This is a genomic window from Peribacillus sp. NPDC096622 (assembly GCF_044762665.1).
GTDB lineage: Bacteria > Bacillota > Bacilli > Bacillales > DSM-1321 > Peribacillus > Peribacillus frigoritolerans_B.
This window is the reverse complement of sequence record NZ_JBIWES010000003.1, coordinates 229,357-287,027: the sequence shown is the minus strand read 5'-3', so window position 1 is coordinate 287,027 and position 57,671 is coordinate 229,357. Positions and strand designations below refer to the sequence as shown.

The following is a 57,671-nucleotide window of genomic DNA, read 5'->3' as shown; positions in this document are numbered from 1 at the left end:
TGGTATAAGACCAATTCTTTTTTTTGTAGACAAAAGGGGTTAGGAATTTTTCTTCCTTATCAAATTTATCAGGTGGAAAAGGCTTCTTTCCATGGTTTGTCCGATCTTGATTTATTTCATCTTGAAGGTGTCCTTGATAAGCTCTTGTTTCCTTACGAACGATTTTCTTTTTTAATTACCGTTTATTCGCACTCGCTTTCACATGTGTAGTAATGGAGACTTTAGGCAAAAAGGGTTTCTAAAAGTTAAAACAAAGTTGCCTTGGAACGGAGGGTGCGAGACTCCTGCGGGAAAAGCGAGTTCAGGGGAGACCCCGTAGGCGCGAAGGCGCCGAGGGCGGACCGCCCTCGGAAAGCGAGTGCCTGGAGGCAACGTTCGAATTGTTTACAGTCTGAAAGAATTGGTATAAGGCCAGTTCTTTTTTTGTAGAAATTCATTGATTCAAGTTTATCTTCGAATAGGCACTCTGACCTTTTGTCCTTCAAAAATATTTATAAAAAATTTAATGGCGAAAATACTTGAAATATTCAAAAAACGGTGATAATATCAAAATAAGAAACAAGGTTAGTTAATAAGCAACGAAATGCTTATTTTTTTAATTATTAAATGAAACTACGTTGCTTATTACGCGACTAAAAGGAGGAGTACTAGTGGATTTTTCTAAAGAGAAAAGCAAATTTTATAATAATCTAACGAAAACGATTCGCCGGCACATAGTTAAAATGACGAACCATGCTGGAAGTGGTCATCCCGGTGGTTCTTTATCAGCAACTGAACTAATGTCCGTCCTATTTTTTGAACACATGAATGTTGATCCTAAAAACCCAGATTGGCAAGACCGAGATTGTTTCTTCCTATCTAAGGGTCATTGTACACCTGTATTTTATTCAGTATTAGCTGAAAAAGGTTTCTTCCCAGTTGAAGAGTTAATGACATTCAGGGATGTTGACGGCAGGTTACATGGACATCCATGTGGAGAGCATATTCCAGGTGTAGACATATCTTCAGGATCACTTGGTCAAGGATTATCAGTAGCTAATGGTGTTGGATTAATTGCAAAACTAGATGGTAGCAATAGAAGATCATATTGCATGATTGGTGATGGAGAATTACAAGAAGGTCAAGTATGGGAAGCAGCAATGACAACTGCACATTACAATCTTGATAACGTTTGTGCGATTATCGACTGGAACAAAATTCAACTTGATGATTTTGTTGAAAATGTAAAAGGTGTAAAAAATCTTGGTGATAAATTTAGAGCTTTCGGTTGGCACGTTGTTGAAATTGATGGTCATGATATTAATGCAGTTAATGAAGCGTATAAAGAAGCTAAACGCACTAAAGGCAGACCTACTGCAATTCTAGCTCATACGGTTAAAGGCAAGGGAGTTTCATTCATGGAAGATACACATGATTGGCATGGAATGGCTCCGAATGATGAGCAATTAGAAATCGCTTTAAAGGAGTTGGCTTAAGATGGCAAATCAAGAAGCACCACGTAAAGGTTTTGCTGATGCACTAATTAGACTTGGAGAAAAACATGATAATTTAGTGGTACTTGACGCGGACTGTGCAAAATCAAATATGACAAATCTATATAAAAATAGATTTCCGGAACGCTTTTTCAACATCGGTATTTCTGAATGTGATTTAGTAGGTACTGCAGCTGGTATGGCGGTAGCAGGTAAAGTACCATTTGCGAATGCTTATGCAAACTTCCTTACTGGGCGTGCATTTGATCAAATGAGAATTTCTGTATGTTATTCAAATAACAATGTGAAAATTGTCGGTCATAACGCTGGTACATCAGCTGCTCAAGAAGGTGCAACACATTTACCGCTTGAAGATATTTCTTTAATGCGCTCACTTCCACGTATGACTGTAATTGTTCCAGCTGATGCGGTTGAAATGGAAAAAGCAGTAGAAGCTGCTTATTACCATGACGGACCAATTTACCTGCGTGTTGGCAAATTACCAGTACCAATCGTTACAAAAAAAGAAGAACCATTCAAAATAGGTAAAGCAATTAAATACCGTGAAGGGTCTGATATTACAATCATCAGTACTGGGATAATGCTTGATGAATCACTAAAAGCAGTAGGTGAATTGGAAAAGCAAGGTGTTAGCGCTGAACTTTTACACATTCATACAATTAAACCTATTGATAAAGAAGCCATTATTGCATCTGCTGCGAAAACAAAACATGTTATCACAGTTGAAGAGCATTCAATTATAGGTGGATTAGGTAGTGCTGTTGCTGAAGTATTATCAGAAAGCCAACCGGCTAAATTAAGAAGAATCGGTACAAATGACCGTTTTGGGGTTTCAGGAAAAATGGATGAATTACTTGATTTGTTTGAATTAAGAGCACACCGTATTGTTTCTACTGCAAATGAATTATTAGGACATAGAGTAACTAGTTAATCACATTTTAGATGATGAAAGGGGGAGGGTTTTTGTCAAACGCAACCCAATATCTAAGTTTAAAGGATACTTTAGACCTCTTCTCTAAATCGGATGATAGCCTTCGTGCTAAAATCCAAGCTCATTTAAAACAAACAAAACATAAGTTTATCGTTTTAGATGATGATCCAACTGGTGTCCAAACGGTACATGATATTTTTGTCATCACGGACTGGGGAAAAGACTGGATTAAAAAAGGATTATCTGATGAGAGAAGTGTACTTTATATTTTAACAAACACAAGAAGTTATAATGCAGAAAAAACGGAAAACATCAATAGAGAGATTGTCCAAAACATTGTTGACGTTACTAAGGAAATGGGCATTAATTATTCAATTATCAGTAGAAGTGACTCAACATTAAGAGGGCATTATCCACTTGAAATTAATGTGCTCCAAGATGAATTATTAAAAACTGCTGATGTACAAATTTCAGGTCATTTAATCATACCGGCTTTTTTTGAAGCACATCGTTACACCATAGATAATATTCATTATTTAGGTATGGATGGTCAACTTGTCCCAGTAAATGAAACAGAATTTGCGAATGATTCCGTTTTCGGTTTCAATACTGCTAATTTGCCGAAATGGATTGAAGAGAAGACAAATGGAAGTGTAGCTTCAGAGTCGGCTTTGATCATTTCACTTGAAGATATTCATAATGGTGGCATTGATAAAGTTTATGAGATTTTACTATCTGCTAACAATAATACTCCTATTATAGTAAATGCTAAATCTTACTATGATTTAGACATCGTATCATTAGCTGTCCTTAAAGCAATTGATTCTGGCAAGCAATTCTTGTTTAGAACTGCAGCATCTATTGTAAAATCGATTGCGGGAATTCAGGATCGTCCATATTTATCAGCTAATGAGATTGTTTCAAATGATGAAAACCAAAACAATGGTGGATTTATTATAGTAGGTTCCCACACGAATAAAACTACGGAACAAATTAAGGAACTAATGAATAAATACCCGATTGAACAAATCGAAATGAATGTTGTGAAAGTTCTAAATAAAGAAACAAGAAATGAAGAGCTAACACGAGTATGTCAATTAGTTGACCATAATATTTCTTCTAATCGCGATACGCTTGTTTATACAAGTAGGGATTTAATTAGTGCGAAAGATAAGGAAGAAAACTTAAAAATTAGTCAAACTGTTTCAAGTTCTTTAGTTAAAGTTATTCGCTCACTAAAAGTAAAGCCGAAATTTATCATTGCAAAAGGTGGTATAACTTCGAGTGATGTGGCAACTGACGGCTTAGATATAAAATATGCAAAAATTTTAGGGCAAGCGATCGCCGGTGTCCCAGTATGGTTAACCGGAAGTGAAGCTAAGTTCAAAGATACACCTTATATCGTATTTCCAGGCAACGTTGGGGATAAAGATTCAATTGCTCAAATCTTTGAAAATATAAAAAAGGATCAAAAGGGAGAGATATAAATGGCTAAACAAAAAATGACAGCTGCTGAGTTAATTGCCTTGTATTTAGAAAAAAGAGGGGTGAAACATGTTTATGGTGTACCGGGTGCTGCAATTTTACCATTCTATGATGCAGTAAAAGAATTAACTAAAATTGAATCATATATTGTTCGTCACGAACAAACGGGTGCTTTCATGGCTGATGGTTATTCAAGAGCAACTGGTGAAGTGGGCGTATGTGCTGCCACATCAGGTCCTGGTGGAACCAATTTCTTAACTGGACTTTACGGTGCATGGATGGATTCCATTCCAATGATAGCCATTACCGGTCAACAAAAAAATAGTTTAATTGGAACCATGCAATTCCAAGAAGCGCCTATCGTTGAAATGGCAAAGCCTGTAACGAAAGCTGCATACCGTTTAACTGACGGTTCGAAAGCTGCTGAATTTATCCATGAAGCATGGGTAACAGCTACTACTGGCAGAAAAGGTCCAGTTCTTCTTGATTTACCAGTTGATCAACAAAAAGTTGAAATAGAAGTCGACTTAGATGTGCTTATCGGTTCTACTCCAGTCGATAACTTACCACAAGCTTCTGACGCTGATATAGAGAAAACATTGGAATTATTAAAAGATGCTAAAAGACCGGTCTTACTTTCTGGTGGAGGGGTCAACATTGCAAACGCTACCATTGAATTGAAAGCGTTAGCTGAAGAACTGCAAATCCCTGTAGTAACTTCTGGCATGGGGATGGATACATTCCCTAATGATCACCCTTTATTCGCGGGACGTATGGGAACGATGCTTGATACTCCATTCGGTAACAAAACAATTGTTGAAGCCGACTTAGTAATCAACCTAGCCGGACGTTTCGCTGATCGTTCAACTGGTAATGTTTCGGTATTCACACAAAACGGTAAGAAAATCATCCATGTAAATCTTGATAATAAGGAAATTGGTAAAGTTGTACCAACGGTTTTAGGTATTGTTTCTGATGTTAAAACATTCATGGTTAAACTTGCAGAAGCCCATAAAGCACTTGGTGCTCATGTAGCTGCAACTGCCGAAGTAGGTACTAAAGTTGACTTAACTGAAGAGCGTAAGAAATGGGCACGTAAAACGGATTACACAACACTTCCAATCAGACAAGAGCGTGCATTGCGAGAACTTCGTGAATTCTTGGATCGCGATGCCTTCGTATCACATGACTGCGGTATCAGCCAAATCTGGTCCTCTCAATTATTTGAAACGTATGTACCAAGAACCTACTTATTAACTGGTGGTGCGGGGACAATGGGTTGGGGCCTTGGTGCAGCAATGGCAGCGAAACTTGCATTTCCTGAAAGACAAAGTGTAAACATCCTTGGTGATGGAAGCTTAGGGATGTCATTGCAAGATATTGCTACAGCTGCAAAGCATGATATTCCGGTCATTATTTTCTGTATGAATAACTCATTAATGGGATTAATTCGTCAACAACAAAACTGGTTCTATAATGGACGTCAAATTTCTACGGACTTAATTTACAAAAATGAATTATGTGATAATGAAGAGCGAGGAATCGACTTTGTTAAAACGGCTGAAGGTATGGGTGTTCGTGGTGAGCTTGTAACACATTATGATGATATCAAACCAGCTCTGCAACGTGCAGTTGACTCAGGTAAACCATATTTAATCGAAGTTATAGTTGATCCAGATCCAAAGAACGCATGCGAATTCTCTAATAACGGTGCACTTAACGGCTTCAAATACTCTGGGAAAATTGATTATTCCAAATAATCACTACTCTTGATCGAAGTGATTTTTTTGAAGCAATGGGATATAACCTATTGCTTCAAAAAACATATTAGTAATAAAAAATATTGACTGAACTTAAATAATGGGTTTATTAAAGGAGGGAAGCCGAATAATCGGCGAAACAATGTCAGCAAATCTTCATAATTCTATGAAAGTCGGAATTGTTCACTTTATGGCTTATCCTGAAACAATGGGTGGAGATGGCCCAGCTGTTGAAACAATTAAGAAAATTGTACAAGATGATTTTTTCTCTGGAATTGAAATTACATCTATTAACAATCCTGAAGAACGTAAAGAGGCTACTCAAATTTTACAATCTGGTGGAATGACTGTAGGTTTTGGTGCACAACCGATTTTATTAAGAAACAAAGGAAACCTTAATTCTTTTGATGAAGCTGAGCGTAGACGGGCTATCGATTTAGTAAAAGGCGGAATTGACCAGGCTTACGAAGTGAATGCTGCTAAACTTGGTTTCTTAAGTGGGGCTAAACCAGATACTCAACAAGATGTTGCCTTACAATTACTCACGAATTCTATCAAAGAATTATGCGATTATGCAAAATCTAAAGGTGATTTAGTACTCTCACTTGAAACATTTGATGATGAGACTGATAAGAAATGTCTAATCGGTTCGAATAAACTTGCTGTTGAAGTTGCAAAAGAAGTTCGTAAAGTAGATCCCACTTTCGGTTTAATGCTTGATTTAAGTCATTTACCAATGCAACGTGAAACATCTTCTGATGCATTAACGGTTGCTCGTGATTATATTAACCATGCCCATATCGGAAATTGCTATATTAAAGATACTTCTGATCCTGCTTACGGAGATCAGCATCCCCGTTTCGGATATCCAGGAAGTGAAGTTGATGTTCCTGAATTAGCGGAGTATTTACGATCTTTATTAGAAATTGGTTACATCGGTGAAGGTATAAAGAATATAGTCGCTTTTGAAGTGAAACCTGTAGGTACAGAATCATCAGATATTGTAATTGCACAGTCAAAACGTACCCTCATTGATGCATGGTCATTATTACATTCAAAAAAAGGGCGTTTAGTTGGTTAACTTGTCTATAACTATAAGGATTAAACGGTGACAAGCACTTTTGCTTGTCACCGTTTAATCTAAGATTTAATTAGCTTATCATGCAGGATTCCTATTGAGCAACGACTAAATAAGGTGTTAATATGACTTTGCATTAAAAAACTGGATTTTGTAATAAATAACAAATTTTCTTAGAGATTAAATTGGCAAGGAAGTGATCGATTGGTTAAACTTCAGAAGGATGTTGATGCTATAAGAATCAACACTAGAATCGAAGAACTTGCTGCTTGTTCATCTACATCTGTTGGTGTCACTAGACTACCTTTCACAGTGGAAAGTTTAAAGGCAGAAAGACTAGTTGAAGAGTGGATGAAAGCAGCTGGGATGACGGTAAGAAAAGATGCACTTAACAATATAATCGGACGTTATGAAGGGAAAGATCCTACAGCTCCAGTTTTAATGATTGGTTCACATTTAGATAGCGTGATTGAAGCAGGTAAATATGACGGTATTTTAGGAGTTATAACTGGAATAGAAGTTGTTCAGACTCTTAAGGATAATGGCATTATATTATATAATCCAATCGAAGTGGTGGGTTTTTGTGATGAGGAAGGAGTACGGTTTCACTCAACTTTCCTCGGTAGTAAAGCGATTGCAGGAACTTTTACTGCTGAAGATTTAGAAAGAGCAGATGAACAAGGAATAACAATTGCCGAAGCGTTAAAAGGAATTGGTATTGCTGACCCATATGCTTTTAGTAACGCTAGTCGAAATCCAGAAGAACTTCTCGCCTATTTGGAACTTCATATCGAACAGGGGCCAGTGCTTGAGAAGGAGAATGAACCTGTCGGAATAGTTCGTGGGATTGCTGGTGCTACAAGATTTTATTTTGAAATTATCGGGAAACCTGGACATGCAGGGACAGTTCCTGTTGCCCTTAGACAAGATGCACTTTTAGGAGCTAGTGATCTTATTTCCTACATTGAGAACATCGCTATCCAAAATGAACCATTAGTAGCGACTATCGGTAAACTTACTGTAAGTCCGGGTGCTAGTAATGTAATACCTGGCCTTGTAACAGGGACTCTGGATATCCGCGATTTAAATGTTGATCGTAAGAAAAAAGCTATTGAAGCCATATTAACTGAAAGTGAAAGGGTAGCAAAAGCTAGAGGACTCCAAATTCATTTTGAACAAGTCATGGAAGCCGATCCTGTATACTGTGATGAACAATTGATTAAAGTAATCGAAGAGTCCATTATCGAAGTGGATGGTAGCGTTATCAGTCTTGTAAGTGGTGCTGGTCACGATGCAATGGCTATGGCGGATGTAACGAATGTTGCAATGATTTTCGTTCGTTGTAAAGATGGTCTTAGTCATCACCCTGATGAATTCGTTACTGTAGAAGATATGGGTGTAGGAGCTAGAGTTCTTTACTCTACAGTAATTAAAATAGCCACAAAACAATATTGAGTGACATAAAAGATTTTATAGAGTATATAAGACTATCGACTAAAAGAGAACTTACAAAAAAACTCGTGATCCGCCTGTATCGGATCACGAGTTTTTTCAAAATGAATACATTTCAATTAGTACCTCTTGAACAAATCAGTCAACTGTTATCAGAAGCATTTTTCTATAAGATTGAATCCTTCGAAAAGCTCATTAGATAAAAAGTATATTAAAGACAGGTATCCTTCATGCGATGAAACAGTCATGCGTATCGACTCAGATCCAATGGTTACAAAGGGAGTTCTGTCGGACTCTTTAACATGTTCATAAAAAAGCCACTGAAATTCCTGGATTCCTCCATAATCGAAGGATTCTGTAGCGTCACTTCCAGAAAATAAAGTCGAGATTTACTCTTCATATTGATCTCTGTCTGTGCGGGCGGTTTACATTCAGTCAATACCTGCTTTAGTAGTAATTACAATTTTTATTAATCACTGATATCTCTGAAAATTGAACCCATGAGTAAAGCTATACGTAAATGAAGTGAGTTTTTTGAATCATGGACGGAATAATTCAATATGTCCTCACATTTGGCAATTCGGTATTTAACGGTATTACGGTGAACAAACAGTTTCCTGGATGTAATCGCAAGTTCACAATTATTATCCAAATATACCAATAAGGTATTGACTAAGTCTTTTTCATCTTTATTTTTCGGATAGGATAGAGAACGTAATGTATTTTCATAAAATTTTTTTAAATCTTTTTCGGGAATTAACCGAATCAGTTCGATTAATTGTTTGGTCTCGTAAAAGTTTATAAATTTATTTTGAAACAGTTCAGACCCATGTTTCCATGCTTCCACTGCTTCTTCGTATGATAGGTTGATATAGGTTAGGTCATTAGAAAAGTTACCAACTCCAAACGACAACGAAATTTTTAGATTTGAATATACCTCATTCTGGAATTCCTTCAGCCTTTCTTCTATTATTCCTTTAATCGAATCATTAATATTCAGAGGAGATTGCATCAAAATAACAAAATAACCATCTTTCATAAAAACGATGTTGTTAGTATCTATTTTTAAAAATGATTTATGTAAAAACTTATATAAATAGTCGTATAATCTATTCATTATTTCTGCACTTTTTTGTAAAGCGTTTTGTTCATCATCATCAATCTTACATACAATGCATGCGTATTTCATATTGTCGATTAAGCCATGCTGTTTTCCCCTATGAATAATTTCTTGTTTGTTAGAAATCTTTCCATCAACAAGGGAAGCAAAAAAGTTATTTTCTAACAAACGACTGTTTTCTCTAATAGCCTCGTTTTTAAGCAGCGTGAATGAAATGACTGTTGATGCTTGCTCAATAGCTAATTGGGAAGAGGGGTATGAAAGCTTCTCAGGATGAAGAATTATTAGTAAATATGGATAGGGACGCATTGTTTTCACCCGAAACAATTTTATAGAAATGTCAGTATTTTGGATGTCGATTGTGAGCTGGTTTTTTTCTAGGTATGTTTCTATATCACTTTTAATGTATTCCTGAACATTTTTCATAACGATTTTCATATTTCCTGTACGAAAATGATGAGAAAAGGATGTCACATCACCAATAGGATCAAGTAGGAGAACAGGACATTTTAATAGGGAGCCAAGATTTTCAATTAAAGAATTCAGACTGTAACCTTTTATCATCATATTGGTAAATTCCTTGTGTATATGCATCGCATAAAATAACTCTTCAATTTGGTTATCCCATATAAAGCTTAATAATTGATGAGCAACCGCACCTAATGTTAATGTCTCTGGAATTTGAATAATTGGAAATTCTAATGAGTCAGCTAATTCGATTACATCCGGCGGTATCTTATCAATGAATCTTTTAAGTTTAATGGCAATCCCTGCACATGGAAGTTCATTAATTTGGGAAATGAGATTACATAATGCATGAGGATCGTCTTTAAAAGCGTATCCTGTTGTCAATAATAGGGAGTTCTCAGCTAAAAAATGGATGGCATCTGGTGTTTCTGAAATCTCAATTGATTCCACTTTCCTTTTAAGTCCGGCATGTCCAGCAATAATTTTGGCTTCTCGAAACACATCAACGATAAATAAATCTTCTACTTTTTTCATCATACACCTTCTAATTCTGCATTTTGTCAGTTTTTATTTCTAGAAAGGGAAGCAAACGAATGTTGTTAAATTTGGACAAAAATTTAAATGGGAATTGTTTACATTGCATAATGATTTTGTGAATTACTCCGCTTATAATCAATTGTATAGAGGATTGAAAGTTAAGGAAACTGTTTTCAAAATTTTTTTTTACATTCCATAAATCTCAAGTTTTTATTATATTTAGCAACTATATTTATATTTAGAAGCGCATAGCATCATACGTTTTTTTGCAATGGTTACTATAGGAAGCCGGGTTTTTAACACCTAAGATCTTAACAGACCTTTTAAACCTTTATATATTTCCAGTTTGTATTTCGGTGGATAGTAAGCGCTATCAATGCTGAGGAGGAAACTTTTTGGAACAAACTAAAGCTCCATTGGAGCAGAAACAGAATTAAGCAGAGACTTATTGGCAACAAAACCCGAAGATGGAAATTGGAAAGTAGGGAACTATTTTCTATAGGGATGGGTTCTGTTCATAATGTTCCATCCTACGTTACAATTGGTGGTTTTTTTGCGCTAGGACTATCGGTTGGACAGGTATTATACACTTCAAGAAAAGTGCAGAAACGAGAGGATGTGGTTAAAGGGAATTAATTGATGGGAAAGTTAAATAGTGTGAATATTTAAAAATCACTTTAGCAGGAATAAACGTTTTGAAGAAAAGTACTCATTATTGACCAAAATTTGATTTCTGAAGAAAGGAATGAACCTATGGCTACATATGATTTACTCATTAGAAATGGAAACCTTGTAATGTTTGATTCGATTGTTCAAGGAGATATTGCAATTAAGGAAGGGAAAATTAAAGAAGTGTCTATCGGAAAAAATATTGAAGCTATAGCAACAAGAGAAATTAATGCTGAGGGACAGCACATCCTCCCAGGATTAATTGATACTCATGTTCATTTCAACGAGCCAGGCAGAACTGAGTGGGAAGGTGTTCAAACTGGTAGCAGAAGTTTAGCGGCAGGTGGGGTAACAACCTATTTTGATATGCCATTGAACAGTACACCGCCAACAATCAATAAAGAATATTTGGCATTAAAGAGAGCTTGCTCCGAAGAAAAGTCGGTAGTCAATTGCCGCTTTTGGGGTGGACTTATACCAGAAAATATTGAGAATATTAAGGAACTTGATGAAAATGGAGTAATTGGATTTAAAGCATTTATGTCACCGAGCGGAATTGTCGATTTCAATCATGTCGATGATATTACGATTTTTAAAGGGATGAGAGAAATTGCCTCTGTAGGTTCACTTTTAGCCGTTCATGCTGAAAGTACAGTCATTTGTGAACAGCTTGCACAAGAAAAACAAAGACAAAATAAGACGACTGCAAAAGACTTCGTCGAATCAAGACCGATAATTTCCGAGATTGAAGCGGTAAGAAGAATAATTTCATATGCTGAAGCTACAGGTTGTAAACTGCATATTGTTCATGCGAGCAGCCGGAAAGTAGTGGATGTCATCAATCAGGCAAAGCAAAGAGGCCTAGATATTACGGTAGAAACATGCCCTCATTATTTATCTTTGACATTAAAAGACTTAGAGGAAAAAGGCGGATTGGCAAAATGCTGCCCTCCACTGCGTGATGATGAAGAAGTAGAACAATTATGGGAAGCTGTAGCAAACGGTGAAATTGACGTAATAGCATCCGACCATTCACCAGCACCTGCATCTATGAAAGAAGTAATAAATGAAGACTTTTTCAGTGCCTGGGGTGGGATTTCCGGTGCCCAATCTACGCTCAATATTATGTTGACAGAGGGGCATTTTAACCGTAATCTTCCTCTGGGGAAAATTGTTGAATTAACATCAACGAATCCAGCTAAGTTATTTGGCCTTTATCCCCATAAAGGGATAATAGCCGTTGATAGCGACGCTGATCTGGCGATTGTTGATCTGAACAGAAGCTTCGAGCTGAAAAAGGAAGATTTGTTCTACCGCCATCAACAGTCGCCTTATGTTGGCAGGATATTCAAAGGGCAAGTAACGACAACGATCGTCAATGGGGCAATCGTTTTTGAAAATGGAAGCATTACCACTGTGGAAAAAATTAAAATCTAGGATTGTTAAGCAATAAAGGACTGAGAAAATCTTAATTGATTTTATTAGCTTATTATGTATGAGTCGCTTTCAGTCATTTATTTTAGGCATACACAATCTTAAAAGCAAAAGAAGCCTGTAAGGACCTTGGACCTGAGTACCTAAAAGAGAAAAACATAGATGAAGAAATAAGAAGATAATATGTTTTATCTATAATAAACAAAAATATAAAACGTTTTTATCGATTAGGCATAAAGACTAATTAAATGAAAGCGGTTAATATTTATATAAGAGACTTAATTGTTTCTAACACAAGCTAATAATATATGAAAAGAAGCTTCAATTATAATTAATCTATAGCGGGAACAGGGCACACCATGATTCACATATTTTCAAATGGCGCCTGCTTATGAACGTTGATTGGTGTCATATGAATTAGCTCACAAAATACGATTAAAAGGAGAGTTTAAAAGATGGGTTATCCTAAAGATTTATTAGCAAGCAGATCAATAATTGAGCACGGTAAATATGCTTTAATTGCACCTGAAGGATTGGTTAATAATGTTGTTCCAGGATTTGAGAATTGTATCATTTCCATTTTGGGTTCTCCAAAGCTTGGAGCAAGCTTTGTCGATTACATTGTGACAATGCAAAAGGAAGGAAAGAACAGCGAGGGGTTTGGTGGACAAGAAGATGTAGAGACATTTGTCTATGTTATTGAAGGAAAAATAAAAGCTGCTGCAGGTGAACAAGAGTTTGTCCTCGATGAAAGCGGTTATTTATACTGTCCGCCAGGAACAAAGATGTATTTAGAAAACCAATTGGATGGAGATTCTAAACTATTCCTATATAAGCAAAAGTATCGTCCACTTGAAGGACGGAGGCCATGGGTTTATTCAAACCATGCGAACAAAATTGAATTTAGGATTTATGATGATATGCATAATGTCCATCTTAAGGATCTATTGCCTGCTGATATAGATTTTGATATGAATTTTCATATTCTTTCCTTTGATCCTGCTGCATCTCATCCATTCATCGAAACACATGTGCAAGAACATGGCGCCTACTTACTCTCGGGAGAAGGGATGTATAATCTGGATAATCAGTGGGTTCCTGTAAAGAAAGGAGATTACATTTTTATGGGTCCATATGTACATCAAGCAGCCTATGCGGTAGGCAGAGAAAATTTAACATATGTTTACTCTAAAGATTGTAATCGTGATGCATCCTTGTAAAAGGTCACATCAATTAGAAGAAATGCGTAAATGCCAACTTCAAGAGATTTAATGCGGGCAGAATTGTATTTTAGGGAGATCTGGTAAGTGTAATTCAAAACCATTAAATATGAAAGAGGTGCTGAGATATGGACCAGAATGTAATTTCGAACAAAAAGTCGATAATAGAGGAAAGAGTTTTTGAAATCGATAAAATAGCAAAATTCGATTCTAATGCACCACAAAAAAATTATTTCTATGAAACGGATAAAACTGTTGGGGCAGTTTGGTGTCTTGAACCTGAGCAGGAAGTATTTTTACATTCTCATTCGAATGTTGATGATATTTGGGTTTGCATTGAGGGGGAAGGAACATACTTTCCTGATCTAGAGAATGAGATTACGATCAGAAAAGGAATGGTAGTATTGGCCAAGCCTAATCAAATTCATGGAATGCGTAATACAGGAAACAGTCGATTCATGTTTGTAGGCTTTGCTGCAGGGGCATTGCCTATGGATATAACAAGATATTAGAAAAAGGCTAAGGTTATTAAACAATTACAAAATAAAAGTTTCTTCTTTCAAAAAACAAAAAAAGTGATTAAGGCGAAGCGATTGTAATGAAAACAGCGCTTCGCTTATATTTTTATTTATAAAAAGAGATGATTTGCAATTTTTACGAAGAAACTATGGATTCCAAAGGAAATCAATACTTTTAAGAATTCTCGCAAACAGATTTTATAAAAAATCCAGAAATCGGAAATGGTGATGATTAAGATGACACAGCAAGGAGTTACTGTAACATTATTGTCCTCTTTACAGTGGCTTTTTTTTATTTTTGCCAATACGGTTGTCGTACCAATTTCTGTAGGGGCAGCATTCCAGCTTCCTGCAGAAACAATTGAAATGACGATAAGGTGCTCCTTTATCTTTACAGGAATAGCCTGTATTCTGCAGGCATGGATTGGGCATCGTTATCCATTATTGGATAGCCATTCGGGGCTAATGTGGGGTCTGATGATAAATATGGGCATCTCTGCATCTGCACTCGGATTGGATTTTGCAACCGTAGGAGGAGGAATTGCAACAGGCATTTTGCTGGCTGGAGCTGTAACCGTACTGCTTGCGGCATTTAACCTGATTTATATCATACAGAAAGTAATTAAGCCGATGGTGATAAGTGTTTATATATTCTTGCTAACCTTTCAGCTCATCTTTATTTTCTTCAAAGGTATGTTTAAAATAACCGAAAGTGGAACAATTGATCTCCCTGTCAGTTTGTTTTCAATCTTGATTGTCATATTCGTTGGCTTTTTAAGGATTAAAGGAGGGAAAATACTAAGCAATTTCTCAATCCTAATCGGAATTATCGTAGGATGGTCATTATATCGAATTATTTTCCCTTCAGATCTTCAGACGGCTAGCTCTTCAGGTATGGCATTCACTTTCTTTCCCCTTGGAACTCCAAACTTGAATATTGGTATTATTTTTGTCTCCTTTTTTGCGGTCCTTTTGAATTTAACGAATTCTTTCGCTTCCATTCAAGCTGTTGCAGATGTTTACAAGGAAAAGGTGGAACATAGTCAATACAGGAGATCTATTTTTGTAACAGGTATTTTTGCGTTTATCACTTCGATTTTTGGCTTGGTCCCTTTTACACCATTTACATCTACAATAGGGTTTTTACAAAGTACCAAATTATTTAAACGAGGGCCATTCATTATAAGCGGATTCTTGTTTACTCTCCTTGGAGTTATTCCGCCATTAGGGAGATTCTTAGGAACGATACCACTAACAATAGGTAACGCTGTTTTATTTGTCGCATACCTACAATTGTTTGGGACAGCATTAAACAGCCTAAAAGGAACGTTATTCAACTCTGAAACGATACTCCGTTTAGCTGGACCAGTCCTAGTTGGAGTTAGCATTATGAATATCCCTCCAGCATTATTCGGCAGTATTCCTGTCCTCTTGCAGCCTTTCATTACAAATGGTCTCATTATGGGTGTCATTATATCGATCTTTTTGGAAAAACTTATTGATTGGAATAAGTTAACAAATAAGTTGGAAGTAGGACAGTGACCGATTTATCTACCTGAAAATGGATAATGAGCAACAACAAAAGGTGATTATTAAAAAATGGACATGTGTTGAAGGCGATGTTTAACTTTCTAACGATAAACTTGAAATTGATTATAAGAAAACAAAACGATAAATTGAAAACTTGATTAATCGATAACAAATTAAGTATTGAACCCATTCAAATGTAGAAGAGATCACCTGGTTTAAGATAATTCTTCTCGGCGTATGCCGGGTGTCAAACTAATTTTTAAAGGAGGAATACACCATGGGGGAATATGTAAAAGTTGGTAATCTTCAAGTGGCTCCGGTCCTTTTTGAATTTATCAATAAAGATGGGCTATCTGGAAGCCAACTGAATCAGGAACAATTTTGGGTTGATTTTGAAAAATTGGTGCATGACATGTCTCCAAAAAATAAAAAATTGTTAGCTCGTCGTGATGAAATTCAAACCAAAATAAATATATGGCATAGAGAAAATAAAGAGATTGACTTTGCTAAATATAAATCATTTTTACAAGAAATTGGCTATCTCGAACCTGAAGTAGAAGACTTTCATATTACGACAGAAGGGGTAGATGATGAAATAGCCTTCCAAGCTGGGCCGCAGCTAGTTGTTCCGGTTGATAATGCTCGTTATGCTATTAACGCTTCAAATGCAAGGTGGGGAAGCCTTTATAATGCCCTTTATGGAACAGATGTTATTAGCGAAAAAGGAGGAGCCTACCGAGAAGGGAGCTACAATGAAGTACGCGGTGGAGAAGTCATTTCATTTGCAAAGGATTTTCTTGATCAAGTAACTCCTTTAAAGGATCATTCACATAAAGATGCTGTGAAATATGCAGTAGTAGATGGGAAATTAGCTGTTACACTCAAAGATGGAGAAATTACGAGTTTAGTAGAGGAATCAAAGCTAGTTGGCATTCAAGGTGAATATGAAAAGCCATCGGCTATATTATTAAAAAATAATGGGTTGCATTTTGAAATTCAGATTGATCGAAGCCACCTGATCGGTAAAGTAGATAAAGCAGGCGTTAAGGACATTCTAATGGAATCTACTCTTACGACCATAATGGATTGTGAGGATTCTGTTGCCGCAGTGGATGCCGATGATAAAGTCCTGGTATATCGAAATTGGTTAGGGCTTATGAGGGGTGATCTGACTGTAACTTTCAAAAAGGATAATAAAACGATGACACGTACAATGAACCCGGATCGTTTATACAGAGCACCAGATGGAGAAGAATTCTCTTTGCCTGGTCGTTCACTTATGTTTGTCCGTAACGTGGGACACTTAATGACCACAAACGCTGTCCTAGATGCAAATGGTGAGGAAATTCCTGAAGGGATTATGGATACAGTCATGACTAGTTTACTTGCCAAACATTCCCTGTTGGGGAATGGTAAATATCAAAATTCATCTAAAGGATCAGTCTATATCGTTAAGCCAAAAATGCATGGATCCGAAGAGGTGGCTTTTGCCAATGAACTCTTTGATCGTGTGGAAGACATGCTTGGTCTACAGAGAAATACACTGAAAATTGGTGTTATGGACGAAGAACGCCGAACTTCATTAAACTTGAAAGCTTGTATCCGCCAAGTTAAAGAAAGAGTGGCATTTATTAATACCGGATTCTTAGATCGAACGGGAGACGAAATTCATACTTCTATGGAAGCCGGACCTATGATTCTCAAAAATAACATGAAAAGATCAAAATGGCTACAAGGTTATGAAAAATCGAATGTCAATGTAGGTCTAGCAACCGGTTTTCAAGGTCGAGCTCAAATTGGTAAAGGAATGTGGGCAATACCTGATATGATGGCGGAAATGCTAACGCAAAAGATTGGCCATCTGAAAGCAGGGGCGAATACAGCATGGGTGCCTTCACCAACTGCAGCGACATTGCATGCTCTTCATTATCATCAAGTGGATGTAAAAAAGGTACAAGAAGAGTTGAAAAAGAATCCAGAAAATTTACTTGATGATATTTTAGAAATCCCAGTGGCTCAAAACCCCGAATGGAGTCCGGAAGAAATTCAGCAAGAGCTAGATAACAATGCACAAGGTATCCTCGGTTATGTTGTACGTTGGGTAGAACAAGGAATTGGTTGTTCTAAAGTACCCGATATCAACAATGTAGGTTTGATGGAAGATCGTGCCACACTAAGAATTTCGAGTCAGCATATCGCTAACTGGCTTCACCACGGAATTTGTACAAAAGGACAGGTTTTGGAGACTTTACACCGAATGGCTAAAGTAGTGGATGAACAAAACACTGGAGATTCAGCATATCAATGTATCGCGGAAAACTACGACAGCTCAGTGGCGTTTCAAGCGGCATGCGACCTAGTGTTTCAAGGCTATAACCAACCAAGTGGGTATACTGAGCCTATCCTGCATCGACGACGCATTGAAGCGAAGAAAAACAAGTTGTAACAATAAGTGATTTCTGGGGCATTCAGACCAACCGGGATGCAATGTTATTACATTCATAAAGCTTTGCGTAGGAAAAAATAATTGTCTCATTCTATTTATTTAGTTAGGGTTTTAGGTTAAAGTGTTGGGGTATCCCGCAATAAAGTTACGATAAAGCCTGAACTAAAATCAAGATGTTGAATCATTAATCATAATAAAATGTTTTTAAAGTCAACATAAGAAATTTGGGTCAAAATAAGTGATTATTCGATAAAATGGGGAACAAGTGATCAAGATTACTTGTTCCCCATTTTGGTCTAATTTTTTATAAAAAGAAAGAAGCTAAGTATACATATGTGAATTAGATGTAACAAGATTAATTCACCTTTTTAGGTTCGCAGACCATCAGAATTTAATTTGGATCGCATAAGTAGAACTAGTATCTTAATTTATCAAAAAATAGCCGTGAAATATATAAGGTGCTAACTTAACAATAAGTGCCACTTCTTTTGATCATAGAAATCTGTATATTATACACATTATTGGTTTGCTTTCAGTTGGTTATTTTGCACAAAAAAACACTGAAATACTAACAGAATTGTCAATGAAGTTAAATGCGAAAGCAAGTAAAATAATAGATGACAAAAATTTTGTGAATATTCTTACCGTGAATGGGTATTGTGGAGGGAAGCGATGTGATGGTCAATCAAAACGAAAAATTCATTGATGAAAAGGATGATGTTGCGTTCGATGATAGAATGCTTTCGGGTCAACAGAGAGTAATGGGGTGACCCGGTTATTATATTTCAAGGAATGGATGAGCGCTCAGCAGGCAATGAAAGCTGAGATGGAAAAAGAAAACCTTATACATATTTTTAAAGTGTAGGCAACTTGTTTGGCAGGCATAAGGGAACGGATCCCTCCGGTGGAATCATTCATATAGACACGGTCAAGGATGGGGGGAATATGACGTCGGATATGGGGTCGTCAGCCATATTGTCGGACAGCGACGTTACAGGGTGAAATTCATTGGTGAGAGTTATCATGCAGGCACCACTCCCGTGTCATACGAGAAGGATGCTGTCGGTTCTGCTTCGGAATTCATTTCTTTTTTAAAGAAAAAAGCGAAAGGCATGGACCGGGTTTAGTTGCGACAGTTGGCCATACCAAGATATGGTCAGCGGGGCCGGCCATGATGCACAGGTATTTTGTTCGTTTTGTCCGACTTACTTGCTGTTCGTTCCAAGTAAGGGGGGATCAGCCATTCACCTAAGGAGTTTACGAGTGTTGCGGATATGAATAAGGGAATCGAAGTTTTAAGTGAAATACCTTATAAATTAGCCTATTGAAGGAGTTGGTTAAAATGGCATATTCAGAATTGAATGCACCGATGAGAACGATCATGACACCAGGGCCTGTCGAAGTTGACCCGCGTGTTTTAAGGGCGATGAGCACACCGATATTAGGGCAATTCGATCCTGCATTCACCACTATCATGAATGAAGTGATGGAAATGCTGCGATTGGTTTTTCAAACGAAAAATAAATGGGCGTTCCCGATTGATGGCACCTCAAGATCCGGTAATGAAGCGATTCTATGCAGCATCATTGAGCCGGGGGATAAGGTCCTGGTTCCTATATTCGGAAGGTTCGGTCATTTATTGGTGGAAATTTGTGAGCGATACGGAGCTGAAGTCCATACGATGGAATGTCCTTGGGGAGAGGTGTTCGAACCGCAAGCAGTCATTGCGGAAATCAAGAAAGTCTCCCCTAAAATAACAGCAATCGTCCATGGGGAAACCTCCACTGGTTGTATGCAGCCTTTGAAGGAAATCGGATGGGCCTGCCGTGAATTGGGTGTCCTGCTTGTGGTGGATGCGGTTGCCTCCATCGGGGGAACCGATGTTAAGGTGGATGAATGGTGCATTGATGGATTGATAGGAGGGACACAAAAATGCTTGTCCGTTCCTTCCGGTATGGCACCGATTACGTATAATGAACGAATAGAAGATATCATCCAGTCCCGCAAAAAGGTGGAACGTGGTATTGCGACGGATGAAGACAATCAAAAGGTTTCGCTCAGCCGTCAGATCACCAGTAATTATTTCGATTTAAGCATGCTGCAGGATTATTGGGGACCGCGCCGTTTGAATCACCATACAGAAGCTACTTCCATGATTTATGCGTTACGTGAAGGATTGCGCCTTGTGCTCGAAGAAGGTTTGGAAACACGCTTTGCCCGTCATGAACTCCATGAAGCTGCTCTCGTTGAAGGGATCAAGGCAATGGGACTTACGTTATTCGGGGATGGGAAAAACAAACTTCCGTGTGTAACTTGCATCGAAATTCCAAAAGGAATCGATGGAGAAGCTGTAAGAGCCATGCTGTTGAATGAATTTGGTATCGAAATCGCTTCCTCGTTTGGTCCGCTTCACGGGAAAATCTGGAGGATTGGGACCATGGGATTCAGTTGCAGGAAAGAAAACATCCTGTTTGTATTGGCCTCCTTGGAAGCTGTCCTTTTGCGCCTGGGGTTCCAAGTTAATCGGGGAGAGGCTTTGCAGGCTGCGCTGGATGTATATGCAGGAAAGAAGGAGAAAATGGTAGCATCAGGAGGATCTCTTTGATTAATTGATGTCCATGTGCATTTCAGCGAACCTAACCGCGCTCATTGGGAAGGCATAGAGGAAAATCGTTTATCAGACTGATGGGATAAGTGAAAGTGAGCGTGGGGAGTGGTTAAAGTGATAGATTCCCGTTTTGCGGTCAATAACTAAGAAGAAGGCCTATCCGGTTTGGAGCAATTGAATTCATTTTAAGGAGGGGGATTCCGGACCGGAAATCCCCCCTTTAACTGCTCTGAGTAGGTATCATGGGCCAAAAAAGAAACCGGACAAGTGGATTGCTTGTCCGGTTTCAAACGTTACTTATTCACCTTGGTCGACAAAATATTGATTTTTCCTGAATACCATCGCTTCCATTGTTGCAATCAGTTCCCTTTCATTTAACACCTCTATTTTATACCATGCCAGTTTATGGTTTTTCTTGATCTCTTCCGCTCTGGCAGTTAAAATCTCACCGCGTTTGCCAGCTGATAAGAAGTTGATGTTGTTTGAAACCCCAACCGCTATTTTGCCATATGAATTGCTGGCTGCTGCGAACACGTAATCAGCAAGTGAAAAGATAATGGCACCGTGAACCGTTCCGTGGCTATTTAGCATGTGGTCACTTGGAATCAATTCTGCTTCCGCTGTGCCGGGACCGAGTTTCGTCAATCTCATCCCGAGAAAAGAGGCATATGGTTCGTCGACCAGTACTTGTTTGATTTGATCATAATGCAATTCGTGAATATCCTGATCTAAATGTGTGGTCATGGAAATCCCCCTTCTTTAATGGTCTTTTGCGGAACTTATCCCGTATCCGGTGTTAGATTTGAACAGTACTTCAGGAAAACTATTTTCCTCATCTTTTGCCTTTGACAAGATTGTACCTAAATAAGCTCCAATAAAGCCGAGCGGTACCGTGAAAATGGTAGGGTTGCTCATCGTGAAGAGGGGATCGCCTGTGAAAATACCCATTCCAGGTTCCGGATTCCATACATTGGGGCTGAGCATCACCAGTATGATGGAGCTAAGTAACCCGAATGACATTCCTGTGATTGCTCCGGTTGCGTTGAAGCGTTTCCAATATATTGTGCAAAGGATGATCGGTAAATTGGCACTGGCAGCAATTCCAAGCGCGAGGACTGAAAGAAAAGCGACATTCATTGATTGTGCAAATAAAGCAAGTAGAATCGAAATGACCGCTACGCCAACAGAAGCCAATCGGGCAACGAGCACTTGCTGTTTTTCCGTAATATTTCCTTCCTTAATGATTTCACCGTATATATCATGTGCAAAAGCGGATGCCGACGTTAAAACAAGACCGGATACAACCGCTAAAATCGTGGCAAATGCCACAGCAGAAATGAAGGCGAATAAAAATTCACCGCCCATGGTTAATGCAAGAAGGGGTGCGGCCATGTTTCCAGCCGGGTTTGCTTCGACGATCCGCTCAAACCCGACGAAAGATGCAGCTCCGAAACCAAGGAAAATCGTCATGATGAAAAATATCCCTATAAACCATGTGGAATAAACGACGGATTTCCTTGCAGTAGCTGCATCCTTTACTGTAAAGAAGCGGACGAGTAAATGCGGGAGGCCTGCTGCCCCGAGGACAAGCGACATATTAAATGAAATCATGTCAAGTCCATCGGTGTATTTATTTCCAGGATTCAAAAAATCCTTTCCGAGCGGTGTTGTAGTTTGGACATGATGGAACATCTCTGAGATGGTGAAATTAAAACGCGAAAACACGATGAACGTCAACACGGCGGAACCTCCTAGTAAGAGAACAGCTTTGGTGATCTGCACCCAGCTTGTCGCTCTCATCCCGCCGAAAATCACATAAATCGTCATCAGTACACCGACAAGAAGAACGGATAGCCAATAATCGATGCCGAGCAGCAGTTTAATTAAACCTCCTGCACCGACAAGTTGGGCAATCATGTAAAAGATTGAAATGACAAGTGTGTTAGCCGCAGCTATCCCTCGGACTTTTTTTGATTTGAAGCGTGCTGAAATCATGTCTGCCAGCGTAAACTTACCTAGATTGCGAAGTGGTTCCGACACAAGATACAATAAGACAAGAAAGGCAACAAGGTTCCCGATGCTCATGTAAAAGCCATCAAAACCAATCAGTGCGATTGCACCCGTAATTCCCAGGAAAGAAGCGGCTGACATAAAGTCACCTGCTACGGCCAATCCATTCTGCCATGCTGTCAATCCACCGCCGGCAGTATAAAAATCACTGGCATTTTTCGTTTTCTTGGAAGAATAATAGGTTATTGTAAGCGTTAACAAAATGATGCCCAAAAAAAGCGTGAGGGATAAAATGCTCATTCGCCAAGCTCCTTCTCATATTTATTCAAGATATTTTTAGCCATCTTATCGTACTTCGCTGCTTTTTTGATATAGACTATTCCCCCTAACCAAACGACGGCGAATTGGAGAAGGGCATATACCCAAGCCCAAGTAATATTGAAAAAAGCTTCACCTTTCAACACTTGGCTATAAGCAGCTAAAATAGGAAGAACAAAATAAAAAGCAAGAAAGAAGAGAGTGACAGGTACGATGAAAGCCTTTTTCTTTTGAAGCAAATGCTTGAATTCTTCCGTTTCAATTAATTTACGATACTTATTTCCGCTGTCATGTCCTGATGATGAATGCCTGCTTTTAGCTGTTGATTCCATAGTAAGCCCCCTTTTTGGTGTGGTACGTTTTTAAAACGAATGTTTGATAAAGTGATATATCATTTTTAAAATTAACATAGTCTGAAAATTTAGTAAATTAATATTTTGTTTGTACGGTCATTTGTGCTTAATTATAAAAACATGATTGACAACGTAAAAATGACGTATTAATCTTAAATTGAATCATAACAATAAACTGATATCCGTTTTATTACCGTTATGTATGTCGGTGGGACAATAGTAAAATTGAGGGGGACTGAAAAAAATGTACAATCCGGAAGTTGAAACGGCTTCGCGTGCTGAAATAGAGAGTTTACAAATGGCACGCCTAAAAAAAACGATAAGCCATGTATATGAAAATGTACCTTATTACAGAGAGAAATTTAGAGAGATGGGCTTGGAACCAGAAGATATTCAAACTCTAAACGATGTGATAAAGCTTCCCTTTACAAAAAAACAGACTCTTCGCGATCAGTATCCATTCGGTTTATTCGCCGTTCCGATGGAGGACGTTACACGCATTCATGGTTCTTCCGGAACAAGCGGAAAGCCTACAATTGTCGGGTACACGAAAAATGATTTGGAAAACTGGGCAACAATTGTCGCACGTGGAATTGTAGCTGCAGGAGGTCGCAAGTCGGACATTTTCCATAACGCATATGGATATGGTCTGTTTACAGGGGGGCTAGGTCTGCATTGCGGTGCAGAAAAGCTGGGAGTTGCGACAGTACCCATTTCAGGGGGGAATACCGAGCGGCAGATTACGATCATTAATGATTTTAAACCGCGCGGCATTTGTGGAACGCCTACCTATATTTTGAATATCGCTGAAAAGATGGAAGAGATGGGAATTGATCCTGCTGATAACGGGCTTGAGTATGGGATTTTCGGAGCTGAGCCATGGTCAGAGGCAATGAGGGCAACACTTGAGAGGAAACTGAAATTGAAAGCCATCGATATTTACGGCTTAAGTGAAATCATGGGGCCGGGAGTTGCAATAGAATGCCATGAAGCACAGGATGGACTGCATATCGCAGAAGACCATTTTCTTGTTGAGGTCATTAACCCGGACACGCTGGAACCAGTTGAGGACGGCGTAAATGGGGAACTTGTCTTTACCAGTCTTACAAAGGAAGCGCTGCCAATCATTCGTTACCGTACAGGTGATATCGCCTCAATTACCCATGAACCGTGTAAATGCGGTCGTACCACAACTAGAATGTCCCGTGTTAAAGGCAGAACGGATGATATGATCATAGTCAGGGGAGTGAATGTATTTCCATCGGAAATAGAGCGTGTGTTATTCCAAATGGAGGGAATTGTCCCTCATTATCAGATTCATCTCGTGAAGAAGGGGAAAATGGACGGTGTTGAACTGCACATTGAAATTGAAAGCGGTTTCTACAAGGAGATTGAAGAAGACTTAACGCATGGGAATGTAGAGATATTAAGGAAAACGATTCAGCATCATTTGAAATCCGCATGTCTTGTCACGATGGATATAGTTGTCAACATCCCAAAAAGCATTCCTCGTTCAGAAGGAAAAGCCATTCGTGTCGTTGATAAGCGGAAGGATGAAGTCATTCGTTTATAAATTCCGTGACCATGAACAAAGCTTTTTTTGCTTATGTCCCGATTGAAATAAGCGGAGTTGAAGAAATCGAACAAGAAAACGCGATACATAAAGAGGATGCGGTCGCTGTTAACTATGGGTTTTTCTCTTAAAGGAAGAGAAGATGGATCCAATCATGCAATAGAGAAGGAGGAGGCATCATGGCTAAATATACAGTTGTGGATCAAGAAACTTGCATTGCTTGCGGTGCATGCGGTGCCGCTGCGCCGGAAATATTTGATTACAATGATGAGGGAGTGGCATTCGTCATCCTGGATGAAAATGAAGGAACGGCAGAGGTCGCGGAAGGTTTATTTGATGATCTGGATGATGCAGTGGAAGGCTGTCCGACAGATTCAATTAAAGTGGAAACTTCGCCCATTAAAGTTTTAGTGGATTAAAAGATTCGTGAAATTCCCTGATAATTTCCTTTTATTTTGAAAAAGACAGAATAGTCTTGCATTAAATATAACAATAAAATATAATAACGTTATATAAACGTTACATTATAAAAAGAGGTGATTTGAATGAACGTTCTTTTAAATGATATGGCAGGAGAAGAAAAGCTAATTCAATTCATTGCCAGAATCGAAGCAGGAGAAAAGATAGAAGCGGATGATTGGATGCCGGAAGAATACCGGGGAACGTTAATCAAGTTAATATCGATGCATGGAATCAGTGAAATCATGGGGGCACTTCCAGAAAAGGAATGGGTACCTAAAGCCCCGACCTTAAACAGAAAACTTGGAATCATGGCAAAGGTGCAGGATGAAATGGGACATGGACAATTATTGCTTCGGGTCGCCGAGGATTTGCTAAAGCCATACAGTAAAAAACGGGATGACCTAATGCAAGATTTATTTAAAGGAGATTTAAAGTTTCATAATGTTTTCCATATGGAAGCCAAATCCTGGGGCGATGCTGGATTGATTGGCTGGTTGGTTGATGGTGCAGCGATCATTTCCCAGACGAATATGCTTGGAGCCTCATACGGACCTTATGCCCGGGCATTACAGAGGATTTGCGCGGAGGAAGTTTTTCACGCCCAGCATGGTGAAGCGATAATCATGGCTTTGGCTGAAGGGACGGAAGAACAAAGGAAATTGGTTCAAGACTCCATCAATTATTGGTGGGAATCTTTATTACTCTTTTTTGGACCTCCCAGCAAGAATGAAGTGGGCACATCCAAACAGGATATAACGATTAAGTACAGAATTAGAACCAGTACGAACGAAGAGCTTCGACAAGCCTTTTTTTCTAAATATGTGAAGCGGATCCTTTCACTCGGATTTAGCATTCCAGATGAAACGCTTAGGTTTGATAAAGCATCTGAAACCTGGATTTATCAACAACCCGATTGGGGGAAATTGAAGGTATTCGCAAGGAATGAAGGTCCCCGTTCGCAGGATCGCTTAAGTCTTCGGAGAATTTCTTATGAAAATAATAAATGGGTACGTGAGGCATTGGCGCCAAAGGTCATCTAAGGGAGGGGGAAGGACGATATGGAAACTAGGCAAGGAAATTACTTTGAAGAATTTGAAGTATTCAGCCGTAAAACGCAATCATCACCCGTTCAATACCACTTCAGCCTGCTGGCCCCAAATGAGGATATTGCCATCATGATGGCACAAGAAAACTTCATGAGACGTGAAGCGGTTGATGATATTTGGGTCGTTAAAAGACAGAATATACGGAAAATGACGGTCGAGGAAAAGAAAACGCTTCAGCGTATTGATAATAAAGATTACAGGACCACAAAAGGGTACGGGTATTTAAAGAAAAAATGGCGGAAGTATGAGCAGGGAATGCTCGATGAAAAAGAGATAATGTCTTGGGCTGGAGGTGTGAAAAATGAAGAATGAATCATTGAAGAACATCGCAATCAAGGAATTGCTGCTACAACTTGCGGACGATGACTTCATCCATTCATACCGTGGTGCAGAATGGCTTGGACTCGCACCGCATATCGAAGAAGATGTTGCATCCGCTTCGATCTCTCAAGACACGATGGGGCATGCAGCCATTTATTATAAGTTACTTGAAGAACTCGGTGAAGGGGATGCTGATAAGCTGGCTCACGACCGTCCCGCCAAGGAACGGCGCAATGCGATCATTCTCGAATTGGTCAATGGCCCTGGTAACTATATGAAAGACCCGGATTATGATTGGGCGTTTGCGGTAGTGCGGAATTATTTTTATACCCAAGCCAAAGCGATTAAGGTTCAATCCCTTCATTCATGTTCATATGAACCGCTTGCTGAAGTGGCCCAAAAGGTACAAATGGAACTTTACTATCATTTGATGCACTGGAAAACATGGTTCGTCCAATTGTTGGGATCTGGCCACTTGGAAGCGGTTTCAAGAATGAAAGCGGCTATTGGGAAAACAATGCCGGATTTTGCTGGAATATTTTCACTGGGGCAATATGGGGAGGAAATGATTGAGCTCGGCTTGATAGAGAGCGAAGCTGACTTACAGAAAAAATGGATCGAGGCTATCACCCCAATTTTTGAAAGTGTAGGCTTGGCAACAACTATTGAAATAGGAATGGCAAGAGGTGATGGCCGTAATGGCCAGCATACGGAAGATTTGGAAAAGGCGCTAAAAACGTTAAGTGAAGTGTACGCAACAGATAAAGTAGCTTCATGGTGAATCAATAGAAAGGGGAGGGGTACCATGGCGACCGTACAGTTAAACACAGAAGAAATATATAAGCTCCTGGAAGACGTTAAAGATCCCGAAATCGATACAGTAAGTATTCTGGATTTAGGGATGGTTGAAGACGTGACGGTTTCGGGCCAGGACGTCTCGGTAAAAATGCTGCCAACTTTTCTAGGGTGCCCGGCATTGTCGATCATTCAAAAAAATGTGGAATCAGCCCTTCGACAGCTTCCTGCCGTAAAAAATGTAAGTGTGGAATTTTTACGTTCCCCTTCCTGGACATCCGATCGAATTACGGAAAAGGGGAAAGCTGGATTGAAGGTTTTTGGAATCTCCCCTCCTCCTCGACAAATGAAAAGTGATGGATCATGGCATGTGGATTGCCCATATTGTGAATCGACATATGTCACGATGGAAAATATCTTCGGTCCTACTGCCTGCCGCAGCATTTTATATTGTAAAGCATGCAAAAATCCGTTCGAAGCGATGAAACCGATGATAAAAATAATCTAATAAAATGGAGGTTATAAAATGGTAAAGTTAATCGCCCTATACAAACAACCTGAAAACAAGGAAGAGTTCGATGAGCACTATTTCAATGTACATGGTCCGATAACGGAAAAAATTCCAGGTCTTCAAAAAATGGAGGTCACTAAAATTGTAGGGACCCCAATGGGTAAAGACTCCGAGTATTACATTCTTTGTGAAATGTATTATGAAGACCACGAAGCATTGCAGCAAGGAATGCGTTCGCCGGAAGGAAAAGCATCAGGGAAGGACCTAATGGGCTTTGCCGGGAAACTTGTAACGATGATGATCGGCGAAGAAATGAAATGAATTCGCTTCAATTCATTGAAACATCAATCGCGGAAGGCATTGGCTATATCTTCTTAAATCGGCCGAAGCAGCTGAATGCGCTTAACAGGAAAATGGTTAGGGAAATAGTTTCAACCATGGAAGAGTTCGACCGGGACCCACAAGTGAAGGTGATCTTGCTATCGGGCAATGGAAAAGCATTTTCCGCTGGAGCTGATATTGACGAGATGGTGAACGATGACCCAATCAGTATGGAGTTAACGAACCAATTTGCCGATTGGGACCGAATAAGCCTAGTCAAGAAGCCTGTGATTGGTGCTGTTAAAAGTTTTGTATTCGGTGGTGGTTTTGAACTTGCTTTATCCTGTGATTTCCTGATTGCCGCCAGTGATACCCAGTTTTCCTTTCCTGAAGTGACACTAGGGGTCATGCCTGGGGCAGGAGGAACCCAAAGGTTGACGAAATTGGTAGGCAAGACGAAGGCACTTGAATGGATATTGACGGCTGAAAGGATAAAGGCAAAGACAGCCCTGCAATATGGTTTCATCAATAAGATCGTGGCACCTGAATTGTTGATGGAAGAATCGATTGATTTTGCTAGAAAGATAGCAATGCAACCCCCGTTGGCAGTGAGGCTGATCAAAGAATCCATCAATAAGGCCGTTGATTATTCCTTAAATGAGGGCATGCAATTTGAACGGAAGAACTTCTATATCCTTTTCGCATCTGAGGACCAAAAAGAAGGAATGAATGCATTTGTTGAAAAAAGGGAGCCGAAATTTACAGGCCGATAAGGGGTGCTCTATGTACGAAACGATCAAATATAGGGTTGAAAATGGAGTGGCTTGGCTTACTTTGAACCGTCCTGATAAACTTAATGCCTTTACGTCTCAAATGAATAAGGAAATACGGAAAGCGATCAAAATATCTGCGGGGTCAGATGAAGTGCGGGCCATAATCATTACAGGGGAAGGCAGGGCCTTTTGTTCGGGGCAGGATTTATCGGATGTTGACGAGGACATGAATTTAGGCCAGATGCTGCTTGATGACTACGGTCCGATGATGGAGCAATTAGCAAACTGTGAAAAACCGATCATTGCAGCAGTCAATGGAGTGGCTGCAGGTGCTGGTTTCAGCCTGGCGCTGGCATGCGATTTTCGGCTTGTTTCTGAAAAAGCCAGTTTTTTAAATGCCTTTGTCAATATCGGATTGATTCCTGATTCGGGGAATCTGTATTACCTTTCGCGAATCGTTGGTCATGCGAAGGCCTTGGAATTATCTATATTGGGGGAAAAGGTTCCGGCTAGTGAGGCGAAAAATATCGGCCTCGCTACAAAAGTGATCGGTGTGGATGAATGGAACGAGCAATTGAAAGCCTTTGCAGAGAATATCGCAAACAAACCAACGAAGGCAATCGGATTAATCAAAAGATACTTAGAGGCGTCCTATCATCTTTCATTGGAAGAATACTTAAAAGAAGAAGCGGAGGGTCAGCGCATTGCTGGCTTAACGAAGGATTATGCAGAAGGTGTGGCAGCATTCACTGAAAAAAGGAAAGCTCAATTCATAGGCAAATAATATAGAAAAGGGAGTGGGATTACATGGTTAGAGTACAGGAGGCGGCATTTGAAAAAGCGGAAATGAAGCGGGATTATTATCATCTGATCATAAATGGAGAAAGAGTGGAAAGCTCTGATGGTTCCACAATTGATGCGTACAATCCTGCGACTGGTGAAATCATTGCCAAGGTAGCAAAGGCGACCAAGGAAGATGCAGAAAAAGCTGTTCAAGCTGCACGTGAAGCATTTGATAATGGGAAATGGAAGAGGACTCCGATTAATAAACGTTCACGTGTTTTGAACAAAATTGCAGCAATCATGCGTTCACGCTTTAATGAATTGGTTGAATTGGAGGTACTGAACAGCGGCAAATCCATTTCTGCAGCGCAAGGCCAAGTCATGCAGGCAATTGAAGATTTCGAGTTTTATGCAGGAGCTTTAGTTGCACACCGCGGATCTGTAAATAATGTGCCTGGTCAATTCCATAACTATACGGAAAAAGAGCCAGTAGGTGTTTGTGCCCAAATCATCCCATGGAATTACCCTATGATGATGGCAGCGTGGAAAATTGCACCTGCAATCGCAGTTGGCTGTTCAGTCATTGTTAAGCCAGCTTCGTTAACGCCGCTGACGGCCATTCTATTAGGGGAAATCTGTTTAGAAGCCGGTGTCCCTTCAGGCGTGGTCAATATCATTCCAGGTCCTGGATCGGACGTGGGGAATTACCTTGTTCAGCATCCGAAAGTGAATAAGGTCGCCTTCACGGGTTCTACGCCAATCGGCAGGGATCTTATGGGCAAGGCTTCACAGACATTAAAAAGGGTCACATTGGAGCTTGGCGGTAAGTCCCCTAATATTGTTTTTGAAGATGCAGACCTTGAAGCGGCCATCGATGGATCATTGTATGGAATTTTCTATAATACTGGGCAGTCTTGCGAAGCTAGATCCCGTTTATACGTTCACGAAGACATATACGATGAGTTCGTTGCCAGATTCGTAGAAAAAACGAAAAAATTGAAATTGGGCAATCCGCTCGACAAAGAAACTCACGTCGGTGCAGTCATAGATCAAGGGCAATTGGATGTCATCGACAATTATGTACAATCTGCCATTACTGATGGAGCAAAGATCCTGACAGGAGGAAAGCCAGCGGTCATTGAAGGTTTCGAAAACGGTTATTGGTATGAGCCGACGGTCATAGCGAATGTCAATCATGAAATGGATGTAGTAAAAGAGGAAATATTCGGGCCGGTCGTTGTCATAATGAAATTCAAAGATGAAAAAGAAGCTGTGAGGCTCGCGAATGATACGGAATTCGGTTTGGGTTCAGCCCTATGGACAAAAGATGGCGGGCGTGCGACTAGAGTGGCCAATCAAATAGAAGCGGGAATCGTCATGGTGAATTGCCCATTCTCCGCATTTCCTGGAACACCTTTCGGAGGGTATAAACAATCAGGATTCGGCAGGGAACTTTGCATTGAAACACTTGATCTTTATACAGAAACGAAAAGCATCATTTCCTATCATGGAAGCCGTCCCTTAAATCCCTTTGGAATTCAATAAAACAAAAAAATAGGCGGCTGGCTGAAAGGTATGTCGGAAAAGTAATTCAGGTATGGTTGAATGCTGATCTGATTCATCCGCAGCCAGCCCTATTTATTTTTGAAGGAGGAATGAACGAATGATTAGTAATCTAGTGATTGTCGGATCTGGTGTCATGGGCAGGGGAATAGCTTATGTAGGGGCAATAGGAGGCTTTAATGTAGTATTGGTGGATGTAAATCAGGATGCTTTGGAAAGTGCAAGAAACGAGATCGATTCCATTTTTGAGAAGGGTGTGCGCTACCAAAAAATCACCGAAGAAGAAGCGGCAGATGCAAAAAGCAGATTTACCTATTCTACCAATTTGAAAGAATCGGCAGCATATGCCGACTTGATCATAGAGGCAGTTCCGGAAAAGGCGGAAATTAAGAGGGCAGTCTTTGAAACGATTGAAGTCCATGCAAAAGAAGATTGTTACTTTGCAACCAATACTTCCACGATGAGTCCGACAGAAATTGCTTCTTATGGAAAGCGCCCCGAAAAAACGATTGCCATGCATTTTTTCAATCCTGTACAAAAGATGCCGCTCGTTGAAATTGTACGTGGTCTTGAAACAAGCGATGAAACGGCAGCCATAATAAAAGAGGTAGCCCAAAAAATGGGGAAAGAAACCGTAGTCATAAATGAATTCCCTGGGTTTGTAACCAGCAGGATCAGCTGTTTGGTAGGTAATGAAGCGTTCTTTATGCTTCAAGAAGGATTAGGAACACCAGAAGAAATCGATAAGGCAATAAAGTTAGGGCTGAATTACCCAATGGGACCGTTTGAGCTAGGCGATTTGGTGGGATTGGATGCCCGTTTGAATAATTTAAAATACCTACATAGTAAACTTGGTGAGAAATACCGCCCTGCTCCCCTTCTTGAACAGTATGTTAAAGCTGGCAGGCTCGGCCGTAAGTCAGGGAAAGGTGTGTACGATTATACAAAAGATGGCGAGCTGGTGAGGAAATGAAGGATGTTGTGATCATTGATGCTGTGAGAACACCAATCGGAAGATATAAAGGCGCATTGAAAAGCGTTCGCCCGGATGACCTCGGTGCAATTGTAATCAAGGCGCTGATAGATCGCAATCCAGAGCTGCCGGCTGATCAAATTGAGGATGTCATTTTCGGGAATGCAAATCAAGCAGGGGAGGATAATCGCGATGTGGCCCGGATGTCCGCTCTTTTGGCTGGTCTTCCGGTAAATGTAGCTGGAACGACAATAAATCGTTTATGTGGATCCGGACTGGATGCCGTTATGTATGCTGCACGCTCCATTGCTGTTGGTGAAGGCGATATTTATATCGCGGGCGGTACTGAAAGCATGACAAGGGCGCCGTACGTCATGGCCAAACCTGAGAGTGAATTTCCACGGGGTTCAATGGAGCTTCAGGATACTACGATCGGATGGCGCTTCACGAATGAGAAACTTAAAGAAATGTATGGCACGGATTCCATGCCTCAAACGGCTGAAAACGTCGCCCGGCGTTTTTCGGTTTCAAGGGAGGACCAAGATCAATTCGCGTATCAAAGCCAGCAAAGGGCGAAAAACGCAGTGGAAAATGAGCGTTTCATTAATGAGATCGTACCTGTTCGATATACGGATCGTAAAGGGAATGAGGTCATTTTCGATAAAGATGAACACCCACGTCCTGACACGACCATCGAAAAGCTGGAAAAACTCAAACCAATCTTTAAAGGCGGCACTGTAACCGCCGGTAATGCTTCAGGTGTAAATGATGGAGCCTCGGCATTACTTTTGATGAGTGCAGAAAAAGCACGGGAGCTTGGATTGAAGCCTCTGGCCAAATATGTTGTAGGGGCGGTAGCCGGCTTGGAACCGTCCATTATGGGCCTTGGTCCGATTCATGCCACTAAAAAAGCATTGGAAAGGGCAAGTCTGACGATTGAAGACATCGGGCTAGTGGAATTGAATGAAGCATTCGCTTCCCAATCCTTGGAGTGCATCCGCCAATTGAAATTGGATCAGGAGAAAGTGAATGTCAACGGCGGTGCAATAGCGTTTGGCCATCCACTCGGTGCAAGCGGGGCGCGTATTTTAACAACACTTGTCCACGAAATGAAAAAGCGGAAAGTACGCTATGGTCTTGCGACAATGTGTGTGGGTGTCGGCCAAGGGATATCCGCCATTATAGAAAATATTGAAAAGGCTTGATTATGGGCATGGCCCTTATTGATTTTATCTGCATAAGGGTCATTTTTTCAAAAAGGGGAGGAGACTCATGTCCAAGGTTATTTATAAAGTGATAAATCAAATCGGCTATATAACAGTGAATCGGCCCGACGTATTGAACTGCTTTGACTATGAGACACTATATGAACTGCAGGAAGTCATCGATTCAGTTTATTATGACGGCGATATCCGTGTCGTCATTTTCACCGGAGCAGGGGAAAAAGCATTCAGCGCGGGAGCTGATTTGAAAGAAAGGAAGTCTTTGAATGATGCCGAAGTAAGAAGGAACGTTAAGGCGATTCGCGATGTTTTTAATAGTATCGCAGGGCTTCCGCAGCCGACAATAGCTGCCGTCAATGGATATGCATTGGGGGGAGGGTTTGAATGGCTGCTTTCATGTGACTTTGCAATTGCTGCGGAAGGTGTTTCTTTGGGGCTCACCGAAACTAGCTGGGCCATTATTCCTGGGGCAGGCGGGACACAGCGGCTGCCGAGATTGATTGGGGAAATGAAAGCGAAGGAATTGATCTTCACCGCTAAAAAATTGACTGCAGAAGAGGCATGTCAATTAGGGATCCTTTTGAAGGTCGTGCCAAGGGATCAACTAATGCCAGCCTGTGAGGAATTGGCAGCCAATATCATGAAAAACGGGCCGATTGCAGTCAAACAAGCCAAATTTGCGATTAACCAAGGAATGAATACGGACTTGCAAACCGGAATGGCCATAGAAGGAAAAGCCTATGAATTGACCATCCCGACTCAAGATAGATCGGAAGCGCTCCTAGCATTTAGTGAACGGAGAAAAGCACGATTTATTGGTGAATAATATTGCGCTTTCATTTTAAAAAGATATAATAATTATTATGTCTTCCGTGTGAAAATAGTAACAATGTTAGGACGAGGTGAGAAAGATAGGTACTAATACACAATCCATGATTTTTACGATATACGGCGATTATATCCGTAACTATGGAAGTAAAATCTGGATAGGCAGTTTAATTCGTTTGTTAAAGGAATTCGGCCATAATGAGCAGGGCGTTCGTGTAGCCGTTTCACGAATGGTCAAGCAAGGGTGGATTCAGTCAGAGAAGCAGGGAAATAAAAGCTATTATTTTTTGACTGATCGCGGTGTGCAGAGAATGGATGAAGCGGCCAATCGCATATATAAGATGAAACCGAATGAATGGGACGGTAAATGGCGTATCTTAATGTACACGATCCCTGAAGATAAGCGGCAATTACGGGATGATCTCCGTAAAGAATTATTATGGAGCGGGTTTGGCAGTTTTTCTAGTGGTTGCTGGATTTCCCCCAATGATTTGGAGAAACAAATCAATCGCTTGATCGAGAAATATGACATAGATGAATATGTTGATTTTTTCATTTCGGAGTACAAAGGTCCAAAAGAAAACCAATCGCTTGTAGAGAAGAGCTGGCATTTAGAAGAGATTGAAAATAAATATGAAGAATTCATCGAGAAATACAGCAAACAATTCATCGTTCATCAAAGCATCATTGGCAGGGGCGAAATGTCCGATGCTGATTGTTTTGTGGAACGCACGAACTTGGTGCATGAATACCGTAAATTTTTATTTATCGATCCGGGCCTGCCAAAGGAACTTCTGCCTTCTAAGTGGAATGGGAATCATGCTGCTCTTTTATTTAGCCAGTATTATCAAGTCTTGGCTGAACCAGCAAGTCGTTTCTTTGAAAGCGTATTTCAGGAAAACAATGATTTATGCCGGAAAGATGAAACCTATGATGCCAAGGACCATCCACTTATCATTAAGTGAAAAAGAGCTTCAGCCAGCCGTTAATGACGACTTGCCGAAGCTCTTTTCAAATTCCTTGCAATAATTAATCAAGTATCCCTTTGAAGTCTTTCCCTTTTTGAACATATGTATCGATGGAAAGTTGGATCAATTCAAGATCTTTATTATTCAATCGGCGAACGACTTTCCCCGGGGAACCAATAACCAGTGAACGTGGAGGTATGATTTTGCCAGAGGAAATCAATGTGTTCGCTCCGACGATGCATTCTTCGCCGATCTCTACATTATCCAATATCGTGGAACCCATACCAATAATGGATCGTTTGCCTATTTTACAACCATGCAGGATGACATTGTGACCAACCGTCACTTCATCTTCAATGACAACCGGGCATCCTTCAAATAAATGAATGGTGGAGTTATCTTGAATACTGCATTTTTCCCCTATTGTAATTGAATCTTCATCACCGCGCAGTACCGCATTAAACCAAATGGTCGAGTCTTTCCCAATCGAAATATCACCGATTAAATGAGCACCAGGTGCGACGAAAACGGTATCATCAATGGATGGTTTTTTATTATTGTACGGAATAATCATAGTCTCGCTCCTTTTTCGAAAAGTCTGAATTGTTTTTCTAATGAATATAGTATAACATTAAATTGACAGGGAGGGATGAAAGTGAAATATATTTGTGAACTTTTTACGATAAAATATCCAATTATTCAAGGCGGCATGGGGAATATAAGCAATGCAAGTCTTGCGGCTGCAGTATCCAATGCAGGAGGCCTGGGAACAATAGGGTGCGGTACCATGACTCCTGAACAGGTAGAAGCCATCATTCTCGAAACCAAAGATAAAACCAATAACAATTTTGCGTTGAACATTCCAATAAACGTTAGTACATATACAGATGAGTTAGTGAATCTTGTCCTGGAGCATGATATACCTGCAGTTTCCTTATCTGCAGGAAATCCTGCCCCTTTCATTCCACTATTGCAAAAAAAGAATATAAAAGTGATTGCCATCGTTGCATCGGTCAAGCACGCACAAAAAGCGCAAGATGCAGGGGCAGATGTGTTGGTCGCAGAAGGGTTTGAAGCTGCCGGCATCAACTCGAACCTGGAAATGACGACGTTTACACTCATTCCGCAAATCAGCAAGCATGTGACGCTTCCCGTTTTGGCCGCTGGCGGAATAGGCAATGGGCAGGGGTTGGCAGCTGCATTGATGCTGGGGGCTTCAGGAGTCCAATTGGGAACCAGGCTGATTGCTACACAAGAAGCACCGTTCCATCCGTCATATAAGCAGAAACTAATCGAAGCGATGGGTAATGATACGGTAATTTTGGGCAGATCATTTGGACAGGTCAGAAGGGTATTGAAGGACCCCTATACGGAGAAAGTGCTGGATTTGGAGAAACAGGGACTTTCTCCAATGAATTATCGTGAAATGACCTCTGAAGTACATCATATAAATGGGGCGATGAACGGGGATGTTACCAATGGATTTATGAACAGCGGCCAGGTTGCCGGATTGATTGACGATATTCCCACGGTAAAGGAATTACTCGATGGCATGATGAAAGATGCGAAAAAACAAATGGAGGATGGATTGAGCAGGCTTTCTGCCCCTTTTATGATTTGAGTGCGGCAGGTACCAATCTTGCCATCCGTTCAAGTAAAGAAGAAGGTATTCCCTTGGTTATCATCAAATTATTTGATCATTCCTCATACAACAATATGGGTTCATGGAATAATGTGCGTGTTTTGAAATTATTTTTTTTTTAATGGATTCAATCTGGAAGCCCCATTTTTAATAAAAGTTTGAAAAGGGAAAGCCTCTTTGGAAAAGTAAAAACTAAAACTAAAAATCAATCCATAACAAAAAAGGCGCCATGATCAGGCGCCTTTTTGATTTATATCATTATTAGCAACATCCGCCGAAGCCGCCGCCGAATCCCCAACTGCATCCAATGATGATCAACAAGATGAATAATACGATCAGCAATGCGAATCCGTTATCGAAACCGCCGCCGCAACATTCGTTACCAATTCCACCCATTTGATTTCCTCCTTATATATATTATGAATTACATACCTAGCAAAACATCTTTACCGGGAATACTTCATACTATGTATTCTAGGCCGAAGTGTTTGCTTATTCATAAAAAATGGGCGTGGGCAAATCAAGGGATTAAGCCCGAATATTTTTTTGATTTCGTTTTAAATGTTATAATATACCATGTGGATTGTGGAGGAAGGGAGCTGAACTAAGTCATGAAAGTTGCCATTATAACGGATGTGCATGGTAATGCTTCAGCGCTAAAAGCCGTCCTTAGGGATATTGATCAAAGGGAAGAAATAGATCGTCTCTATTGTTTGGGAGATATGGTTGGAATTGGCCCGGATACAAATGAAGTCCTTGAACTTTTATTTTCAAGAAATGATTTATCGATGATAACTGGAAATCATGATGAAGCTGTCCTGGCCATCATTAAAGGGGAGCCGCATCCGGACGGTCATATTCATGTTAAGGAACATCATGAATGGATAGCTGAAAGGATGCACCGGAAATTCATAAGTGAATTGGGAAAATTGCCTCGAACCATACATCATATCATTAATGATCACTCCGTTTACTTCACCCATTATCACATGGAATCGAAGAAATTGGATGAGCACATAAGCCAAAATCCATATAGTAAAATCGTTGAACCGAGTTTAAATAACTTGGAAATGCTTTTCAATGATCAGCATCACGATTTAATAGGCTTTGGACATCATCATCCTATCCACTTTTTTAAAAATGACCGAACGATATTCCTGAACCCTGGTTCTCTTGGCTGTAATGGTGAACCAGTTGCTCCTTATGCCATTGTTTCAATCGAAAATGCGGGTATTCAGGTAAAGCTTGAAAAAGTCGCTTATGATAATACATTGTTCCTGTCATCGTATCAAAGCTTACAAGTTCCAGAGCATGAATTTATTATACGTGCCTTCCATGGCGGCCAGCAGGCCTAAGACGTTTATAAAAGATGAAGTATGGGGAAATGTTGAGCATAAAGGTACATGCCTGCGGATACGCTAATAGGCAAACATCATGAAGCTGGAGGTAGGTCATGAAGGAAAATGAACAGGTATTTCAAGAGCAGGAAGAGATGGAACGGCACAGTCTTGTCTGTAATGATGAATTGTTTAATAAGGATCTGTACGCCATTGTCGATGATACGATGCAAGAGGAGAAATAAACGGGAAAAACGCTGCAGGAAATGTCTGTAGCGTTTATTTTTACTTTGAAATGGTTGAAGGCATAATTTTGGTTTTTCGTAAAAGATCACGTGCTTCCCGTTTCATCATACTTTTTACAGTCAGTGAATCCCGGGAGTGAATCATTTGAAACCATTCTGGATTTATCCCATACTATATATAAGTTTCAATATGAGAGGAGGGATGGCATGGGACATCATCATGGTCACTCCCATGATCATGGGCACGGACACCACCATCATTCTAACAATAAAAAAGCATTGTTGGCATCTTTCTTATTAATCTCCACGTTTATGATAGTCGAGGTCATTGGTGGATTCTTGACAAATAGTCTGGCTTTACTGTCGGATGCAGGTCACATGCTTAGCGATGCGGCAGCTTTAGGACTTAGTTATACAGCGATAAGGTTGGGGGAAAGGAAAGCGACATCATCCAAATCGTTTGGATATAAACGGTTTGAGATCATTGCTGCTTGTTTGAATGGATTGACCTTGATCGTCATATCCGTATTCATTTTCGTAGAAGCAATTAAGAGATTCCTGGATCCTCCTGAGGTTCAAAGCATGGGAATGCTAATGATTTCAATCATCGGGTTACTTGTTAATGTCATTGCAGCCTGGATATTAATGAGCGGAGATAAGGAAGACAATCTGAATGTACGAAGTGCTTTTTTACATGTTATCGGTGATATGCTTGGATCTGTGGGTGCCATTGCGGCCGCACTCTTGATTTATTTTTTCGATTGGGGAATTGCAGATCCGATTGCGAGCGTCATAGTCGCGATTTTAATTATCATCAGCGGTATTAGGGTAGTGAGGGATTCTTTCCATATCTTGATGGAGGGCACACCAGACCAAGTCGATATGGATGAAGTAAAAGCATCCATGCTGGAATTGGACGGTGTATCCGATGTCCATGATCTCCATATCTGGACGATCACCTCTGGTTTTTTGACAATGAGCTGCCATGTTGTTATAGATGAGAGTGGTGATCACGATTCCGTTTTAGCAGAAGCGCAAAAACTTCTTCATGATCAGTTTGGAATTGAACATAGCACGATCCAAGTGGAAAGACAGGAAGCGGGCTGTCCCAATCCACACGAGACATGTAATTGAAAAGGGCTGGCTCAGTTTAGAGCCAGCCTCTTAAGAGTGTAATAAGCTGATCATAGTTTTTTCTGCATGATTAATTACGATCATGTAGCGGCATTCCTGTTAAAATGAATCGAGATCACTTACACAAAGTTACTAAGTGAAAACATCGGTTAATTTTACTGCGAACATAATCCTGACACATAAAAAGGGTAAGATTGAGGGAAAATGCTTGGTGTTTTTTAATAGTTAGCATATACAAAATGATTCCACTATAATTCAGGGAGGAGGAGACCATATATGAAGAAAATTCTTGTAGTAGAAGATGAAATCGCCATATCGATGGTATTGAAAGCATATTTGGAGCGGGAAGGTTTTGATGTAGTCCAAGTGTACGATGGGCTAAAGGCCATTCCGGTGTTTGAAGAAACGAAGCCAGACCTTGTCCTGCTTGATGTCATGCTGCCGGGAAAGGAAGGCTGGGATATATTGAAGGAAATCCGGGATGAGGATACATGTCCGGTTATCATGTTGACTGCGTTGACAGATGTCGATTACAGATTATCGGGATTTAAGTCAGGTGCGGATGATTACATCTCGAAACCCTTCGTTGCTGAAGAAGTCGTGGCCCGGGTTCATGCCGTTTTAAGAAGATCATCATCGGTTGTTACGGAAGATGGTCATGTACATGAGTTTGGGAGTTTAACCATCGATGATCTTTCTTATATGGTGCATTTGAATGGCGAAGAGATAAACTTGACGCCGCGTGATTTGTCCCTGCTCGTTTTTTTCGCTAAACACCCTAATCAAATTTTCACGAGGGAACAGCTGCTCGACCAAGTGTGGGGCATGGATTATGACGGCAGTGACCGTGCAGTGGACCTGGCGATCAAGCGAATCAGGAAGGCGATAGATGCATGGCCTGTAACTGAAGGGGAAATAAAAACATTGCGTGGATTGGGGTATCAATTAAGTGTCTATGAAAACTAAAAAAAGAACCACTTTACAACGCTATTGGACAAAGAGATACGTATTGACCTTGATTTCCGGTTTGATATTATTGTCTGTTTTTTCCTTATGGTGGATGGAAAAAACGGCTTTGGAATATAGGCTCAGCCTTCTTAAGTACTTAGCGGACGAAACATCCGATCGGGCGATTAAGGAGAATGGCCAGATTGTCGTTGGCCCGATCCTTTCGGAAATTGTTGAGGAAAGGGAGAAAATCCTCCATCTGAATCAACAGCCAATCATCTATATCGTCGATCCCGATGCCACCATCATATATACGATGCCACAGTTGTATATCGATCCGGATGAAAATAAACTCCCGGACGTCATCATGAAAAATACGGAGTTGGTCCAGAAGGTCAAGATCTCCGACAATAAAGTATATGTCGTCAAATCCCCCATTACGTTCAATGATGAGACGAGAGGCTGGGTGGTCATTGCCCAGGAAGAAGGGGCATTAAAGGAAATCAACCAAGATCATGGCTTGTTGGCGATCATGATTGGAGGACTTCTGATTCTGGGAACGGGAGTCATTTATTTTCTTTCCAGGCAGATTTCGCGCCCCATCCAAGACGTAGCTAACGCCGCGGTCCAGGTTCGTGAAGGCAACTATGATATCCATTTCAAAGAGGAAGAGGAAATCAAGGAAGAAGAAATTTATGAATTGATAGAATCATTTAAGGAAATGACCAATCGATTGAAGGTCATGGAGAAGTTGAGGGCGGAATTGCTTGCAGGCGTAACCCATGATTTGAAAACGCCAGTCACTTCCATTAGCGGACTGATACAAGCGGTGAAGGATGATGTCGTTAAGGGAGAGCAAAGTAAGGAATTCCTCGATATTTCCTTAAAGGAAACTCAGCGTTTACAAGGTATGATAGAGGATTTACTCAATTATAATGCCATATCGGCAGGCGCTTTTAAAATCCGGGTGCAAAAAGAGAATATCAATATATTCATCAAGGAAATCGCCTATCGCTGGCAGGTGACCCAGGATGATGATCAAGCGTTCGCTTTTGAGATAAAAGTTCCTGATGAACCAGTCTTCGGTCAAATTGATTCTTTGCGGATGCAGCAAATCGTCATTAACCTTTTGAATAATGCCAGACATGCACTTGACGGCAAAGGGAAAATAGCGATTCACCTTTATGAAAAGGATGAAGAACGAATTTGCATTGATGTTCTGGACAGCGGGCGGGGGATTCCAAAACATGAACAACAATATGTGTTCGAACCATTTTATCGAGGCGAAAACAAAAAGTTGAAGGTACGTGGTTTAGGTTTGGGACTGCCATTCAGTAAGATGCTCGCAAAAGCGCAAAAGGGAGATCTTGTGCTTAAGGATAGCGATGAACAAGGCACCACCTTCACGATTGTCATAGAGAAAGCGGATCAAATATAAAAAGGGTTGTCTGATGTAATGGACAACCCTCCAGACTGTAGGCAAACTCGGGGAAAAGCCGGTTTGCCTACAGTTTTTTATTTGAAAAAACAATCCAGTTGATTGGTGCGGGTGTTCGAGACTCCTGCTAGGAAAAGCGTACCCAAGGAGACCCCACAGGCGCGAGAACGCCCGCAGAAAGCGAGTCCCCTGGAGTGTCAATCAAGAAAAGTTTCATCCTATTATAAAACAGTGAAAAATTATAGAGTATGACCGAGGGTATTTTAATCATGGTCGACAAACTAAAGGGTTGTCCGTTGTAATGGACAACCCTCTCATTATGCAGAATGCTAACTAATTAAGCTAATTGGCTGATTGCACGCCATAATTGTACATGACGGACCTTCCTTGGAAGGAAGCGTCCCATTTCCTCTTCATTATATCCTGCATGCAAGTTCTTATGGTCGAAAATGATTGGCCGGCGAAGTAAATCCGGGTTATCTTGAATAAGCTTGCAAAGATCATTAAGCGGTGTATTATTTATATCGATATTCAGGCTTTTGAATTTCTTGGAACGGGTTGAGATGATTTCATCTGTCCCGCCTTCCGTTTTACGTAAAATCTCTTTTATTTCTTCTATAGAAAGAGGTTGCGAATATAGGTTACGTTCATTAAAGGAAATTTCGTTCTTCTTAAGCCAAGCTTTTGCTTTACGACAGGCTAAACTGCTTGGAGTAGTATAAATTGTTACCATTAAAATCGACTCCTTCAAAGTTTTCAAGTTTATTGGAATGAAATTATTTTTATATTTGTGATACTCTTACTTTAACGTTTCTTTGTGTCAGCAAGATGTCAAGAAAAATAAACTTAAATGTTATTTTAAAAGAAAGGGAGAAAATGAAATGAAATCTGCCTTTAATGAAAAAGAAACCATTAGGGTAAAGATGCCGAATAAGGACCTGCAAATGCCGATATTTAACAGTGATGTGAGAGTGGTATCATGACAGGGGATTTTTGGTCACCAGTCAGGCTATCGATACAAGTGGCGGGACTATCGGGTCTCCTTGTTTTCATTTTAGGAATTATCCTGGCACGAATGATGGCTAAAAAGCAATTCAGGGGAAAAGTCCTGTTGGAAACAGTGTTTTTATTGCCGCTTGTTTTGCCGCCGTCCGTCGTTGGTTTTTTATTGATTGTGATTTTTGGCAAGAATGGAATGCCGGGACAATTCATTGAAAGGGTTTTTGATCAGCCCCTGATGTTCACGTGGTGGGCGGCAGTCATTGCATCTACCGTGGTGGCTTTTCCGCTTATGTACCAATCCGCTAAAACGGGCTTTGAAGGTATAGATGAGGAAATTGAAAATGCAGCAAGGGTTGACGGGGCGGGCGAATGGAAATTGTTCCTGTTTGTATCCCTTCCATTGGCGGTCAAATCCATCGTCACAGGTGCCATTATGAGTTCTGCGCGTGCATTGGGTGAATTCGGGGCCACACTCATGTTTGCCGGAAACATTCCCGGACAGACACAAACCATACCGACCGCGATATATATCGCCATGGACTCCGGGAATATGACATTAGCCTGGCTATGGGTTGCCGTAATCATTGTCATTTCATTCATTATGCTTTTTATCGTGACATACATAAAATGAATGCTGCTTCTCCCTTTCCGTACATAATAATGGAAGAGGGAGATTATTGTTTCTAATCAGTCTGTGTTATAATCGACAAACAATATGAACTAATGAAATGAGGAAGAAATTTGTTAACATTTGAAGAAAAATTGAGCATCATTGAAACTTTTCCGGAATTACAGCGAAAAGACGTTTCATTGGGACGTGTGAACTTCCATTATCCAGATAGCGTCCAGGAGAAAAAAATCGTCGTTCAGCACTTGCATCCCAATGGAAATGGATTCGTTTATGCAGGGCATATGAGAAAAAAAGACACTGACCGTAAAGGGTTTATCAATATACGTGACTATAATGAAGCGGAATTAAAAGAATTGATTCAAAGAAGCGTGGACTACCTATCTGAACCTCCGGCTGAATTCGAAGAAGAGGTAAACGAGTTCGCTAGGTTGGAAGGGGCATGGATTGGCCCTGAAAAGCAAGAGCTTACACTTGAAAGGGAAGACCTGCTTTGGAATGTTTATTCAGGGTCGAATCTTGAGGAATGTTTCGAAAGTCCGGTAGAGGCGGAGCGCTACTTATTGGACGAAGGCTTCCGACAAAGCAAGAAGAGGAATATGTAGAATTTTAGGATAATTTGTCGGTTGATTTACTGCGATAATCTTGTTTTTTTAGGATTTTCCATGATATAATATGAGTAATTATTTTTGTTCGGAAAAGTTTGAAAGAAGGATTTACTGTAATAGGATTCCTCTTGAAACATTATCCAGAACCAAAAATAGTAATAAAATGGATTTTTCCAAACACAGGAGGAACTATCATGGTACAAGGTAAAGTAAAATGGTTTAACGCAGAAAAAGGTTTCGGTTTCATCGAAGTTGAAGGCCAAGACGATGTATTCGTACATTTCTCAGCTATCCAAGGTGAAGGCTTCAAAACGCTTGAAGAAGGCCAAGAAGTTTCTTTCGAAATCGAGCAAGGCGCTCGTGGACCACAAGCTGCTAACGTTCAAAAATAATTGAACGCATATAAAAAAAGACTCCTATTTTGGAGTCTTTTTATTTTTCTTTTTTTTCGGCGATTTCCTTTAATGCTTTGTCCAATTTTTCTTCGATCCTTTTAGAACGATTAAAATGCCCTGACAGGAAAAACACGATGAATATAACGAATGCGACAAGCACTAGCATAAAAAGGATAGGCAGGAACTGGGTTATATTCTCAGTCATTGGATATCATCTCCTTTTTTCTTCCATTATACTTCATGCTTACCGCTGCCATGATAGAGGGAGCCAATTTTTATTAAAAGTACTGAAAGGGGATATGCGAAAACGCATATCCCCTTTCAGTCAGTTCTGGAATAGCGAGGCGAACTTTTGAAGTCTGGGCAGGTCTGATTCTTGATACATCTGTTCTATCTTCAATGTAACCAATAACTGGCTCTTGGCAAATAACATGTCCCGGAAATGATCGACCGCCCCACAAAAATGATTATAGTTGGTTTCACCAGTGCCGAAGACTCCCGTTTTCAGGTGAGCAATAGGCAACTGTTCCAGTTCTTTATAAAGGGCTGCTGATTTAGCGGGAAGCTCCCCGTTGCCCCATGTATAGGTGCCGACGATCAATGCATCGTAATCCGGCAATGTACATAAATCGAATTCATTCGTTCGATATAGTCCTGCTGCAGGTAAAAGTGAAGCCAGGGCTTCAGCAAGCGCTTTTGTATTGCCGCCGGCAGAATGATAGACAATGGCAACTTTACAGCTCATCGAACCCATTGCTGGCATTTACTTGACTGTATGTCCTTGACTTCTGTTCGAAGAAATCGGTTTTGGTAAGACCGATGGATTCATCATCGAATGTTTTGATCCATGGCATCGGGTTTTCGCCATACTCTTTATACAAATTATCAAGGCCCAGCATACGTAACCGTTTATTGGCGATATATTCAATGTACTCATTGAATTCTTCCAAATCGAGATCGGCTTTCGTTTGGATATCTTCGAGCATATATTCAGACCATTCTTTTTCGAGATCGACTGCTTTTTCAATCGTTGTATAGATGAACTTCGTGTTATCTTCATTATTTAACTCAGGATATTCATACATCAAGATTTGAATGAGCATACCAATGAAATCGAAATGGACCATTTCATCGCGATGAATATAGGATATCATCGTAGCGGAACCGGTCATTAGATTTTGGCGTCCTAAATTATAATAAAAGGCGAAAGCCAGATAGAAATAAATCCCTTCAAGGTTCGTTGAATGGATCAGTGCCTCGAATAAATGCTGAGGGCTGGGATCGTCCACGAACGTTTGATAAGCATCAACGATCGGTTGGTTACGCTTAATCACTTCAGGATGTTCTTTGATGCGGTCGAAAAGCTGTTTTTGCTTACCTACCGGAATCAAGGAAGCAAGGATATAGGAATAAGACTCATTATGGATCGATTCCTGCTGGGCCATGTTGGCCAGGATAGCTTTTGCCGCCGGATCTTTGATGTACCGAAGAATTTCTACTAAAGTGGGCGTTTGAAGACTGTCCATTCCAGCAATCATCGTAAGGATATCGAGAAAAGCATCCTGGATATCTTCATCCAATTCGCCCCACTGCTTTTTATCCTGAATCATGTTCACGCTCGAAGGCTTCCAAAAGTTATTGATGAGCTGTGTATAGGTATCATAGAATTTTTCATACTGAATATCGTTCCAAAGGAGGAAGCCTGAAGCTTCTCCTTTGAAAACACCGGTTGCCTTGGTTGGATGCGTCGGTTCGAGCATCCGAATTTTTTTGATATGATTGGTCATTCGTGAAAACTCCTTTAAGAATAGATTACTGGGTCATGCTTGTCGTTAACTTGAACAGCTTTCGCAGGCATTGTCATATTCGGAAGAAGTCGAACGAACATAATACGTCGATTTCAACCCGCTTTCCCATGCCGTTAAATGGATATCCAAGAGAACCTTCGCTTTGATTGTATTGTGTACATACAGATTAAAGCTGATTGCTTGGTCAATATGGCGTTGGCGGGCCGCATTTTGCCTGATGCTTTCCAGTTGGTCCAAATTGAATCGCGTCTTTTTATAATATTCATACGTATTTGGCGTCAAGCCTGGTGCGGTCACCTTGAATTTGAAGTTTTTCTTTTCTTCGTAAAATTCAATTTCATACAAAGGATCGATTCCATCCGTTGAATTACCGATTTTGGCTGTCGATGAATTGGGGGCAATCGCCATTAAATATCCATTACGGGTCCCGTGCTCCTGCACGTCTGCTTTTAAATCCAGCCATTTTTGATCTGTATAGTCACGCAGTTCGAAATAGTCCCCTGTATGCCAATCTGAACCTTCAAAATATGGGTAAGATCCTTTTTCCTTGGCCAATTCGTTGGATGCCTTGATTGTTAAGTAAGCGATCTTTTCGTATAAAGCATCTGCATAGTGAACAGCCTCATCGGATTCCCAATAAATATTCTCTGTGGCAAGTAAATGATGCCATCCAAACGTTCCTAAACCAATTGCCCGGTAACGCTTGTTCGAGATGGATGCTTGTTTGACAGGAAGATTATTCACATCAATGACATTGTCCAGCATACGGATCTGAATGGGAATCAATCTTTCCAAAACATCGCTGCCCACCGCTCGGGGCAAGTTAATGGATGAAAGATTGCAGACAACGAAATCGCCGCTTTTACGAACGACAACAACATCTCCATCTTCTGTTTCATATTCATCCGTGATCGTCGAAGGGCTTAGGTTTTGGGCAATCTCCGTGCAAAGGTTAGAACAATAAATCATACCTTTATGTTTATTCGGATTCTTCCTATTCACCTCATCGCGGTAGAACATATACGGTACGCCTTCTTCTAATTGAGAAATCATGATGCTTTTCATGATGTCCATCGCATTGATTTTTTCAAAGCTATAGTTTGGAAGTGTGCCATTTTCTGCGGCCTCGACTGCAAGTGCATAATGATTCCTGAAGCTTCCTTCGCCTTTCTTCTCGTCATAAAGATCTTCAAGTGAAAATCCAAGGGTTTGCTTAACGGTATGCGGATCGAAAAGATACCATTCTTTTCTGTCGCGTACAGCCTCCATGAATAAATCGGGAATGCAAACACCTGTAAAAATGTCATGGGCTTTTAATCTGTCGTCCCCGTTTTGTGTCTTCAAATCGAGGAAGCTCATGATATCTTTATGCCAGGCATCCAAGTAAATCGCGATGGCACCTTTACGTTGACCCAATTGATCGACACTTACAGCTGTCTGGTTGAATAGTCGAATCCAGGGCGTCGTACCGGAACTGTTTCCAGAGAAACCCCGGATATCAGAACCAAGTGAGCGGACCTTACCAACGTAAAGGCCGACACCGCCGCCGAATTTAGATACTTTTGCCGCATCGTAGTTTGATAGGTAAATTCCGTCAATGGAATCTTCAATTGCGTCGATAAAGCAAGAGCTTAACTGCCCATGTGTTTTACCTGCATTGGAGAGTGTAGGAGTCGCAACGGTCATATAAAGGTTGGACATGGCCCAGTATGCTTCTTTTATAAGTTGCAGGCGATGCTCCGTTTTTTCCATTCGCATGATTTCCATTGCGATGATCATGAAACGTTCTTGTGGAAGTTCGTAGACCTTGTCCTTTTTTGGGCGGGCTAGATAGCGGTCGTTCAATAAGTAGATGCCTATGTAAGAGAATAATTTATCTTTTTCCGGGTCGATCACCGAACCCAATTCCTCAATTTCCGCTTTCGTATATGAAGATAGCAGTTCTGGTTTATAAATGGGATAACGCTGACCTTCCGAAAGCTGGGAAAGTTCCGTGATCAGCTCATAGAATGGGCCATAACTCTTGCCTTCATAACCTCGATTGGCTTGTGCATCCCTATACATTGTATTCAACAGTTCTGCTGCAGCAACGAACGTCCAATCCGGAGCATCGATATCCACACCTTCAAGAGCGAGCTGAATCAGTTTTTTTGATGCCTGTTCTTCGGTTGAGTCACTTTTGCGATCAAGCCATTTTGTAAAACGCTTTTTGAACTTTTCCATATCGAGACGGCCTTCGAATTCCTTCGATAACGTCTCAAGCTGGATGGATTTCGTTTCTGTGTCATTTTCACTTATGGTAGAGTTATATGTTTGAGTCATTAATAATCCTCCTTGGTAACTTCCGCTAAAATAAAAAAAAACCGCCCAAAGAATTGAGGCGGATCAAACGATAGAATAAAAGAGCCATGAAAAAATGGCCGTTATACTATCGTTTCATCATCTCAATCCCCGAAGAATAAGAAACGTGAAAAATTCAAGGCAGGTCTCCTGACTCATGATCATCCTACTTTGAGTCCTTCCCGTATAAAGAGCTATACAGTGGTTTTCTCATTTCGTCACATTTACAGTTGCGGGGACAGTTCCGGGTTTGCACCGGATTCCCTTTTCAGCCATCACTGGCACCTTGGATTATAATAAATTCTATATATAGTTATTGGTATTGTTTATGTAATCAATATCTAGTATTTCTGCTTATATTATCGTAAGCCATATACGATGATAATTCAACTAATATATTTGAAAAAAACCAACCCTTATCTATTGACAAAGTGATGGCAGAGAGTCAAGGAATGAAAGATTTTATTGGGGAAAGGATAATTCAAGCGCTGATTTTACGGGATTTTGTGTTAAAATAAAGTGTCTAGTAAAGGTGGCTCTCCCTTATTGCGGTGAGGGGATTCGCGGAAAAATATTTATGAAAAAGGGGATAAAATCTTGGAAAAATTATTAGTTTTTGGACATAAAAACCCGGATACAGACACAATCTGTTCGGCAATCGCTTATGCGGATCTGAAAAAGCAGTTAGGTATCAACGCTGAACCAGTTCGTCTGGGTGAAGTGAATGGTGAAACTCAATATGCATTGGACCAATTCAAATTCGACGCTCCCCGTCTTGTGGAAAAAGTTGCAGGGGAAGCTGACGGCGTAATCCTGGTCGATCATAACGAACGCCAGCAAAGTGCTGAAGATATTGACCAAGTCCGTGTGCTGGAAGTTATCGACCATCACCGTATCGCTAACTTTGAAACAAGCGATCCTTTATATTACCGTGCGGAACCAGTTGGCTGTACGGCAACCATTTTAAATAAAATTTATAAAGAAAACGGCATTGAAGTTCCTAAAGCAATCGCAGGTCTTATGCTGTCTGCCATCATTTCCGATTCTTTATTGTTCAAATCACCGACTTGCACGGAGCAAGACGTTGCAGCAGCAATGGAATTGGCTGCCATTGCGGGAGTTGACGCCGAAACATATGGCTTGGAAATGTTGAAAGCGGGAGCTGACTTGAGCGATAAAACGATTGCCCAGCTTATCACTCTTGATGCAAAGGAATTCTCCATGGGAATGGCTAAAGTGGAGATAGCACAGGTCAATGCTGTTGATCCGAACGAAGTCCTTGCTAAGCAAGAGGAATTGGAATCCGCGATTGAAGCGGTCATCGCTGTGAAGGAATTGGACTTGTTCCTATTCGTCGTAACGGATATCTTGACTAATGATTCCGTTGCCTTGGCTCTTGGTAAAGCGGCTTATGCAGTGGAAAAAGCATACGACGTTTCATTGAACAACAACATCGCCGTCTTGGAAGGCGTTGTATCGCGTAAAAAACAAATCGTGCCGGTCTTAACGGACGTATTCAGCAAATAATACAGGAAAAGGGGTGCTCATTAAATACATGGGCACCCTTTTTCTGTACATGCAAAAAGAGACTCAACCATCCATTAAGGGTGTTTGAGTCTTTTTTGTTTAATTCAAAGATTCCTTTTCTTTTTCATAGGCGATGACAATCAATTCTTTATTGGCTTCCTCGCCAAGTCTGCTTTCAAAGCTTTTCAGTTCATTCAATAAATCCGGTGACAGATTTGCTGCCGTATAATCCTGCTCGGGTGTCATGCTTTTCGCTCCTTTCAAAAGGAAATGATTCATGTTATCTATTTTGTCGGTTTGAAAAGATTATATTCAGCAGAATTTTACTTCTTCAAGATATTTTACTTTCTGAGGTGGCGAGTTTTTCAAGCAATAACGAACTTTCTTCATCGAGTCCTTCCACTTGGACTGGTATTCCCAAAAGCTGATATTTAAGGACAACCGTATCGACAGCACCGACTGCTGAAGCATCCCAGATTTTGGAGCGGGAGAAGTCGATGACGATTGCATCCGCTTTTTCCTTGAAGTCGAACTTCGAAACAAAGTCCTGGACAGAAGCGAAAAATATTTGCCCGCTGATACGATAAGTGGTTTTCTTAGCCTGGATGTCTTCCGTTTTCTCCACAGCCACTTTAGAAATTTTAGCCGAGAAGAAAATCATGCTCAAGAGCACTCCGGCAAATACCCCTTTTGATAAGTCATGTGTATAAAGGACAATGAGGACCGTCACGATCATCACGGCTGCATCCGACTTTGGAGCTTTAGTGAGCCTCTTTAGGGAAGACCAGTCAAAGGTCCCGATTGAAACCATGATCATGACTGCGACAAGTGCAGCCATCGGTATTTTAATAAGGACATCATTCAATACCACGATTAATACCATAAGGAATGCGCCTGCTACAAAAGTGGAGAGCCGGCCCCTTCCACCCGATTTGATGTTGATGCCGGATTGGCCGATCATCGCGCATCCTGCCATGCCGCCGAAACATCCGGCGATGATATTCGAAATTCCCTGGCCTTTGGCTTCCTTATTTTTATTACTGTCCGTGTCAGTCATCTCATCGACTATTTGAGCGGTCAATAACGATTCAAGCAGCCCTACAAACGCCAGGGCTATGGAATAAGGGAAAATGATCGCCAAAGTTTCGAAAGTCAAAGGGATGTCTGGAAGCATGAACATCGGGAGCGCTTCGGTCAATTGCCCCATATCCCCAACCGTACGTACCGTAGCCCCCGTGGTAACTGCAACGATCGTCATGAATATGATGGCGACAAGTGGTGAAGGTATGAGTTTCGTGATTCGCGGAAAAAGATAAATGATAGCTAATGAAACGGCTGTCATGACATACATGATCCATGTTTCGCCAACGAAGTGGGTGAGCTGTGCCGTGAAAATCAAGATGGCTAAAGAATTCACAAAACCAGTCATGACCGGCTTCGGAATGAACTTCATTAATTTCCCGATTTTTAAGACCCCTAGCAAAATTTGCAGGAAACCAGTCAATATTGTCGCAGCCAGTAAATAGTTCAAGCCATGATCTTTTACAAGATCGACCATGACGAGTGCCATTGCACCAGTGGCAGCCGATATCATTCCCGGCCTTCCGCCGACGAAAGAGATGACGATGGCAATGCAGAATGAGGCATATAGACCAACCATTGGGTCAACGCCGGCAATGATCGAAAAGGCAATCGCCTCAGGAATCAATGCCAAGGCAACGACAATTCCGGATAGAACATCTCCTCTAACGTTGCCGAACCATTCCTGTTTGTATGCAGATGTATTCAATGAAACACTCCTTCTTTCTTTTATATATGTGTGTTCATTTCTTTTTTAACGCACTAAATTATAGCATGAGTCCTTCTTTCTATCTATATGGATAATATAAACGACAAATCGAGGGCTATTCATTTCTTATCATAGGCGAATGAAGGTAAAAGGCCTAAAGGGGGAATTTTCAAGAAATGACGATGGGCATCAAGAAAGGGTTAAAAAATTTCCAAAGGTTTTCTGAATTGCTTTTGCTTAAGAGTCATTTAAGGCTACTGCAAGAAATTTATTGAAATTCGTTATAATCCAAGAAACATTGGATGTTGAATCATTTCAATTGGAATTTTCATGGGGATTTGTGGCAAACGTTTTGAGAGGGGATGATCATTAGCATTTTCCTGATTCTTTTCCCATTCACCATGGTGAAATTCCGGAAAAGATGTAAAGGACAGTTAGATAAAAGTTTGAAGAGAAATGGAAGATAAAGCTAAAATGGTCGAATATGCGACATTGATTGATCTACAGGCCATACCGGATTGCAGTTTTGAAACTGGAAGAGGAGTCACTTGGCATGAGGAAGATGGCTATGGTTACCGGGACAATAACTTCCCTTTTCAACATACATGGAAGTGGTGAGGGTGAAAAGGCCAGCTCTATCAAAGTTCTTGGAGTAGGAACCCTCATCACGGTGTCAAGAGGCTATTCCTTATCAATGATACTGGATTTACATTTAGGGCATGTCACTTCTTTATAATGCTTAAACCTGATCTTTCGAAGGTCGCTTCTGGTCAACATTGCGAATACATTATACCTTGTGCCGCATGCACAAGTATTTTTATCTTTAACTATGTGTCTCTCATCCGTAGTAGCTGTATAAATGGTAGGAAAAAACATATATAACCCTCCTATTTTTAATTTTAGGCAAATTAAAAAGGGGCAAGAAATTAATAATAAAGTGATCCATTCAAGAAAAATCTTGGCAACCCGGCTGCCATGACAACTAAGATGTTGTGTTAGGCCCGTGGCTTTGCGTCTTTTACTTTCATAAAATTTGCCTAAAATAATCTTAACATAAAATTTGATGTTATGAAGTGTTTATGGCTGCGGCCAACCTTCCCCTTTTGACGCTATAACTTGGGAAACCATGTGCAGCAGCTGGTTTCTTGTTCATTTTTGGCCTCACTGCCTGTATCGGAATACGACCGAAACGAAATCCAGTTCCAGAAGTATCCAGTACTACAGCTGTATGAGAAATAAACATGAGAAAGCCTGCTTCTAGATGTAAGCAGGCTTTCTTGCCAAAAATGTAATTAATGTGATCTGGCCAACTCCGGATTACGGTGCATCGCGAAATAGAGGACAAGTCCAGCTATTAGGAGTAACGTGCTGGTCGTGATGAAAACGGCGGAGAATCCGTAGAAACCAGCAACCATTCCGCCCATTGCGGGTCCGATGATATTGCCTAAAAAGCGCAGGCTCGTATTGTACCCAAGTACTTCCCCCTGCATTGCGACAGGCGCTTCTTGGCGAATGTAGGCAATCCTTACAGGGATGATGCCGCCTATTGCCATGCCCAGTATGAAACGTACAAAGACAAGCTGCCAAAAATGATTGATGAAGGCACCAGGCAAGTAGACAAGAGCTGTCAAAAAAAGAAGCAGCACAAGAATCTTCACATGTCCATGCCGATCACCTATCTTGCCCCAGTGACGCGCCATCAATAAATTCCCCAGGCCAGCTGCAGAAAAGGCGATTCCTGAATAAAAACCAAGGTTGGAAGTTCCATGCAGCTCACCAACGTATAAAGAAAGAATGGGCTGGATGCTGAAGTGGGCAACTTGAACGAGCGTCGAGATGAGCATGACATTCACCAGGATGGGATTTCTAAAGATATGCGAGAGAACCTCCCTGCTTGTATAGCTCGACTTCGTTCCCTTTTGCCGCTCCATTCGGTACTCCTTGGTTGCAAAAACAAGAAGTCCAGAGATGAAAATGGTGATGGAGGTGAATTTAAAGGCGGTTGAATAGCCGAGTGTGTCTGCGAGCAGGCCGCCAAGCAATGGTCCGAAAAGGGATCCGGTTATATTTCCCGTTTGCAAGGTTCCCAGTACACGTCCGGCAATTTCTTTGGGAGTCTGCGTTGAAATGAAGGCCTGGGACATGGAAATGAAGCCAGTGAATATTCCCGTGAACATCCTTAGGACGAATAGCTGCCAAACATTTTCAACGAATCCCATCAGGAAAATGGACAGACCCATCCCAAAGGCACAAGCAATCAAGATTTTCTTTCTGCCATACCTGTCACCAATTCGTCCCCAAATGGGAGAAAATAAAAAGGCAGTCACAAAAGTGATTCCAAATGTCCATCCGGACCAATGCTGGATATATTGAGTCGAATAATCTCCGAATGTACCAATGTATAAGGATATGAATGGGAGAACCATCGTCATGCTCCCGCCTATGAAGAAATTGGCGAACCACATGATTAAAAGATTCCGTTTTGCTATTTTGTGAGCATTCATTTTACATACAACACTTCTTTCCTCCGAAAAAAACTTCGGGTTCCTAAATAATAGTATACAGAATTTAACTAATTTATTAAACGAATTTGTTTAACTGGTTTTTTAATGAATGGGCAAATGGTATAATGTGAAAATATTGATTTTTCAGAAAAATAAGATAAAGAAAAATGTTTTCATTTTTACAATTAAAGGAGTTTTTAACATGTTGACGATTTTAGGATTTTGCATGATTTTAACGTTTCTGGTCTTGGTCATCACGAAGCGTTTATCAGTGGTTGTCGCTTTTATCTTCACGGCGATAGCTTTTGGTTTGATTGGTGGGTTTGCCTCGGAAATGGGAGATATGATGGTTGCGGGTATTTTAAAGGTGACACCGACCGCAGTCATGATCGTTTTTGCTATTCTGTATTTTGGTTTAATGATTGACGTCGGGTTATTCGAGCCCATGATCGCTAAAATACTGAGTTTTGTAAAAGGAGATCCGCTAAAGGTTGTCATGGCAACCGCCATTATAACCATGTTGGTAGGTTTGGACGGAGACGGTTCTTCCACATTCATGATCACTGTTTCGGCCATGTTGCCGCTTTATATCAAATTAGGGATGAACAGGCTCATATTGGCCTGTGTCGTTGGTTTGGCCGCTGGCGTCATGAATATGATTCCATGGGGAGGTCCTTTGGTAAGGGCGGCCGCGAGCCTTCAGGTTGAAGTATCGGAGTTATTCATTCCTCTCATTCCGGTCATGATTTGCGGTCTTTTATGGACGCTTTTTTCGGCATATGTACTTGGCAAGAAGGAAAGGGAGAGATTAGGAGTCAGTTCCATGGAGACGAACATGCCACCTGGTATGGGCGAACAGGCTGCAGCTGTTGAAACCGCACCTAAAGGAACATCCAGGCTTTTTTGGTTTAATTGGTCCTTGACGATTTTACTGATGGTTTTGCTGGTGATGGAAGTGCTGCCGATCCAAATCTTATTTGCCTCCGCTTTTGCGATTGCACTATTCGTTAACTTCCCTAACCCAAAAGAACAGCAGGAAAGGATTTTAAGTCATGCCAATAGTTTCGTGATGATCTGTACACTCATTTTCGCCGCCGGGATTTTTACGGGTGTATTCACAGAAACAAAGATGATGGACTCGATGGCTGCTTCAATCGTAACCGTCATTCCGGAGTGGCTCGGGGCACATTTGCCACTGGTGGTAGCGTTGACGAGCATACCGATGGGGTTCATTTTTTCACCTGATGCCTATTATTTTGGCATTCTACCAATAATAAGTGAAACGGCAGCGAACTTCGGCATTGCCCCTGTAAAAATCGGAAGGGCGGCTTTATTAGGTCATTCGACCGCAGGGTTCCCATTATCGCCATTGGTGCCTGCAACATTCATATTGATTGGCCTTGTAGGCGTGGATTTTGGGGATCATCAAAAATTCCTGTTTAAATGGGCGTTTGGGACAACCATCATCATGACGATCGCAGCCATTGCTTTCGGGGTCATCACTTTGTAAAAATGTGAGCCCTTTAAGCTATATTGTAAATCCTTATCTGTGAATTTAGTAAGGTGCTCACTCTCACTAGTGTAATCTATTTTCCTATTTATCCCGTTTTCTGTTTATTCTTCCATAATAGTGGAAAGTAATAAGAGGAAGATACATAAAAGAGAGTGAGGGAATTTTATCATGAACTATAAACAAAAGCTTGTGCTCCCAATGTGTGCTGCCTTTTTGCTGTATGGATGCAATTCAGCGGATGATTCAAATCAGGCGGACAAAAATGCCGAGGACTTGAATGCAGTGGGACAAGGAACAGATACAGAGGTCGATCCGCAGGTGAAAGCGGAAGTTAAAGATGTAGAAGGAAAAACACTTGGAACGGTGAACTTTACCTCTGAAGAGAATTCTGTAGTGATCGAGACCGCTTTGGAAGGCCTTGAGCCAGGCTATCATGGATTCCATGTTCACGAAAACGCAGTATGTGAGGCGGATGCCAAGGATGGCCCTTTCACTACAGCGGGAGGACACTTCAATCCAACTGATGAAACGCACTCCAAACATGCAGGGGATATGCCTCCTTTATATGTAAAAGAAGATGGGACAGCCAAATATTCGGCAACATTGGATAACATGACAATAGACCAACTGAAGAAAGAGGAGCTGGCTGTAATCGTCCATGCGAATCCAGACAACTTTGCCAATATCCCTGACCGTTATGAAGCCAATGGAGAAAAAGGACCGGATGCAGATACTTTGAAAACTGGTGATGCAGGCGATAGACAAGCTTGCGGGATTGTTGTAAGTGCAGAGGCAAAATAACATGAATTAAGAGCGATTCCTTTAAAGAGGAATCGCTCTTTTCATTGAAGGTAAACCTGCTGACCGCTAATGGTTTAATGGAGGATATTTTATTTCTTTTTACGATTTAAGAAGGTTTTTTCTATTGTGATATAGAAGTAAGAATGTAAGTAATATTGCAGTAGAAGCAGATGGCATTAAAAGATCATAGTTAATTCTTGCAGTGGGATGAAGTCCAAGGCATAGATTTAATATAGGGAAATAAGATTTGGTTTGAATCGATAAAAAACCCGAATAGGGATCTTGTCCACTGATTCGGGTTTGCTAAAATCATTTTGCCGTAATGGTTTCTTCGATTAGTTGTAATCTCTTAGCCACTTCTTCTTCAGAAAGGTTATGCTCG

At 40.6% G+C, this 57,671-nt stretch carries 55 protein-coding genes, 1 pseudogene and 2 riboswitches (1 of these 58 running past the window's edge); of the genes and pseudogenes, 39 read left to right on the top strand and 17 right to left on the bottom strand.

The genetic code is table 11. The annotated features are described in order from the left end of the window. Nucleotides 1-73: 73 nt before the first annotated feature. A pseudogene (locus tag ACIQYG_RS07830) lies at nt 74-211 on the bottom strand (IS5/IS1182 family transposase); the annotation flags it as partial. Nucleotides 212-650: 439 nt separating this feature from the next. Between ACIQYG_RS07830 and ACIQYG_RS07825 the strand changes: the two are divergent. The 6 genes from ACIQYG_RS07825 to ACIQYG_RS07800 all read left to right on the top strand — a co-directional run bounded on the left by ACIQYG_RS07825 (nt 651) and on the right by ACIQYG_RS07800 (nt 8,202). Then, nucleotides 651-1,475: a transketolase gene (locus ACIQYG_RS07825; RefSeq protein WP_402836804.1), complete on the top strand. Its 825-nt coding sequence runs from the start codon at nt 651-653 to the stop codon at nt 1,473-1,475. 1 nt (nt 1,476) lies between these two features. Next, nucleotides 1,477-2,424, top strand: coding sequence for a transketolase family protein (locus tag ACIQYG_RS07820; protein ID WP_402836802.1), 948 nt, complete (start codon nt 1,477-1,479; stop codon nt 2,422-2,424). 32 nt (nt 2,425-2,456) lie between these two features. Next, complete coding sequence (locus ACIQYG_RS07815) at nt 2,457-3,911, top strand: four-carbon acid sugar kinase family protein (protein ID WP_402836801.1); 1,455 nt, start codon at nt 2,457-2,459, stop codon at nt 3,909-3,911. Beyond that, nucleotides 3,912-5,669 carry a thiamine pyrophosphate-binding protein gene (locus ACIQYG_RS07810; protein WP_402836799.1) on the top strand — a complete coding sequence of 586 codons (1,758 nt, stop codon included), beginning with the start codon at nt 3,912-3,914 and terminating at the stop codon, nt 5,667-5,669. 142 nt (nt 5,670-5,811) lie between these two features. Beyond that, complete coding sequence (locus ACIQYG_RS07805; protein ID WP_402836797.1) at nt 5,812-6,750, top strand: sugar phosphate isomerase/epimerase family protein; 939 nt, start codon at nt 5,812-5,814, stop codon at nt 6,748-6,750. 201 nt (nt 6,751-6,951) lie between these two features. Then, nucleotides 6,952-8,202, top strand: a complete 1,251-nt coding sequence (locus ACIQYG_RS07800; protein ID WP_402836796.1) for an allantoate amidohydrolase — start codon at nt 6,952-6,954, stop codon at nt 8,200-8,202. 466 nt (nt 8,203-8,668) lie between these two features. Here the strand turns inward: ACIQYG_RS07800 and ACIQYG_RS07795 are convergent, their stop codons facing one another. Further along, nucleotides 8,669-10,321 carry a PucR family transcriptional regulator gene (locus tag ACIQYG_RS07795; protein WP_402836794.1) on the bottom strand — a complete coding sequence of 551 codons (1,653 nt, stop codon included), beginning with the start codon at nt 10,319-10,321 and terminating at the stop codon, nt 8,669-8,671. A gap of 756 nt (nt 10,322-11,077) precedes the next feature. Here ACIQYG_RS07795 and ACIQYG_RS07790 point away from each other — a divergent pair. From ACIQYG_RS07790 to ACIQYG_RS07765, 6 genes are all read left to right on the top strand, one after another. Beyond that, nucleotides 11,078-12,430, top strand: a complete 1,353-nt coding sequence (locus ACIQYG_RS07790) for an allantoinase (RefSeq protein ID WP_402836792.1) — start codon at nt 11,078-11,080, stop codon at nt 12,428-12,430. Nucleotides 12,431-12,882: 452 nt separating this feature from the next. After that, complete coding sequence (allE, locus tag ACIQYG_RS07785; protein WP_402836790.1) at nt 12,883-13,647, top strand: (S)-ureidoglycine aminohydrolase; 765 nt, start codon at nt 12,883-12,885, stop codon at nt 13,645-13,647. A 128-nt stretch (nt 13,648-13,775) separates the two neighbouring features. Further along, the gene (locus tag ACIQYG_RS07780; RefSeq protein ID WP_402836788.1) at nt 13,776-14,159 is read left to right on the top strand and encodes a cupin domain-containing protein; all 384 of its coding nucleotides are present in this window, start codon (nt 13,776-13,778) and stop codon (nt 14,157-14,159) included. 243 nt (nt 14,160-14,402) lie between these two features. Next, entirely contained in the window at nt 14,403-15,707 is a 1,305-nt protein-coding gene (locus tag ACIQYG_RS07775) for a uracil/xanthine transporter (protein WP_402836786.1), read from the top strand. A gap of 265 nt (nt 15,708-15,972) precedes the next feature. Beyond that, the gene (locus ACIQYG_RS07770) at nt 15,973-18,141 is read left to right on the top strand and encodes a malate synthase G (protein WP_402836784.1); all 2,169 of its coding nucleotides are present in this window, start codon (nt 15,973-15,975) and stop codon (nt 18,139-18,141) included. Nucleotides 18,142-19,483: 1,342 nt separating this feature from the next. Continuing rightward, nucleotides 19,484-20,746, top strand: a complete 1,263-nt coding sequence (locus tag ACIQYG_RS07765) for a pyridoxal-phosphate-dependent aminotransferase family protein (RefSeq protein ID WP_402836782.1) — start codon at nt 19,484-19,486, stop codon at nt 20,744-20,746. Nucleotides 20,747-21,046: 300 nt separating this feature from the next. Here the strand turns inward: ACIQYG_RS07765 and ACIQYG_RS07760 are convergent, their stop codons facing one another. From ACIQYG_RS07760 to ACIQYG_RS07750, 3 genes are read right to left on the bottom strand one after another with little or no spacing between them, the layout of a single operon-like run. Continuing rightward, nucleotides 21,047-21,493, bottom strand: a complete 447-nt coding sequence (locus ACIQYG_RS07760; protein ID WP_402836780.1) for a PaaI family thioesterase — start codon at nt 21,491-21,493, stop codon at nt 21,047-21,049. A 15-nt stretch (nt 21,494-21,508) separates the two neighbouring features. Next, nucleotides 21,509-23,059, bottom strand: a complete 1,551-nt coding sequence (locus ACIQYG_RS07755; protein ID WP_402836779.1) for a solute symporter family protein — start codon at nt 23,057-23,059, stop codon at nt 21,509-21,511. Beyond that, nucleotides 23,056-23,409 (bottom strand): DUF485 domain-containing protein, encoded by a 354-nt coding sequence (locus ACIQYG_RS07750; RefSeq protein ID WP_402836778.1) that lies wholly within the window; start codon nt 23,407-23,409, stop codon nt 23,056-23,058. Before ACIQYG_RS07750 ends, ACIQYG_RS07755 begins: the two co-directional genes overlap by 4 nt. 265 nt (nt 23,410-23,674) lie before the next feature. Between ACIQYG_RS07750 and ACIQYG_RS07745 the strand changes: the two genes are divergently transcribed. The 14 genes from ACIQYG_RS07745 (at nt 23,675) to paaX (ending at nt 35,627) form a co-directional block, all read left to right on the top strand. Continuing rightward, nucleotides 23,675-25,003, top strand: a complete 1,329-nt coding sequence (locus ACIQYG_RS07745; RefSeq protein ID WP_402836776.1) for a phenylacetate--CoA ligase family protein — start codon at nt 23,675-23,677, stop codon at nt 25,001-25,003. A gap of 179 nt (nt 25,004-25,182) precedes the next feature. Further along, a complete protein-coding gene (locus tag ACIQYG_RS07740) occupies nt 25,183-25,422 on the top strand; it encodes a ferredoxin (protein WP_402836774.1) in 240 nt (79 codons plus the stop codon). 126 nt (nt 25,423-25,548) lie between these two features. Then, a complete protein-coding gene (paaA, locus tag ACIQYG_RS07735; RefSeq protein ID WP_402836773.1) occupies nt 25,549-26,505 on the top strand; it encodes a 1,2-phenylacetyl-CoA epoxidase subunit PaaA in 957 nt (318 codons plus the stop codon). A gap of 18 nt (nt 26,506-26,523) precedes the next feature. Further along, nucleotides 26,524-26,883 carry a 1,2-phenylacetyl-CoA epoxidase subunit PaaB gene (paaB, locus tag ACIQYG_RS07730; RefSeq protein ID WP_076367474.1) on the top strand — a complete coding sequence of 120 codons (360 nt, stop codon included), beginning with the start codon at nt 26,524-26,526 and terminating at the stop codon, nt 26,881-26,883. Beyond that, entirely contained in the window at nt 26,873-27,673 is an 801-nt protein-coding gene (gene paaC / locus ACIQYG_RS07725; RefSeq protein WP_402836770.1) for a 1,2-phenylacetyl-CoA epoxidase subunit PaaC, read from the top strand. Before paaB ends, paaC begins: the two co-directional genes overlap by 11 nt. A 24-nt stretch (nt 27,674-27,697) precedes the next feature. Further along, entirely contained in the window at nt 27,698-28,195 is a 498-nt protein-coding gene (paaD, locus tag ACIQYG_RS07720; protein WP_402836769.1) for a 1,2-phenylacetyl-CoA epoxidase subunit PaaD, read from the top strand. Between the two features lie 18 nt (nt 28,196-28,213). Then, nucleotides 28,214-28,519, top strand: a complete 306-nt coding sequence (locus tag ACIQYG_RS07715; protein ID WP_402836767.1) for an EthD family reductase — start codon at nt 28,214-28,216, stop codon at nt 28,517-28,519. Further along, nucleotides 28,516-29,292, top strand: coding sequence for an enoyl-CoA hydratase/isomerase family protein (locus ACIQYG_RS07710; protein WP_402836765.1), 777 nt, complete (start codon nt 28,516-28,518; stop codon nt 29,290-29,292). The genes ACIQYG_RS07715 and ACIQYG_RS07710 overlap by 4 nt, the downstream gene beginning before the upstream one ends. Before the next feature lie 10 nt (nt 29,293-29,302). Next, complete coding sequence (locus ACIQYG_RS07705) at nt 29,303-30,076, top strand: enoyl-CoA hydratase-related protein (RefSeq protein WP_402836764.1); 774 nt, start codon at nt 29,303-29,305, stop codon at nt 30,074-30,076. A gap of 23 nt (nt 30,077-30,099) precedes the next feature. After that, nucleotides 30,100-31,620 carry an aldehyde dehydrogenase family protein gene (locus ACIQYG_RS07700; RefSeq protein WP_402836762.1) on the top strand — a complete coding sequence of 507 codons (1,521 nt, stop codon included), beginning with the start codon at nt 30,100-30,102 and terminating at the stop codon, nt 31,618-31,620. Nucleotides 31,621-31,738: 118 nt separating this feature from the next. After that, nucleotides 31,739-32,611 (top strand): 3-hydroxyacyl-CoA dehydrogenase, encoded by an 873-nt coding sequence (locus ACIQYG_RS07695; protein WP_402836760.1) that lies wholly within the window; start codon nt 31,739-31,741, stop codon nt 32,609-32,611. Then, complete coding sequence (locus ACIQYG_RS07690; RefSeq protein ID WP_402836758.1) at nt 32,608-33,816, top strand: acetyl-CoA C-acyltransferase; 1,209 nt, start codon at nt 32,608-32,610, stop codon at nt 33,814-33,816. The genes ACIQYG_RS07695 and ACIQYG_RS07690 overlap by 4 nt, the downstream gene beginning before the upstream one ends. A gap of 67 nt (nt 33,817-33,883) precedes the next feature. Continuing rightward, on the top strand, nt 33,884-34,660 hold the full coding sequence (locus ACIQYG_RS07685; protein ID WP_402836756.1) for an enoyl-CoA hydratase-related protein: 777 nt from the start codon (nt 33,884-33,886) through the stop codon (nt 34,658-34,660). An 85-nt stretch (nt 34,661-34,745) separates the two neighbouring features. Continuing rightward, nucleotides 34,746-35,627, top strand: a complete 882-nt coding sequence (gene paaX, locus ACIQYG_RS07680; protein ID WP_402837175.1) for a phenylacetic acid degradation operon negative regulatory protein PaaX — start codon at nt 34,746-34,748, stop codon at nt 35,625-35,627. A 64-nt stretch (nt 35,628-35,691) separates the two neighbouring features. On the opposite strand, the gene ACIQYG_RS07675 is transcribed toward paaX, so the two are convergent. Continuing rightward, entirely contained in the window at nt 35,692-36,204 is a 513-nt protein-coding gene (locus tag ACIQYG_RS07675) for a gamma carbonic anhydrase family protein (protein WP_402836754.1), read from the bottom strand. An 81-nt stretch (nt 36,205-36,285) separates the two neighbouring features. On the opposite strand from ACIQYG_RS07675, the gene ACIQYG_RS07670 reads away from it, so the two are divergent. Then, a complete protein-coding gene (locus ACIQYG_RS07670; RefSeq protein WP_402836752.1) occupies nt 36,286-37,251 on the top strand; it encodes an NAD(P)H-dependent flavin oxidoreductase in 966 nt (321 codons plus the stop codon). Nucleotides 37,252-37,533: 282 nt separating this feature from the next. Here the strand turns inward: ACIQYG_RS07670 and ACIQYG_RS07665 are convergent, their stop codons facing one another. Continuing rightward, nucleotides 37,534-37,668, bottom strand: coding sequence for a YjcZ family sporulation protein (locus ACIQYG_RS07665; protein WP_402836751.1), 135 nt, complete (start codon nt 37,666-37,668; stop codon nt 37,534-37,536). A 215-nt stretch (nt 37,669-37,883) separates the two neighbouring features. Here ACIQYG_RS07665 and ACIQYG_RS07660 point away from each other — a divergent pair, with 215 nt between their 5' ends. The 5 genes from ACIQYG_RS07660 to ACIQYG_RS07640 all read left to right on the top strand — a co-directional run bounded on the left by ACIQYG_RS07660 (nt 37,884) and on the right by ACIQYG_RS07640 (nt 42,374). Continuing rightward, nucleotides 37,884-38,627, top strand: coding sequence for a metallophosphoesterase family protein (locus ACIQYG_RS07660; RefSeq protein ID WP_402836749.1), 744 nt, complete (start codon nt 37,884-37,886; stop codon nt 38,625-38,627). 98 nt (nt 38,628-38,725) lie between these two features. Further along, the gene (locus ACIQYG_RS07655; RefSeq protein ID WP_402836748.1) at nt 38,726-38,854 is read left to right on the top strand and encodes a hypothetical protein; all 129 of its coding nucleotides are present in this window, start codon (nt 38,726-38,728) and stop codon (nt 38,852-38,854) included. Nucleotides 38,855-39,061: 207 nt separating this feature from the next. After that, the gene (locus ACIQYG_RS07650; protein ID WP_402836747.1) at nt 39,062-39,988 is read left to right on the top strand and encodes a cation diffusion facilitator family transporter; all 927 of its coding nucleotides are present in this window, start codon (nt 39,062-39,064) and stop codon (nt 39,986-39,988) included. 276 nt (nt 39,989-40,264) lie between these two features. Continuing rightward, entirely contained in the window at nt 40,265-40,954 is a 690-nt protein-coding gene (locus ACIQYG_RS07645; protein ID WP_402836745.1) for a response regulator transcription factor, read from the top strand. After that, nucleotides 40,944-42,374, top strand: a complete 1,431-nt coding sequence (locus ACIQYG_RS07640) for a HAMP domain-containing sensor histidine kinase (RefSeq protein ID WP_402837173.1) — start codon at nt 40,944-40,946, stop codon at nt 42,372-42,374. Before ACIQYG_RS07645 ends, ACIQYG_RS07640 begins: the two co-directional genes overlap by 11 nt. Nucleotides 42,375-42,711: 337 nt before the next feature. On the opposite strand, the gene spx is transcribed toward ACIQYG_RS07640, so the two are convergent. Next, a complete protein-coding gene (spx, locus tag ACIQYG_RS07635; RefSeq protein WP_034314875.1) occupies nt 42,712-43,107 on the bottom strand; it encodes a transcriptional regulator Spx in 396 nt (131 codons plus the stop codon). 246 nt (nt 43,108-43,353) lie between these two features. Between spx and modB the strand changes: the two genes are divergently transcribed. From modB to ACIQYG_RS07620, 3 genes are all read left to right on the top strand, one after another. Then, on the top strand, nt 43,354-44,007 hold the full coding sequence (modB, locus tag ACIQYG_RS07630) for a molybdate ABC transporter permease subunit (RefSeq protein WP_402836744.1): 654 nt from the start codon (nt 43,354-43,356) through the stop codon (nt 44,005-44,007). A 110-nt stretch (nt 44,008-44,117) separates the two neighbouring features. Further along, a complete protein-coding gene (locus ACIQYG_RS07625) occupies nt 44,118-44,609 on the top strand; it encodes a hypothetical protein (protein WP_402836742.1) in 492 nt (163 codons plus the stop codon). A gap of 197 nt (nt 44,610-44,806) precedes the next feature. Beyond that, nucleotides 44,807-45,004, top strand: coding sequence for a cold-shock protein (locus ACIQYG_RS07620; RefSeq protein WP_028393295.1), 198 nt, complete (start codon nt 44,807-44,809; stop codon nt 45,002-45,004). Nucleotides 45,005-45,044: 40 nt separating this feature from the next. Here the strand turns inward: ACIQYG_RS07620 and ACIQYG_RS07615 are convergent, their stop codons facing one another. The 4 genes from ACIQYG_RS07615 to ACIQYG_RS07600 form a co-directional block, all read right to left on the bottom strand. Further along, nucleotides 45,045-45,212 (bottom strand): hypothetical protein, encoded by a 168-nt coding sequence (locus tag ACIQYG_RS07615; protein WP_402836740.1) that lies wholly within the window; start codon nt 45,210-45,212, stop codon nt 45,045-45,047. Nucleotides 45,213-45,332: 120 nt separating this feature from the next. Then, entirely contained in the window at nt 45,333-45,752 is a 420-nt protein-coding gene (locus ACIQYG_RS07610; RefSeq protein ID WP_402836739.1) for a flavodoxin domain-containing protein, read from the bottom strand. After that, a complete protein-coding gene (locus tag ACIQYG_RS07605; protein ID WP_402836738.1) occupies nt 45,742-46,794 on the bottom strand; it encodes a ribonucleotide-diphosphate reductase subunit beta in 1,053 nt (350 codons plus the stop codon). Before ACIQYG_RS07605 ends, ACIQYG_RS07610 begins: the two co-directional genes overlap by 11 nt. A gap of 45 nt (nt 46,795-46,839) precedes the next feature. Continuing rightward, entirely contained in the window at nt 46,840-49,137 is a 2,298-nt protein-coding gene (locus tag ACIQYG_RS07600; RefSeq protein WP_402836736.1) for a ribonucleoside-diphosphate reductase subunit alpha, read from the bottom strand. Nucleotides 49,138-49,278: 141 nt separating this feature from the next. Beyond that, nucleotides 49,279-49,459, bottom strand: a riboswitch (cobalamin riboswitch). A 293-nt stretch (nt 49,460-49,752) separates the two neighbouring features. On the opposite strand from ACIQYG_RS07600, the gene ACIQYG_RS07595 reads away from it, so the two are divergent. Continuing rightward, nucleotides 49,753-50,682: a manganese-dependent inorganic pyrophosphatase gene (locus ACIQYG_RS07595; RefSeq protein ID WP_402836734.1), complete on the top strand. Its 930-nt coding sequence runs from the start codon at nt 49,753-49,755 to the stop codon at nt 50,680-50,682. A 99-nt stretch (nt 50,683-50,781) separates the two neighbouring features. On the opposite strand, the gene ACIQYG_RS07590 is transcribed toward ACIQYG_RS07595, so the two are convergent. Continuing rightward, the gene (locus ACIQYG_RS07590) at nt 50,782-50,928 is read right to left on the bottom strand and encodes a hypothetical protein (protein ID WP_402836732.1); all 147 of its coding nucleotides are present in this window, start codon (nt 50,926-50,928) and stop codon (nt 50,782-50,784) included. Nucleotides 50,929-51,013: 85 nt separating this feature from the next. Beyond that, nucleotides 51,014-52,471 (bottom strand): SulP family inorganic anion transporter, encoded by a 1,458-nt coding sequence (locus tag ACIQYG_RS07585; protein ID WP_402836731.1) that lies wholly within the window; start codon nt 52,469-52,471, stop codon nt 51,014-51,016. A gap of 456 nt (nt 52,472-52,927) precedes the next feature. On the opposite strand from ACIQYG_RS07585, the gene ACIQYG_RS07580 reads away from it, so the two are divergent. After that, nucleotides 52,928-53,089: a hypothetical protein gene (locus tag ACIQYG_RS07580; RefSeq protein WP_402836729.1), complete on the top strand. Its 162-nt coding sequence runs from the start codon at nt 52,928-52,930 to the stop codon at nt 53,087-53,089. Nucleotides 53,090-53,428: 339 nt separating this feature from the next. Next, a riboswitch (cyclic di-GMP riboswitch) is annotated at nt 53,429-53,519 on the bottom strand. A gap of 18 nt (nt 53,520-53,537) precedes the next feature. Here the strand turns inward: ACIQYG_RS07580 and ACIQYG_RS07575 are convergent. Together ACIQYG_RS07575 and ACIQYG_RS07570 are read right to left on the bottom strand one after the other, a co-directional pair. Next, a complete protein-coding gene (locus ACIQYG_RS07575) occupies nt 53,538-53,714 on the bottom strand; it encodes a hypothetical protein (RefSeq protein ID WP_402836727.1) in 177 nt (58 codons plus the stop codon). A 49-nt stretch (nt 53,715-53,763) separates the two neighbouring features. Continuing rightward, a complete protein-coding gene (locus tag ACIQYG_RS07570; RefSeq protein WP_402836726.1) occupies nt 53,764-54,975 on the bottom strand; it encodes an MFS transporter in 1,212 nt (403 codons plus the stop codon). A 202-nt stretch (nt 54,976-55,177) separates the two neighbouring features. Between ACIQYG_RS07570 and ACIQYG_RS07565 the strand changes: the two genes are divergently transcribed. Together ACIQYG_RS07565 and ACIQYG_RS07560 are read left to right on the top strand one after the other, a co-directional pair. Next, complete coding sequence (locus ACIQYG_RS07565) at nt 55,178-56,485, top strand: CitMHS family transporter (RefSeq protein WP_402836724.1); 1,308 nt, start codon at nt 55,178-55,180, stop codon at nt 56,483-56,485. 171 nt (nt 56,486-56,656) lie between these two features. After that, entirely contained in the window at nt 56,657-57,289 is a 633-nt protein-coding gene (locus tag ACIQYG_RS07560) for a superoxide dismutase family protein (RefSeq protein ID WP_402836722.1), read from the top strand. Nucleotides 57,290-57,598: 309 nt separating this feature from the next. Here ACIQYG_RS07560 and trhO read toward each other — a convergent pair whose 3' ends face one another. After that, nucleotides 57,599-57,671: the end of an oxygen-dependent tRNA uridine(34) hydroxylase TrhO gene (gene trhO, locus ACIQYG_RS07555; protein WP_402836720.1), read on the bottom strand. 893 nt of this gene lie beyond the right edge of the window; the window shows 73 of its 966 coding nt (coding positions 894-966); the start codon falls outside the window, past its right edge; the stop codon is at nt 57,599-57,601.

Excerpts from the sequence above, each read along its gene's own strand:
- spx (WP_034314875.1), bottom strand. The coding sequence starts at position 43,107 with ATGGTAACAATTTATACTACTCCAAGCAGTTTAGCCTGTCGTAAAGCA.
- ACIQYG_RS07600 (WP_402836736.1), bottom strand. The coding sequence starts at position 49,137 with ATGACTCAAACATATAACTCTACCATAAGTGAAAATGACACAGAAACG.
- allE (WP_402836790.1), top strand. The coding sequence starts at position 12,883 with ATGGGTTATCCTAAAGATTTATTAGCAAGCAGATCAATAATTGAGCAC.
- paaB (WP_076367474.1), top strand. The coding sequence starts at position 26,524 with ATGGAAACTAGGCAAGGAAATTACTTTGAAGAATTTGAAGTATTCAGC.
- ACIQYG_RS07750 (WP_402836778.1), bottom strand. The coding sequence starts at position 23,409 with ATGGAATCAACAGCTAAAAGCAGGCATTCATCATCAGGACATGACAGC.
- ACIQYG_RS07580 (WP_402836729.1), top strand. The coding sequence starts at position 52,928 with ATGGAAGATAAAGCTAAAATGGTCGAATATGCGACATTGATTGATCTA.
- ACIQYG_RS07620 (WP_028393295.1), top strand. The coding sequence starts at position 44,807 with ATGGTACAAGGTAAAGTAAAATGGTTTAACGCAGAAAAAGGTTTCGGT.
- paaC (WP_402836770.1), top strand. The coding sequence starts at position 26,873 with ATGAAGAATGAATCATTGAAGAACATCGCAATCAAGGAATTGCTGCTA.
- ACIQYG_RS07820 (WP_402836802.1), top strand. The coding sequence starts at position 1,477 with ATGGCAAATCAAGAAGCACCACGTAAAGGTTTTGCTGATGCACTAATT.
- paaA (WP_402836773.1), top strand. The coding sequence starts at position 25,549 with ATGAACGTTCTTTTAAATGATATGGCAGGAGAAGAAAAGCTAATTCAA.
- ACIQYG_RS07690 (WP_402836758.1), top strand. The coding sequence starts at position 32,608 with ATGAAGGATGTTGTGATCATTGATGCTGTGAGAACACCAATCGGAAGA.
- ACIQYG_RS07645 (WP_402836745.1), top strand. The coding sequence starts at position 40,265 with ATGAAGAAAATTCTTGTAGTAGAAGATGAAATCGCCATATCGATGGTA.
- ACIQYG_RS07590 (WP_402836732.1), bottom strand. The coding sequence starts at position 50,928 with ATGACACCCGAGCAGGATTATACGGCAGCAAATCTGTCACCGGATTTA.
- modB (WP_402836744.1), top strand. The coding sequence starts at position 43,354 with ATGACAGGGGATTTTTGGTCACCAGTCAGGCTATCGATACAAGTGGCG.
- ACIQYG_RS07810 (WP_402836799.1), top strand. The coding sequence starts at position 3,912 with ATGGCTAAACAAAAAATGACAGCTGCTGAGTTAATTGCCTTGTATTTA.
- ACIQYG_RS07560 (WP_402836722.1), top strand. The coding sequence starts at position 56,657 with ATGAACTATAAACAAAAGCTTGTGCTCCCAATGTGTGCTGCCTTTTTG.
- ACIQYG_RS07570 (WP_402836726.1), bottom strand. The coding sequence starts at position 54,975 with ATGAATGCTCACAAAATAGCAAAACGGAATCTTTTAATCATGTGGTTC.
- ACIQYG_RS07650 (WP_402836747.1), top strand. The coding sequence starts at position 39,062 with ATGGGACATCATCATGGTCACTCCCATGATCATGGGCACGGACACCAC.
- ACIQYG_RS07755 (WP_402836779.1), bottom strand. The coding sequence starts at position 23,059 with ATGAGCATTTTATCCCTCACGCTTTTTTTGGGCATCATTTTGTTAACG.
- ACIQYG_RS07745 (WP_402836776.1), top strand. The coding sequence starts at position 23,675 with ATGTACAATCCGGAAGTTGAAACGGCTTCGCGTGCTGAAATAGAGAGT.
- ACIQYG_RS07695 (WP_402836760.1), top strand. The coding sequence starts at position 31,739 with ATGATTAGTAATCTAGTGATTGTCGGATCTGGTGTCATGGGCAGGGGA.
- ACIQYG_RS07565 (WP_402836724.1), top strand. The coding sequence starts at position 55,178 with ATGTTGACGATTTTAGGATTTTGCATGATTTTAACGTTTCTGGTCTTG.
- ACIQYG_RS07740 (WP_402836774.1), top strand. The coding sequence starts at position 25,183 with ATGGCTAAATATACAGTTGTGGATCAAGAAACTTGCATTGCTTGCGGT.
- ACIQYG_RS07770 (WP_402836784.1), top strand. The coding sequence starts at position 15,973 with ATGGGGGAATATGTAAAAGTTGGTAATCTTCAAGTGGCTCCGGTCCTT.
- ACIQYG_RS07610 (WP_402836739.1), bottom strand. The coding sequence starts at position 45,752 with ATGAGCTGTAAAGTTGCCATTGTCTATCATTCTGCCGGCGGCAATACA.
- ACIQYG_RS07780 (WP_402836788.1), top strand. The coding sequence starts at position 13,776 with ATGGACCAGAATGTAATTTCGAACAAAAAGTCGATAATAGAGGAAAGA.
- ACIQYG_RS07710 (WP_402836765.1), top strand. The coding sequence starts at position 28,516 with ATGAATTCGCTTCAATTCATTGAAACATCAATCGCGGAAGGCATTGGC.
- ACIQYG_RS07605 (WP_402836738.1), bottom strand. The coding sequence starts at position 46,794 with ATGACCAATCATATCAAAAAAATTCGGATGCTCGAACCGACGCATCCA.
- ACIQYG_RS07660 (WP_402836749.1), top strand. The coding sequence starts at position 37,884 with ATGAAAGTTGCCATTATAACGGATGTGCATGGTAATGCTTCAGCGCTA.
- ACIQYG_RS07655 (WP_402836748.1), top strand. The coding sequence starts at position 38,726 with ATGAAGGAAAATGAACAGGTATTTCAAGAGCAGGAAGAGATGGAACGG.
- ACIQYG_RS07795 (WP_402836794.1), bottom strand. The coding sequence starts at position 10,321 with ATGAAAAAAGTAGAAGATTTATTTATCGTTGATGTGTTTCGAGAAGCC.
- ACIQYG_RS07765 (WP_402836782.1), top strand. The coding sequence starts at position 19,484 with ATGGCATATTCAGAATTGAATGCACCGATGAGAACGATCATGACACCA.
- ACIQYG_RS07675 (WP_402836754.1), bottom strand. The coding sequence starts at position 36,204 with ATGATTATTCCGTACAATAATAAAAAACCATCCATTGATGATACCGTT.
- ACIQYG_RS07685 (WP_402836756.1), top strand. The coding sequence starts at position 33,884 with ATGTCCAAGGTTATTTATAAAGTGATAAATCAAATCGGCTATATAACA.
- ACIQYG_RS07760 (WP_402836780.1), bottom strand. The coding sequence starts at position 21,493 with ATGACCACACATTTAGATCAGGATATTCACGAATTGCATTATGATCAA.
- ACIQYG_RS07715 (WP_402836767.1), top strand. The coding sequence starts at position 28,214 with ATGGTAAAGTTAATCGCCCTATACAAACAACCTGAAAACAAGGAAGAG.
- ACIQYG_RS07775 (WP_402836786.1), top strand. The coding sequence starts at position 14,403 with ATGACACAGCAAGGAGTTACTGTAACATTATTGTCCTCTTTACAGTGG.
- ACIQYG_RS07700 (WP_402836762.1), top strand. The coding sequence starts at position 30,100 with ATGGTTAGAGTACAGGAGGCGGCATTTGAAAAAGCGGAAATGAAGCGG.
- ACIQYG_RS07805 (WP_402836797.1), top strand. The coding sequence starts at position 5,812 with ATGTCAGCAAATCTTCATAATTCTATGAAAGTCGGAATTGTTCACTTT.
- ACIQYG_RS07640 (WP_402837173.1), top strand. The coding sequence starts at position 40,944 with ATGAAAACTAAAAAAAGAACCACTTTACAACGCTATTGGACAAAGAGA.
- ACIQYG_RS07575 (WP_402836727.1), bottom strand. The coding sequence starts at position 53,714 with ATGTTTATTTCTCATACAGCTGTAGTACTGGATACTTCTGGAACTGGA.
- ACIQYG_RS07665 (WP_402836751.1), bottom strand. The coding sequence starts at position 37,668 with ATGGGTGGAATTGGTAACGAATGTTGCGGCGGCGGTTTCGATAACGGA.
- paaD (WP_402836769.1), top strand. The coding sequence starts at position 27,698 with ATGGCGACCGTACAGTTAAACACAGAAGAAATATATAAGCTCCTGGAA.
- ACIQYG_RS07790 (WP_402836792.1), top strand. The coding sequence starts at position 11,078 with ATGGCTACATATGATTTACTCATTAGAAATGGAAACCTTGTAATGTTT.
- ACIQYG_RS07615 (WP_402836740.1), bottom strand. The coding sequence starts at position 45,212 with ATGACTGAGAATATAACCCAGTTCCTGCCTATCCTTTTTATGCTAGTG.
- ACIQYG_RS07705 (WP_402836764.1), top strand. The coding sequence starts at position 29,303 with ATGTACGAAACGATCAAATATAGGGTTGAAAATGGAGTGGCTTGGCTT.